Raw genomic sequence first — 56,858 nt, forward strand, 5'->3', positions numbered from 1 at the left:
CCGTCACGGTCCAGCGGCAGCAGCTGGGTACCGCCGGTGCCTTTGCCGCCGTCGAGCTTCTGGGAAAAGCTGCCGAGCACGTCGAGGCCGAAGCCGACCGTGCCCTGGGTGAAGCCGGATTTCGCGTCGAGGATGAAGTTCTGCGTCCATTCCTCGGCCTTGCCCTGGGGGTAAGCCGGGTTGGTGAAATTGCGATTGAAGTAGGCGTTGCGCAGGTTCAGGTTGGCGACGGCGTCATCGACGAAACCGTCGGCGGTGGCCAGGGAAGGTAGTGTGAGCGTGAGGCTTGCGGTGCCGAACAGCACCAGCGAACGAGAGGGACGATTCATCATGAACAGGCAGCTCCAGGGTTTTTATTGTTATTAGTGTTATACGTTGTCGTACAACATTGGCCGGATTATCGACAGCGAAAAAGCGCTTTGTCAACGCTCTGGCAGGCTGGGAACATGGCCGAGCCCGTTGGAAAATCGGCTTGTTCAATGAGATAGGGGCTTGAAGGCTCGTTCTAGAGCTTTCGGACGCTGGAGGAGAGAAAGGCGATTTTTTTCAAGGTTGTGTGATGACGCGAGGCAACCGTCAAACAGGGAGCCCGCCGGGCTCCCGTTTCTCGTCAGAAGTGGTATTTGACCAGCAGGCTCGCGGTGTCCTGGTTGGTCTTGAAGGCGCCGGAGTCTTCGATGCCGTACTTGTTCTTCCAGTAGTCGTACTCGATACCGACGTACAACTGCTTCTCGCTCCAGTGCAGGGCCTTGCCGAGGTCGTACTTGATCTGCGGGTTGAAGTGCAGGTTGGCGTGGTAGGTGCCGCGCGCGGTCTTGTCGTTGTCGACCACCCAGTCCATGAAGCCGTCGATCAGCACATTGGAGTCGCCCACGGGGATGGTGTAGGACCAGACCGGAGTGATCTGCCAGACGTTGTCGCCGGGACGGTTGCCTTCGGTCTGGCGCTGGTAGAAGTTCAACTGGAAGTAGTCGAAGCCGGGGATCGCCAGGTCGAAACCCGGACCCACCAGGTAGGACTCGTTGTCGCCTTCGCCGAACTCATAGGTCAGGGCCAGCAGGACGTCCTTGATCGGGCCGAACTCGAGCTTCTGGTCGAGGATCTTGCCGAACGACAGGCGCGGGCTGAACTCGCCGTAGTAGGTGTCCGGGCCGACGTTGCCGTCTTCCTTGCCGTTGTAGAAGATCCGGTCGACGAACAGGAAGTTGTCGCCGTATTTCCAGGCGTCGGCATGTTCGAAGGTCACGGTCTGCTGAATCTGCGGATTGACCGTGAAGTTCTTGCCCCACAGGTAAGTCAGGCTGTTGTTTTGCCATTGCAGCAGGTCACCGGCCATGGCCTGTCCCGCGCCCAGCAGTGTTCCCGCGAGCATCAGGCTCGTGCAAGTACGTTTCATCTGGTTGCTCCCAAAGTGAAATGATTCGACGGTGGTGTCGTTCGGCGCTCTGGTGTGGCGCCTTTGTTCATTGCGGTAAAACTATTCAATCGGTCAGCTTCCTTGCTGTTGGCAAGTGCTGCGCCAAGGCCGGAAAAACGCCAAAGCACACCCGTCCGACTGTTCGGGAACAATCGGCCTGATGGTGTTTCAGGGGGCCTCGAAGCTGCCAGTAACCGGGGTAGGTTGGTCAGGTGGTCAGCTTTTCAATCCGGTCTTTTTCAGACCGCAAGCGAGCGGGCGCGCAGGATACAGAGGCACGTCCACTGTCTCAAGTGCTCCGCGAGGGAGCCTGGCCGGCAGCGATGACGCCTGCTGCCGGAGCCTGTCAGTCAGTGCTGGTGCGCGTGCCCGCTGAGGGCGGCCCGTCCGGCGCCGCCGAGTACATTGAACAGCAGGTTCAGGGACACCGCGCTGAGGGTCGCCATGGCAATCCCGCTGTGGGTGATGGGCCCCATCCACAGCGGCAGGTGGGCGAAGAACTCCGGGCGGACCACGGGGATCAGGCCCATGCCGATGCTCACCGCCACCAGCAACTGGTTGCGGCGGTCGGAGATGTCGGCTTCCTGGAGGATCCTGATTCCGGTCGCGGCCACCATGCCGAACATCGCGATGGCCGCACCGCCGAGCACCGCCGGTGGGATCGAGGCAACCAGGAACGCCGCCTTGGGCAGCAGGCTGAGGATGATCAGGAAGCCGCCGGCGACCATGGTCACCGAACGGCAGCGCACGCCGGTCATCTGCACCAGGCCGATGTTCTGGGCGAACGAGGAGTGGGTGAAGGTGTTGAAGAAGCCGGCCAGGAACGAGGCGCCGGCATCGCACAGCAGACCGCGGCGCAGCATGCGCGGGGTGACTTCCTGGCCGGTGATCTTGCCCAGCGCGAGGAACATGCCGGTGGACTCGACAAAAATGATCACCACCACCAGGCACATGGAGAGGATCGGTGCGAGGTGGAATTGCGGCATGCCGAAATGCAGCGGCGTCACCACTTTCACCCAGGGGGCCTGGGCCAGGCCGGCGAGGTCGACCATGCCGATGGCGCCGGACAGCACATAGCCCAGCGCCATGCCGATCAGCACCGAGATATTGACCCAGAAACCGCGCATGAAGCGATTGATCAGCAGGATGGTCGCCAGCACCAGGGCGGCGACGCCGAGGTAGATCGGCGAGCCGAACTGCGCCGCGGCATTGCCGCCGCCGGCCCAGTTCACCGCGACCGGGAACAGCGAAAGGCCGATGGCGGTGATCACGGTACCGGTGACCAGGGGCGGGAAGAACCGCACCACCCTGGACATGAAGGGCGCGATGAGCATGCCGAAGAAACCGGCGGCGATGGTGGCGCCGAAGATCCCGGTCATGCCGATACCGGGCATACCGGCCATGGCCACCATGCTGCCGACGGCGGCGAAGCTGGCCCCCATCATCACCGGCATGCGGATGCCCAGGGGGCCGATGCCGAAGGATTGCACCACGGTGGCGATACCGGCCACCAGCAGGTCGGCGTTGATCAGAAAGGCGATTTCTTCACGACTCAGGCCTGCGGCCTGTCCGATGATCAGCGGCACCGCGACGGCTCCGCCATACATCAGCAGGACGTGTTGCAGACCCACGAGGATCAGTTGCAACAGGGGCAGACGTTGAATAGCGGGTGCGGCGGGGATGCGCGGTTCGGATGACTCGGACATGCAACACCTCGGATTTTTTTTGTTCTTGTGGTTTTAGCGCTGTGTGGTTGCGGACAGCGTTTTTGAATCGGTTACAGCCTTGTGGCGAACGGGCAAGCCCACTCGCCACAAGCAAGCTCGCCACATCGGCTTCAGTTGGTACGTGCCCCCTGGTTGATCCAGGCGCCAATCAGGTCACGTTCCTGCTGGGTCATCTGGGTGATATTGCCCAGGGGCATGATCTGGCTCGCGACGGCCTGGGTCTGGATCCGCGGGGCCAGTTGCTGGATCTGTTGCGGGGTGTCGAACATCACCCCGGCAGGGGCGGTGCTGAACAGCGGGCTGGTGGGCCTGGCCGAATGACACACCGCACAACGTTCCTGGATCACACTGTGGACCTTGTCGAAGGCGATATCGCCGGCCGCGCTGTTCGCCGCTTGTGCCGGTGCCGGCGCGGCAGGTGTCGACGGAGCGCCCGCTTCAGCCACCGGTGCCGGCTTGAGGCCTCCGCCGAGGGCGGTTTCCGGCAGCGGCTGGTACTCGATCTTCGCCGGTGCCTTGGCCACCTGCGGTGCGCCGGGGTTCGAGGCGGGCCCGGTGACATAGGCCAGGCAGATCATGCCCAGCGCCGCGACCGGCAAGGTCCAGGCGAACCTGTGGCTGTCGTGGCGGGTGTTGAAGTAGTGCCGTACCAGTACCGCCAGTACCGCGATCCCGGCCAGGATCAACCAGTTGTACTGGCTGCCGTAGGTGCTCGGGAAATGGTTGCTGATCATGATGAACAGCACCGGCAGGGTGAAGTAGTTGTTGTGCCGTGAGCGCAGCAGGCCCTTGGCCGGCAGCGCCGGGTCCGGTGTGCGGTTCTCGGCGATCGCCGCCACCAGGGCGCGCTGGGCCGGCATGATGATGCGGAAGACGTTGCCGACCATGATGGTGCCGATGATCGCGCCGACGTGCAGGTATGCCCCGCGTCCGCTGAACACCTTACTGAAACCGTAGGCCGCGGCGATCAGCAGGACGAACAGGATGAAGCCGAGCAGGGCCGGGCGCTTGCCCAGGGCCGAGTCGCAGAGGAAGTCGTAGACGAACCAGCCGGCGATCAACGCGCCGATGCCGATGGCGACGCCTTCGGGGCCGCTCAGGCCGCTGCCGGGGGCCACGAGGTAGAGCACGGGATTGGAGTAGAACACCACGCAGAGCAGGGCGATCCCCGACATCCAGGTGAAGTAGGCTTCCCATTTGAACCAGTGCAGGTTGTCCGGCATGGTCGGTGGGGCCAGCTTGTATTTTTCCAGGTGGTAGATGCCGCCGCCATGGATGGCCCAGAGGTCGCCGGCCAGGCCGTCCCTGGGGTTGGCCCGGTTGAGGTTGTTCTCCAGCCAGACGAAGTAGAACGACGCGCCGATCCAGGCGACGCCGGTGATCATGTGAACCCAGCGCACGCTCAGGTTCAGCCATTCCAACAGATGTGCTTCCACAGTCTTTACCTCTCGCCTGTCACTCTTTTTTCGGGAGTGATCAGACCTTCTCTTATTGGTGGGCGAGGATCAGGTACTCATCCTCTTTGAAGAAATGCTCATCGCAGTTATTGCCACTGCCACTGCGATCAACCACCAGGAAGTCATCCCGCTTTTCGATCGTCAGCACCGGGTGGTGCCAGACGCCGCGATGGTAATTGATGCCCTGCCTGCCATTGCTGACGAAGGCGCGGACCAGACCTGATACAGGTGCATCGCCAAGTGGCGCGACCACGATCAGAAAGGGGTTGCCGAGCAGCGGGATGAAAGCCTGGCTGCCCAGCGGATGGCGTTCGAGCATGCGGATGGTCAGCGGCATGTCCAGCGCGTCGGCGCGGAAAATGCTGATGATCGCCTTGTCGTCGGGCGTCGCGGTTTCTACCGTGGCCAGACGATGGAAGCGCTGGGTCGAACCGTTGTTGATCATGAAGTGATCGCTGCCGTCGGTTTCGATCACGTCACCGAAAGGGGCGAAGGCTTCTTTGCTCAGGGGTTCGATCATCAGTGTGCGCATGGCTGTCTTCTTATCCGAATTCTGTGTTGTTTGTTCTATCGTCATCGCGGGCAGGCCCGCTCCCACATTTGCAACGCGTTCTGCTGTGGGAGCCGGCTTGCCTGCGATCGGGGTCATCGCTTACCTGGCGACCTTGCCGAGGACTCGCAGACGGCTCACGCCACCATCGGGGAACACGTTCAGGCGGATATGGGTGATCGGTCCCAGGGCCTTGATCTGTTCGGCGAAGGTGTGTTCGGCGTGCATTTCCAGTTTCTGGCTCGGCAGCAGTTCGCGCCAGAACAGGCTCTGGGTCTCGATCTGGCTGTCGGTGCCGCCCTTGACGAAGGCTGCCTGGATCGAGCAGCTGTCGGGGTAGTTGCCCTTGAAGTGCAAGGTGTCGACGATGATCTTCTCGATCTCGCCCGGATGGCCCAGGGCAACGATCACCCAGTCATTGCCCGGGGTACGACGACGGGCGGTTTCCCAGCCGTCGCCCATGTTGATGCCACGGCCCGGGTTGAGGATGTTGCTCATGCGTCCGAAGTGCTCGTCGGAGCAGGCCAGGGCACGACCGCCGTTGAGGGCGGCGGCGAGGTCGATCTGTTCGTTGTCGCCCACGGCCGACCAGTCGCGGTAGGGGATGCCGTAGACCCGCAGGCGGGCCACGCCGCCGTCCGGGTAGATATTGAAACGCAGGTGGCTGAAGGCCTGGTCGTTGCCGATTTCATGGTAGTGGTGACTGTTGCCTTGCAGCTCGACGGCGGACAGCACTTCGACCCACTGGGTGTTGTCGTCCGGTTCGCCTTCGGCGAGGAAGCAGGCTTCCAGCGAGGCCGACGGCGGGTAGTTGCCGGTGAAGAATGAGGTGTCGATGTCCACGCCCTTGATCGAACCGGGCACGCCCAGGCGGATCACAGCGCTGTCGTAGCCTTCGAAGCGCTTGCGGCGCGATTCCCAGCCGTCCATCCACTTGCCGTTGTCATCGAACACGCCTTCCTTCCAGACAGCCGGGGTCGGCTGGAACAGGCGGTTGGCGTCGGCGAACCAGTCGTCGGTGACGGAAATGATCTTGGTACCCAGGCGTGCGTCGGCCAGGTTGACGAATTTCTCGAAAGGTACGGCGTAAGCTTTCATTCTTCTTGTCTGCCTTTGAATAAGTGGCTGGGGATGCTCGCAGGGCCCTGGGCACCTTCGGTGCTCGGGCCAAGGTCGCTATAGGGTCAGTAAACGGAACAGGGCGATCTTGTTGATCTCCGCCAGGGCGCACCTGAACTCGGTGTCCACCGGGTTGTAGATGCGTGTTTCGAACGCGGCGAGGATCTGATGCCGGTTGCTGCCTTTTACCGCCATGATGAAGGGAAACTTGAACCTGGCCTTGTAGGCCTCGTTCAGCTCGGTGAAGCGCTGGAACTCTTCGGCCGTGCATTGGTGAATACCGGCGCCAGCCTGTTCATGGGTGCTGGCTTCGGTAAGCTGGCCCTGGACGGCGGCTTTGCCTGCCAGGTCCGGGTGGGCGTTGATCAGTGCCAGCTGGCTGGCGTGATCGGCGCTCAACAGGATGTCGCTCATGCGCCGGTGCAGGGTTTCGATCTGGTCGATACCGCTGTCCTGGCCGAGGTCGAAGGCCTTTTCGGCGACCCATGGCGAATGTTCGTAGATATCGGCGAAGGCCTCGATAAAGGCCGCGCGGCTCAGGGTCGATGGCTTGAGGGTCTGGAAAGCACTCATTGCACCGGCTCCTGGTACGGATGGGTGGTGTGCCAGTGGCGGGCGATATCGACCCGGCGCGTGAACCAGACCTGGTCGAAGCCCTTCACGTATTCGATGAAGCGCCGCAGCGAGGCCAGGCGTGCCGGACGCCCGATCAATCGGCAGTGCAGGCCGATGGAAAGCATTTTCGGCGCCTCGGCGCCTTCGGCGTAGAGCACGTCGAAGGCGTCCTTGAGGTACTGGTAGAAATCGTCGCCCTGGTTGAAACCCTGGACCTGGGTGAAGCGCATGTCGTTGGTGTCGAGGGTGTACGGAATCACCAGGTGCGGCTTGCCGGTCGGGTTGTTCGGTTCCCAGTAGGGCAGGTCATCGTCGTAGGTGTCCGAGTCATAGAGGAAACCGCCTTCTTCCATCACCAGCCTGCGGGTGTTCGGCCCGGTACGGCCGGTGTACCAGCCCAGCGGCCGCTCGCCGCTGACTTCGGTGAGGATGCGGATGGCTTCGAGCATATGCTCGCGTTCCTGCGCCTCGTCCATGTACTGGTAGTCGATCCAGCGGTAGCCGTGGCTGCAGATCTCGTGGCCGGCCTCGACCATGGCGCGGATGACGTCCGGGTGACGCTGGGCGGCCATAGCCACGGCAAAGATCGTCAGCGGGATGTCGAAGGTCTTGAACAGCTTGAGGATCCGCCAGACGCCGGCACGGCTGCCATACTCGTAGAGCGACTCCATGCTCATGTTGCGTTCGCCCTGCAGCGGTTGCGCCGCGACCATCTCCGAGAGGAAGGATTCGGACTCCTTGTCGCCGTGCAGGATGTTGCGCTCGCCGCCTTCTTCGTAGTTGAGCACGAAGGACAAGGCGATACGGGCATTGCCCGGCCAATGGGGGTGAGGAGGGTTACTGCCGTAACCGATCAGGTCGCGTGGATAGTCAGCGCTCACTGCAGTCTTCCTTCTTGTTCGTGGTGACGATTGCGTGGCGTCCCGTCAGACCGGGTGGCGTCACAGCGATGGAACGATTGTATACAACTTTATATTCACTTTGTAAGCCCGTTTTTTTCCATTTCTGCCAGAAAAAGCCTGTTCGATTCGCTGCAAGAAATCTGCCTGATCGGTCAGCTAATGGATGAAAGGTCTTCTATCAATGGGCTTTCTGCCAAGATTAGCAGTGTTCGAAAAGGGCGCTGAAAAGTGCAAAATTTATTGTGTACAATTTTTATTAAAAATGTCTTAATCATTTTATCGCCACACGCCCGGGGCTTTCCCGCGCCGTGCGGCATCTCCTTTATCCACTGACTCCGGGAGGCGCGAGGCCCGGTCTGCCAGCAGGGCAGGCGGGCACGCAGAAGCAATGGGACGTTTGACTACGCATGTTTTGGATGCCGCACATGGCTGCCCCGGCAGTTCGATCAAGGTCGAGCTGTATCGGGTCGAGGGCGCACGGCTGGAACGGGTCGCCAGCACCCTGACCAACAGCGACGGACGCTGCGATGCACCGCTGCTGCAGGGGGACGATTACCGTTCCGGGGTCTATCAGTTGCAGTTTCATGCCGGTGACTACTATCGGGCCCGTGGCGTGACGCTGCCGGAGCCGGCCTTTCTCGACGTGGTGGTGCTGCGCTTCGGCATCAGCGCCGAGCAGGAGCACTATCACGTCCCCTTGTTGATATCGCCCTACAGTTATTCGACCTACCGAGGAAGTTAGATCCCCCAAGGCGCTGCACAACTTCTTTGGTCACCTTGCCCGCGCACACTGCGGGCTTTTTTATGTCTTGCCGAATGATCGTGTCCCTGCGCCGCGTGGCAACGACCGATCAATGTTCTCCGGGGGGGCTGTGTCGCCAGTCCCGGCCCTTTCGCGGGCAAGCCCGCTCCCACAAGTGTGGCGCCAGGCACCTGTTCTGTGTGCATCGCGAACCTGTGGGAGCGGGCTTGCCCGCGAAGAGGCCGGTATCGCCCGCATCCATCTAACGGCTCAACAACGACGCCGCTCCCGCCCCGCTGAACAACCCGGCACTGATGCGGTTGAACCAGCTCTGCCCCTTGCCGCTGCGCAGATAACGCGCCGCGCCATGGGCACCGAGGCCGTAGGTCAGCTTGCAGAGCAGGTCGAGCAGGGTCCAGGTGACGATCATCACCAGCAACTGGCCGAGAAAGGGGTCATCGGCCTTGAGAAACTGTGGCAGGAACGCGGCAAAGAACAGGATGTCCTTGGGATTGCTCGCGCCCAGTACAAAAGCGCGCCCGAACAGGGCACGAAAGCGTGGCGCCGGCGCGATTTCGGGCATATTCGCCGCCTGTGCGGGCTGGCGCGACTGCTGCCAGCTCTGCCAGGCGAGATAGAACAGGTACAGGGCCCCGACGATCTTCAGGGCGCTGAACAGCTGTTCCGAGGCCAGCAGCAACGCCCCGAGACCCAGGGCCGAGGCGCTCAGCAGGCAGATCGAGGCGCTGACACCACCGAGAAAGGCCGGGTATGAACGACGCAATCCATAGTTCAGGCTGTTGCTGATCATCAGCAGCGACAGCGGCCCGGGAATAAGAATCACCACCAGGGCGGCGGCGCTGAACAACAACCAGGTTTCCAGACTCATCGGGTTTCTCCCTCATGTACAAAAGCCCCGCCGAAGCGGGGCTGGCTACTACCGCCCGGGTCTTCCTAGAGGAAGATGAACTTGGCGATAAAAATGGCGCACAGCACCCACAGGCTGACGGAAATATCCTTGAACTTGCCGGTCCCGGCCTTCAGCGCCACGTAGGTGATAAATCCCAGGGCGATTCCGTCGGCGACCGAAAAAGTCAGCGGCATCATGATCGCGGTGACGATCGCCGGAATGCTGTCCGTCGCATCGTCCCACTCGATATGCGCCATGCCGCTCATCATCAGCATGGCCACGTAAATCAATGCACCCGCGGTCGCGTAGGCAGGGATCATGCCAGCCAGCGGGGCAAAGAACATGGCCGCCACAAACAGTATGCCTACAGTAACTGCGGTCAGACCAGTCCGACCACCAGCGGCAACGCCGGCAGCACTTTCCACATAGCTGGTGACGGGCGGAACACCGACTACCGCACCGAAGACGCTGGAGACGCTGTCGGCTTTCATCGCCCGCGACAGGTTCTCGATACGGCCGTCCGCATTGACTAGGCCGGCGCGCTGGGCGACCCCCATCAGGGTGCCGGCGGTGTCGAACATATGGACGAAGAGAAAGGCCAGTACCACGCTGATCATGCTGACGTTGAACACGCCGGCCAGGTCCATGGCCATCCACGTCGGGGCCAGGCTTGGCGGGGTGGAGAAGATGCCGTGGTATTCCACCAGGCCCAGGCCCCAGCCTGCGAGGGTGACGGTGATGATGCTGATCAGGATGGAGCCGAAGACCCGGTGGTAGCTGAGGATCGCGATCATCAGGAAGCAGATGGCGGCCAGCAGCGGGCCGGGCTCATGCAGGGCGCCGAGCCTGATCAGGGTGGCGGGGCTGGCGACGACGATCCCGGCGGTTTTCAGGCCGATGACGCCGAGGAACAGGCCGACGCCGGCGCCCATCGCATGGCGCAGGCTGACCGGAATGCTGTTGAGCAGCCATTCGCGGATGCGCGACAGGGTCAGGGCCATGAACAGCACGCCGGAGATAAAGACCGCGCCGAGGGCGGTTTCCCAGTGGTAACCCATGGTGCCGACCACGGTATAGGTGAAGAAGGCGTTCAGCCCCATGCCCGGGGCCAGGCCTACCGGCCAGTTGGCGTAGAGCCCCATCAACAGGCAGCCGAGGGCGGCGGCGATGCAGGTGGCGACAAAGGCCGCACCGTGGTCGATGCCGGCGTCGGCCATGATGTTGGGGTTGACGAAGATGATGTAGGCCATGGTGATGAAGGTGGTCACACCGGCAATCAGTTCGGTTTTCACCGTGGTGCCATGCAGCCTCAGTTTGAACAGACGTTCGAGCAGGCCAGTGCTCGACGGCGGCGAGAGATCCAGCGTGGGGGCTTCGGATTTGCGGCTTTCCACAGCGAGTACTCCTCAAGAGTTTTATTGTTATTTCCAGAGCCGGACACGTGATCGTGGGCAGCGGCTCTTTGAGGCAGTACGGGTTTTGTTGACCGATAGGTCAAGAACTCGCACGAAGCGAATTATGCTTTTGTATACAAATAAAGCAAATAATGTTTTTGTTTTTGTGTGCGATAGATTGCGCGGACGCGCTATATAGCCAGGCGTCGATCGTTCCCACGCTGCAGCGTGGGAGGCGATCAAACAAGGGGAGGGGATCAGGTCGGGCGGCTGTCGCCCAGGGCCCGGTTGACCGCCATCCAGCCATCCACGGCGGCTTCGCCGGCCTGGGCAAAGGCCTTCTGCAGCAACTTGACCTGCTCGCGGCGCAACGATTCTTCCAGGCTGATCCCATCGGCGGTCAGGCACAGCAGACGCTTGCGCTTGTCCGTGGGGGACGCAACGCTTTGCACCAGGTCCATTTCGGTCAACTGGCGCAGCGGCATGTTCAGCGCCTGTTTGCTCACACCCAGTTGGCCCAGCAGTTCCTTGACGCTGAGGTCCGGGTAGCGCGCGATGAAAAACACGATCCGTTGGTGTACCCGACTCAAGCCACGGCGTTCGAGCATTTCGTCGGCCTTGGCGGTGAATGCCTGGTAGCCGAAGAAGAACGCTTCCATGGCGTCTTGTTGGGTATTGGAATTTTTAAGGTCAAGCATATTGACGTATTGGCTCGCGGCGTCGTAATTTCGGTCAAGTAGTTTGACGTATTTGTCTCTCACTTTGCTACCGGTGACTCTTTATGGCCTTCTCCGAACGTGTTACGCGCCTCAAAAGCTCCCTGATCCGGGAAATCCTCGCCGCCGCCCAGCGTCCCGAAGTGATGTCGTTCGCCGGTGGGCTGCCGGCCGAGGCGATGCTGCCGAAGCTGGAATGGGATGGCATGCCGGTGACCATGGGACAGTACGGCATGAGTGAGGGCGAGCCGGCCTTGCGTGAGGCACTGGCGGCCGAGGCGCGGGCGCTGGGGATCAATTGCCAGGCCAGCCAGGTGCTGGTGGTCAGCGGTTCCCAGCAGACCCTCGACCTGGTGGCGAAGCTGCATATCGACAAGGGCACCGAGATCTTCATGGAAGCGCCGACCTATCTGGCGGCCTTGCAGATCTTCCAGTTGTTCGGTGCCGATTGCCTGGGCATTCCCCAGGAGCAGGACGGTCCGGACCTGCTGCAACTACGGGTCCGCCTGGAAAAGCATCGGCCGGCGTTTATCTACCTGATCCCGACGTTCCAGAATCCGTCCGCCGTCTGCTACAGCGAAGCCAAGCGTGCCGGTGTCGCGGCATTGCTGGACGAATTCGGCGTGACCCTGATCGAAGACGAGCCCTATCGCGAACTCAGCTACGATGGCGTCGACGCCGTGCCCATCGCCGGCCGCCTGCGGCGGGCGAGCTGGGTCTACACCGGCACCGTGTCCAAGACCCTGGCCCCGGGCCTGCGTGTCGGTTACCTGATCGCCAGCCCGGACCTGTTTGCGCACCTGCTCAAACTCAAGCAGTCGGCGGACTTGCACAGTAATCGCGTCGGGCAATGGCAGGCGCTGCAATGGATCGGCACGGAAAAGTATCGCCGGCACCTGCTGGAGTTGCGTGACTTCTATCGGGTCCGACGGGATGCCTTTGCCCTGGCCCTGGAAAAACACTTCGCCGACCTCGCCGACTGGCAGGTGCCCCAGGGCGGATTGTTCTTCTGGCTGACCCTCAGGCAGCCCCTGGACACCCGCACCTTGCTCGACGCCGCGCTGGCCCGGGATGTCGCCTTTATGCCCGGCGAACCTTTTTTTGCCGAACCGGAGCGTAATCCGGGTAATCTTCGTCTTAATTTCAGTCATATCGCGCCGGAGCGCCTGGACGAAGGTCTCAGGCGCCTGGCCGCTGTCGTACGTCATGCACAGGCCGCACAAGCGGCTTAAGGGGAGGGCCATGTACAAGGTTTATGGCGATTACCAGTCGGGCAATTGCTACAAGATCAAACTGATGCTGCACCTGCTGGGGCAGGAGTATCGCTGGCACCCGGTGGACATCCTCAAGGGTGACACCGAGACGCCGGAATTCCTGGCGATGAACCCCAACGGCAAGGTGCCGGTACTGGAGCTGGAAGACGGCACCTGCCTGTGGGAGTCCAATGCGATTCTCAACTTCCTCGCCGATGGCAGCGAGTTCCTGCCTACCGAGCCGCGCTTGCGCACCCAGGTGCTGCAGTGGCAGTTTTTCGAGCAGTACAGTCATGAGCCCTATATCGCGGTGGCACGCTTCATCGAGTTCTACCTGGGCTTGCCGGAGGAGCGTCGGGAGGAGTACCTCAAGTTGCAGAAGCGCGGGCACAAGGCATTGAAGGTGATGGAGAAGCAGCTTCAGCACACCCCGTACCTGGTGGGCGAGCATTATTCGATCGCCGACATCGCCTTGTACGCCTATACCCATGTCGCCCACCAGGGGGGCTTCGACCTGAGTCTCTATCCGGGTATCCAGGCCTGGTTGCAACGGGTGGCCAGTCATCCGAAGCATGTCGGGATGCTGGATTGACCGGCAAATCCGGAAACACTTAAACCGGCCCCAGGGCCGGTTTATTTTTGCCGGCGCAGGCACTTTTGTCGCTGCCGAGGTCCTATCGGAAACCTGATTGCCTATCCACTGAACGGGGTGTCGTCCATGAAGTATCCAGTCGTAGCGTTTTTGACTTTCGGTCTGTTGGGCCTGGCCGCCGGGGCACAGGCGGCCGACGATTGCGATGCCAACCAGGCGTCGATGAACGAGTGTGCGGGCAAGGCATTCAAGAAGGCCGACGACGACCTGAACAAGTACTACAAGATCCAGATGGACTACCTGAAGACCCCGGCGTCCAGGGATGCGCTCAAGGATGCCCAGCGCAAGTGGCTGGCCTTCCGTGATGCCGACTGCCTGTATCAGACCGGGAAGCCGGCGGATGGCGGTTCGATGTGGCCGATGGTCAACCTGCAGTGCAAGACCGCGTTGACCCAGCAGCGCGCGGCGCAGTTGAAGGCCTACGCCGAGTGTCGGAGCGAATACGATCAATGCCCGAACTGACGGGCACCGACCTCAGGCGGCGGAAAAGCGCTTGTCCAGGTAGTCGATGATCACCTTGGACTCGTACATCCAGGTGGTCTGGCCGTTTTCTTCGATACGCAGGCACGGCACCTTGATCTTGCCGCCCTGTTCGAGCAGGGTCTGGCGATCCTGTTCGTTGTTCTTCGCGTCCCGCAGTGCCACCGGCAGGTTCAGGCGACGGAGGGTGCGGCGGGTCTTCACGCAGAACGGGCAGGCGTGGAACTGATACAGGGTCAGGTTGCGGGCGGCGGCGTCGACCTTGGCCTGGTCCGCAGCGGGGCGCTGTTGCTTGCGTGGGCGGGTGAGGAAATCGATGAAGATGATCAGTTGGCCGAGGCCGACTCGAAGTGCTTTGACGAACACGGTATAGCCTCGCGGGCGGAGTAAAGAAGAGGGAAGCTTGTCTGAGAGGGCTTGTGGTCATGTGGGAGCGGGCTTGGTCTGGGCGGCACCCCGACGAACAGGGCCCTGGGGCCGCCAAAAGCTTAGCGGGCAAGCCCGCTCCCACACAAAGGCATCGATCTCGGACAATCCTTTACTTGATCAGCGCCAGGAACTCGCTGCGGGTCGCGGCGTTTTCACGGAACTCACCGAGCATCACCGAGGTGATCATCGACGAGTTCTGCTTTTCCACGCCGCGCATCATCATGCACATGTGCTTGGCTTCGATCACCACGGCCACGCCTAGGGCGCCGGTTACCTGCTGGACCGCATCGGCGATCTGGCGGCTCAGGTTTTCCTGGATCTGCAGGCGTCGAGCATACATGTCGACGATCCGCGCGACCTTCGACAGGCCCAGTACCTTGCCGCTCGGGATATAGGCGACATGAGCCTTGCCGATGAACGGCAGCAGGTGGTGTTCGCACAGCGAGTAGAGCTCGATGTCCTTGACCAGCACCATTTCGCTGTTGTCGGAACTGAACAAGGCACCGTTGGTGACTTCTTCCAGGGTCTGTTCGTAACCGCGGCAAAGGTACTGCATGGCTTTGGCGGCGCGCTTGGGCGTGTCCAGCAGGCCCTCGCGGGAGACGTCCTCGCCGAGTTGGCCGAGAATCGCCGTATAGTTTTGTTCCAGGGACATGAAGCTACCTGTGGGAGTCTGCGCAAAGGAGCAAGGATACGGCGGCTGGCAGCCGCCTGCAAATTCGATGACAGTCCGGTTACTCGTCGCGACCTTCCATCATGGTGCGCTTGAGCATCACATACACCGCGCCGGCGCCACCATGCTTCGGCTGGCAGGAGGTGAAACCGAGCACCTGGGCATGCTGGCGCAGCCAGGTGTTGACGTGGCTCTTGATCATCGGGCGCTTGCCGTCCAGGCGCACGGCCTTGCCATGGGTGACGCGCACGCAGCGGATTTCGAATTTCGTCGCTTCGGCCAGGAACGCCCAGAGGGTTTCCCGGGCCTTCTCCACGCTCATGCCGTGCAGGTCGAGGCTGCCTTCGAAAGGAATCTGTGCGGCCTTGAGCTTGCGCATCTGGCTTTCCTGCACGCCGTCACGGGACCAGTGCAGGTCGTCCTCGGGGCCGACATCGATGACGAACTGGTCGGACAGGCCGTCCACCGTGGTGGATTCGCTGCGCACTGTCGCCGCCTGGCGTAGCTTGGCCAGTTGCGCGCGGTCGGATTTGGGTTTGCCGGTATCGGCACGATCGTGCTTGATCGGCTTTACACCGCGGATTTCGCTTTTGAACAGGGAAAAATCGTCGTCTTGCATGTCAGTCTCCGCAGGAACCGCCAGTTTACCCAAGTCGCATGGCTCAAGTCACAGGCAGATTCCCCGGAAGGCAGGTGTCAGTCGTGCTTTTTCATCAGGTGCGGCGCCATGTTGAGCGCCTGGTTGCGGCGTGTCCGGCGACGGCTGCGCCGCCAGAGCCAGACACCGCAGTACAGCACCAGCAGGCCCACCACCAGGATGACCGCCGAACCGGTGGTGGTGGCGTTCAGATCGCCCATGGCCGGGGCGTGTCCCAACAGGCTGGCGGCACCGGCCATGGCCAGCAGCACCCCGAAGGTTGCCAACAGCGCCGCGAAACCGGCGCCCAAGCGCGAACGCCAGTTGCTCTGGCCCTTGGGGCGCAGTCGGCGAGCGTCAAAACCATCGGATATCTTCATTCCGATTTCCTCTATGAGTATCGGCCCTTCGACCGGGAGATGGTCGGCTTGTTCCTGACGCGGTTGGGAAATCGGCAAATGGCGGGTGGTTCGGCACCTGTAACGGATGGGCGGTCGCGAGGACGACCCATCCTCGGGCTCAGATCAGGTCTCGGGTCAAAGCCAGGGTGGCGAAGTTATCGGCCATGATCGCCATTTCAGTGCGCTGGACCTGCTCGGCACTGATGATCTCGCCCTTGTAGGGCAGGTCGCGGGTGGCACAGGCGTCTTCCACCAGGGTGCAGCGAAAGCCCAGGTTCTTGGCGGCGCGGACGGTGGTGCTGACGCTGGAGTGGCTCATGAAGCCGCAGACGATCAGGTCCAGCGAGCCGAGTTCCTGCAGGTGTTTCTCCAGGCCGGTGCCGTGGAAGGCGCTCGGCAGCAGCTTGCCGATCAGGGTTTCGTCACCCTGGGGCTCGAGGCCGGGAATGAATTCGCCGCGTTCGCCCTGCGGGTCGAACAACCCGCCGACGGTGCCCAGGTGACGGATATGCACGATCGGCCGGCCGGCCGCGCGGGCAGCAGCGACCAACTGCTTGATGTTGTCGACGGCAGCCTGCATGCCGGACAGCGCGAGCGGGCCGCTGAGGTATTCTTTCTGGGCATCGATGATCAACAGGCTGGCATGGTTCAGATTGGCTGCTGCATAACCACGGCCGCTGAGTTGAAACATCGTCTTTGGAACGGACATTCTGGGGCTCCTTTGAGTGGGGCTTTTGCCGCATTGTCCTCCGGCTGAGCGCGTATGTGAATCGCTACCCGCGCAGGCGGCGTGGTTACTGGCCTGTAGCCGTGTCAAGGGGTGTTTGCCGGAGGTCGAAAAGCCACGCCATGATGTCTTTTTGCCTTGTTTCCACCCGACGTCCGTTTGGCTGTTAGAATCGCCCGTCGTTTTTTCAGGAGTCTACCCGTGATCACTTCCCGCCTGCGCACCCTGCGCGACCACATCCGTTGGGCTGTCAGCCGTTTCCATGGCGCGGATCTGTTTTTCGGTCATGGCACCGACAACGCCTGGGACGAGGCACGCCAACTGGTGCTGGGCGCGTTGCACCTGCCCTGGGAAATCGCCGACAGCTATCTGGACTGCCGCCTGGAGGACGACGAGCTGACGCATCTGCAGCATCTGCTCAAGCGTCGTATCGAGGATCGGGTGCCGACCGCCTATCTGCTGGGCGAAGCCTGGTTCTGCGGGTTGTCGTTCATCGTCGACGAGCGCGTGCTGATCCCGCGTTCGCCGATCGGCGAGCTGATCGAAAGCCGCTTTGCTCCCTGGCTGGGCGCGGAGCCGGCGCGAATCCTCGACCTGTGCACGGGCTCGGGTTGCATCGGCATTGCCTGTGCCTACGAGTTCCAGCAGGCGGAAGTGGTGTTGGCCGACCTGTCTTTCGAAGCGCTGGAAGTGGCGAACCAGAATATCGAGCGCCACGGCGTCGATGAGCGGGTGTTCACGGTCCAGGGCGATGGCTTCGACGGCCTGCCGGGACAGCGCTTCGACCTGATCGTGTCCAACCCGCCCTATGTCGATGCCGAGGATTTCGCCGACATGCCGGACGAATACCAGCATGAGCCGGAGCTGGGCCTGGCCTGCGGTGAGGATGGTTTGAACCTGGTGCGGCGGATGCTCGCCGAAGCGGCGGATCACCTGACCGAGAAAGGTCTGCTGATCGTCGAGGTGGGCAACAGCCAGGTCCACGTCGAAGCCTTGTACCCGGAAGTGGATTTTGCCTGGCTGGACTTCGAACGCGGTGGGCACGGGGTGTTCATGCTGACGGCGCCACAGTGCCGCGAGCACCAGGCGTTGTTCGCCTCGCGGGTCTGATCGCCAGGCACTTTGTGCGGGCCGGCTTGCCGGCTCCCACAGGTTTGTCAGGAAAATCCGTCTAGCGGTGCGTGGCGATCCAGATCAACAGCCCGGCCTGGAACATCGCGAAGGCCACCAGGCAAGTGATGGTGAAACGCAGCCCGCTGTCCTCGCGCTTGAACTTGCTGACCCGCTCTTCCTGCTGGCGCAGCTTCACTTCCTGCTCCATCAGGTTCTGTTCGGCATTCTGCAGCATCTGCGCGGCTTCGAGGATTTCCACGAACTGCAGCTTCTCGGTGTTCCACTGGGCCAGCAGTTCGCCGACCTGCAGGTCCTTGTAGCTGCCCTTGAGGTGCTGGGGATCGGCGTAGACCACGTCGAAGCCCTGGACCCGCAGGAAGTGATCGCGGCGCAGGCGGGTGTCTTCGTTCAGGGCGTCCTTGTTCTGCAAGGCCGCGCCATCGACGCGGTAGTGCGACCATTTCTTCTGCGCCCAGATCGCGGCCTGGGCCACGAGGAAACGGCCGATACCGCGGTTCCACGGTTCCACCTGCAAGCCGCCTTCGGGCCCGAAATGCACGCGCTTGGTGGTGTGGTCGACCCACATGTCCAGATGATTCTGTTCCTTGCGTACCCGTTGCGCCGGCAACTGGATATTCATGCGCAGCAGGCTGCGTTCCTTGCTGTTGCGCTCGGCATAGCCGAACTGGACAAACCGCAGCGGCCGCCCACCGGTGGCCCGGTCGGTGGTCAACGGCGCCAGGCGCAACATCTTGAAGTGCTCGGGCTGCACATCCGCCCACGGCAGATCCACCGGCGCGGGTTCGGCGGCTGCGGCGTTGCTTTCGGGTGACGCTTGGGTATCAGTCATTCGGCGAGATCCTGTCCGTGTCCAGCTTGCCGGCAACAATATCGATACCGGCAATGGCCTTATCGGCCGTTTCTGTCAGGACTGGAGCGCAAAATCATCTCAATGGCGAGCAAGTCCGTCGATAAAGGCGGTAATCCGTCCTTCCAGTTCGGCGGCCAGGGGCTGTTGCGGGGCATTGTAGGAAGCCAGCTGGCGCTGGATGTCCCTGGGCACGATGCGCAGGACATGATTCATGCCGTCGACCAGGACAAGCTGGGCATCCGGCTTGGCCTTCTTCAGGTCCTGTGCGTCGGCGATGCTGACCTGGATATCATTGCGCCCCTGGATGATCAGGGCCGGCATTTTCAACTGGCCGAAGGCCGCCGCCGGATCCTGGCGGAACAGGCTGATCAGGTAGGGCTGCACACTGGGGCGGAAGATCGGCTCCAGCGGCGGTGGGATATCGTTGTCCGGACGCCCGGCCTTGAGGCTGTCGAGCAGTTCGTTGCTGCGCAACATCAGCGCCGGCGGCAAGCGGTTGGCCAGTTGCTGGCGGATCACCTGGTCCACCGGGCGGCCGCTGCCGGACAGGGAAATGACCCCGGCGGCCTCCAGCTTCGGCGCGGCGAGGGTGGCGATCAGCGCGCCTTCGCTGTGGCCGAGCAGGACCAGCGGCCCCAGGCGCGGGTCGGCCTTGAGCTTCTCGCCCCAGGCCACCGCATCGGCGACGTAGCTTTCGACGCTCAGGTTGCGTTCATCGGGGGCGGCGGCCAGGCTCGCGGCCACGCCGCGCTTGTCGTAGCGCACGCTGGCGATATTGTGCTTGGCCAGCAGCCAGGCCAGGCGCTTGAGGCTGTCGTTGCGCCCGCCGTCCGGATTGTTGCCATCGCGGTCGGTAGGGCCGGAGCCGGCCACGATCAGCACGACCGGCACTGGCGTGGCGGACTGCGGCAGCAGCAGCGAGCCGTACAGTTCGCCGCTGCCGGTGTCGAGGTTGATCGGTCGTTGCAGGACCACGCCGGCCTGGGTGAAACCGCTGAACAGGGTCAAGGTAAGGAGCAAAACACGTAGCATCATCACGCCATTATGGACAAGGTGTCGGTTGGACTCGCAACCGCCGATAAGGTTCGAGGATGAACTACTTGGACAGCCTGCGTATACTGGGCCGCTCGGTTATCTAGATCTGATTCGCGGAGCACCCTGCATGTCCGGCAATACCTACGGCAAGCTGTTCACTGTCACCACCGCTGGCGAAAGCCATGGCCCGGCGTTGGTCGCCATTGTCGACGGCTGCCCGCCGGGCCTGGAGCTGTCCCTGGAAGACCTGCAGCGTGATCTCGACCGCCGCAAGCCCGGCACCAGCCGGCACACCACCCAGCGCCAGGAAGCCGACGAAGTGGAGATCCTCTCGGGGGTCTTCGAAGGGCGCACCACCGGCTGCGCCATCGGCCTGCTGATCCGCAATACCGACCAGAAGTCCAAGGACTACTCGGCGATCAAGGACCTGTTCCGCCCGGCCCATGCCGACTACACCTACCATCACAAGTACGGTGAGCGCGACTACCGTGGTGGTGGGCGCAGTTCGGCCCGGGAAACCGCGATGCGCGTGGCGGCCGGTGCCATCGCGAAGAAATTCCTGGCGAGCCAGGGCATTGTCGTTCGTGGCTACATGAGCCAGCTGGGGCCGATCGAAATCCCGTTCAAGACCTGGGAGTCGGTGGAGCAGAACGCCTTTTTCAGCCCCGACCCGGACAAGGTGCCCGAGCTGGAAGCCTACATGGACCAGTTGCGTCGCGACCAGGATTCGGTCGGCGCGAAGATCACCGTGGTCGCCGAAGGGGTGATGCCCGGCCTGGGCGAGCCGATCTTCGACCGTCTCGACGCCGAGCTGGCGCATGCGCTGATGAGCATCAACGCGGTCAAGGGCGTGGAAATCGGCGCCGGTTTCGCCTGCGTGGCCCAGCGCGGTACCGAGCATCGCGACGAACTGACGCCGCAAGGTTTCCTCAGCAACAACGCGGGCGGCATTCTCGGCGGGATTTCCTCCGGACAGCCGATTGTCGCGCACCTGGCGCTCAAGCCGACCTCGAGTATCACCACGCCGGGGCGCTCCATCGATATCCATGGCAATCCGGTGGATGTGATCACCAAGGGTCGCCACGATCCGTGCGTCGGCATCCGTGCCACGCCGATCGCCGAAGCGATGATGGCGATTGTGCTGATGGATCACCTGCTGCGTCACCGCGGGCAGAATGCGGATGTGCGCGTGAGCACCCCGGTACTGGGCCAGCTGTAATGTCGGGAGCGCCGCTCCCTTACTGGCGGCTGTCCGGTTTCTACCTGTTCTACTTTGCCCTGCTGGGGGCGACGGCGCCGTTCCTGGCGCTGTACTTCCACCACCTGGGCTTTGCCCCGGCGCGGATTGGCGAACTGGTGGCAATCCCCATGCTGATGCGCTGCGTGGCGCCGAACATCTGGGGCTGGCTGGGTGACTACACCGGTCGGCGCCTGGTGATCGTGCGCTTCGGCGCGGTCTGCACCCTGCTGGCGTTCTCACTGATCTTCTTCGACAAAAGCTACGCTTGGCTGGCGCTGGTGATGGCCCTGCACGCGTTCTTCTGGCATGCGGTACTGCCGCAGTTCGAAGTCATCACCCTGGCGCACCTGCAAGGCCAGGCCGCGCGCTACAGTCAGATCCGCCTGTGGGGCTCGATCGGTTTCATTCTTGCCGTGGTGGCGCTCGGGCGGCTGTTCGAATGGTTGAGCCTGGATATCTATCCGGTGGCCATTGTGGTGATCATGAGCGGTATCGTCCTGAGCAGCGCCTGGGTGCCCAATGCCCAGCCGGTGAGCCAGGCCAACCGGCCGGCGGGCGAAGGCTTTCTCAGGCAGTTGCGCAGTCCGGGGGTACTGGCCTTCTATGGCTGTGTCGCGCTGATGCAGATGAGCCACGGCCCTTATTACACCTTCCTGACCCTGCACCTCGACAATCTCGGCTACAGCCGTGGCCTGATCGGCCTGCTCTGGGCCCTGGGCGTGGTGGCGGAGGTCCTGATGTTCCTGGCCATGAGCCGGATTCTCACGCGTTTCTCCGTGCGCCGGGTGCTGCTGGCCAGTTTTCTCCTGGCCGCCTTGCGCTGGCTGCTGCTGGGGTCGTTCGCCGAGCACCTGTGGGTATTGTTGTTCGCCCAGCTGTTGCACGCCGCGACCTTCGGCAGCTTTCACGCCTCGGCCATCCATTTCGTGCAACGCAGCTTCGGTGCGCGCCAGCAAGGGCAGGGCCAGGCGCTGTACGCCGCCCTGTCCGGCACCGGTGGAGCCCTGGGTGCCTTGTACGCCGGCTACAGCTGGAATGCCCTGGGACCGACCCTGACGTTCAGTATCGCCAGCCTGGCGGCCCTGGCCGCCGCGATTATCATTGCCACACGCATGCAAGAGGATCGGCCCTGAGCCCGAACCGAGGAAAGAGAGCCCCATGAGCAGCCTGTCCGTTTACCCCGTTGCCACTCCGGATCTTCCCAACAAGGTCCTGACCCATGTCGACGACATTGCCTCGACCCTGGCGGAACACGGTGTCCGTTTCGAGCGCCTGCCAGCCACGACGCCCGTTCGCGCGGGTGCCGGTCACGAGGAGGTGCTGGCCGCCTACCGCGGGCAGATCGACCAGTTGATGAGCGAGCGCGGTAGCGTGAGCGTCGAGGTCATCAGCCTCGACGGCGACCACCCGCAGTCTGCCGAGCTGTGCGCGGCAGGCTTCGCTGAACAGCAGCACGCGGCCAGCGAAGTGCGCTTCTTCGTCGCCGGCCGTGGTTTGCTCAGCCTGCATATCGGCGACTATGTCTATGCCGTGTTGTGTGAGAGGAACGATCTGGTTTCGCTGCCGGCCGGTACACGTCACTGGTTCGACATGGGGGATAACCCGCGTTGCGTGGTTATTCGCCTGTTCGACAAGTCTGAAGGACGAGTGGTCAGTTTTACCGGTGAAGATATCGCCAGTCACTTCCCGCGTCTTGACGACTGAATCTACAGGGAACCGACATTAAACAAGTGATGGCCGGCAGGAACGATTAAAGCTTGAGTCAGAGTTGCATGTTTCAAGTTGTAGGACGTTACCTATTGAAATGTCGGCCATCCCTGTTTGTGTTTGTAGTTGGTTGTTAAATCCCGCTTCTGTGTAACTCTCTGTTTTTTGATGGTTGTTCATTTGTTGCCGGAGAGACCTGGCGGCAGCCGCGCGACTTATTGAAATTCACAGGGAGAAACAGACATGAGCATTCCCAAGATGCTGAGTGCCGGGGGCGGCCCCGCGCCCAGGCACCGGTCGGTCGACATTGTGGATTTGGGGGAGCCGCTTAAACAGGATGTTGTCCAGGTGGTACTCCTGCCGGGTTTGAGCAAGCCCAGGAGAAACCGTCTCTCCAAGGCCAAGAACCTCAGCGAGAAGGAACTGGAAGTGCTCAGGTGGGCGAGGGCGGGCAAGACGGTCTGGGAAATCAGCGTGATCCGCAATGTGTCGGAAGCCACCGTGAAGTTTCACTTGCGCAACATCTATCACAAGCTGGGGGTGAGCAATCGCGCGCACGCGGTTGGCGAGGCGGTTAATCGTGGCCTGGTTTAGGGGGAGTGTGCGGGGGGATAAGGGAGTGAGCCACGGGCGGCAAGTCGGAGCGGTGGGTTCCGTCCCTGTTCGCGACCCGCGGCTGGATGTCTGTCGTGGTTTCAGTGATAGGTTGGCAGGGCAAAGCGATTCTGGCTCTGCAGCAGGGAAATCGACGGCAGTTCGCTGGCCTCGCCGGCAAGATCGCGACGAATCGCGCTGATCACCCAGGTCAGTTGTTCCGCGGTATGCAACTGGGCGTAGGAAATCGAGCGTTTGACCTGCTTGCCATCGCTGCCACGCAGCGTCAGCAACACACCACCATCAGGACGCGGTTGGGTGGTTACTTCGTAGTTGGAGAACACAGAAGAGAATTTTTCCTGGATCAGGTTCATGTCGATCAGCTCCGTCAGCTCATGAATGGCTAGGCATGGAGTGATAGGTGCAGCGATTGTGCCAGCATTGGCGTTTTAAAAAATCGATATAAATCAACTAGTTAAGTTTTATTGAACTTCGAGGGGTCGTGCAAATTGCAAGAATAGCCATCGTGCATCCTGCATTTTGCCCATTGGTCGCCGAGGCGTGCGGCAGTCGCGATCGAGGATACAAAACTTTTCAAAACCTTCGTGTACAGCCTCGCGCGGGGTGACGTATTTTTCGCGGTGAGGCGGGCCTCAAGGAACTGCCGAAGCCCTGCGGCTGTGACAAGGAATGTTGGCGAGGTTGTCCTCCCAGGCGACGTTCGCTCGATAATAATAAAGACAGGATGCGACCCATGAACGTTCGAACAGACGACGTGATTACCTGGGGCATGATGCTCCGCAAGCTGCCCACCGTTGCCAAAGCCCTGCCGCGGGTCATCCGCGGGCTCAAGCTGTCCAATGTGAAGAAATCCGACCAGCCTTGCGGGCTCGGCTGGAGTTTCGAGCAGGCCGTTGCGCGCAACCCGTCGGGGCCGGCACTGCTGTACGGCAACCGTAGCCTCAGTTATCAACAGGCCAATCAATGGGCCAACCGTATCGCCCACTACCTGATCGCACAGGGCATCGGCAAGGGCGATGTGCTGGGGATCCTCATCGAGAACCGTATCGAACTGCTGGTGACGGTGCTGGCGGTGGCCAAGGTCGGTGGCGTCTGCGCGATGCTCAATACCTCGCAGACGCAGAGCGCCCTGGTCCACAGCATTACCCTGGTCTCGCCAGTGGCGATGGTGGTCGGTTCGGAATTGCTGGAGGCTTATTCGGCGGTGCGCGAGCAGGTGGCGATCGACCCGGCGCGGCATTACTTCGTGGCAGACCAGGACACCGCCGTCGACCCCGGCGAGGCACCCGCGGGCTGGAACAACCTGATGGCCGCGAGCGTCGGCGCGTCCGATGCCAATCCGGCCAGCAGCCAGCAGATCTTCAGCAATGACCCGTGTTTCTACATCTACACCTCCGGCACCACCGGCCTGCCCAAGGCGGGGATTTTCCGCCACGGTCGCTGGATGAAGACCTATGCCAGTTTTGGCCTGATCGCCCTCGACATGGGGCCGCAGGACGTCATCTATTGCACGCTGCCGCTGTACCACGCCACGGGCCTGTGCGTGTGCTGGGGCTCGGCGATTGCCGGGGCGTCGGGGTTCGCCTTCCGGCGCAAGTTCAGCGCCAGCCAGTTCTGGGACGAGGCCCGGCGCTTCAATGCCACGACCCTGGGTTATGTCGGCGAGTTGTGCCGCTACCTGCTCGACCAGCCGCCCAGCGCTGGCGATGCGCACAACAAGGTCAGCAAGATGATCGGCAACGGCTTGCGACCCGGCGTCTGGCGCGAGTTCAAGCAGCGCTTCGGCATCGATCACATCAGTGAGTTCTATGCCGCCAGCGATGGCAATATCGGTTTTACCAACGCGCTCAATTTCAACAACACCATCGGTTTTTCCCTGATGTCCTGGGCTCTGGTGGAATACGCTCCGGATTGCGGCACGCCGTTGCGCGATGCCGATGGTTTCATGCGCAAGGTGCCCAAGGGCGGCCAGGGCCTGCTGCTGGCCAGGATCGATGACAAGGCACCTCTGGACGGCTACACCGAGTCGGCCAAGACCCAGAAGGTCGTGCTGTGCGATGTGTTCGAAAAAGGCGACCGCTATTTCAATACCGGCGACCTGTTGCGCGATATCGGCTTCGGTCACGCCCAGTTCGTCGATCGCCTGGGGGATTCCTATCGCTGGAAGGGCGAAAACGTCTCCACCACCGAAGTGGAAAACATCCTGCTGCAACATCCGCATATCGCCGAAGTGGTGGCCTACGGGGTGGAAATCAGCAATACCAACGGGCGTGCCGGCATGGCCGCGATCACCCCCGCCGAGTCACTGGCGACCCTGGATTTCACCGAGCTGCTGAATTTTGCCCGGGAGCAGATGCCACCCTACGCGGTGCCGTTGTTCCTGCGGGTGAAGCTGAAGATGGAAACCACCGGTACCTTCAAGTACCAGAAGGGCCGGCTCAGGGACGAGGCGTTCGACCCCGGGAAAGTCGGCGAGGATCCGATCTATGCCTGGTTGCCCGGCTCGGAAACCTACGTGCAGGTGACGGGACAGGTCCATGAGGATATTCATGCCGGCAAGTTCCGTTATTGATTCTGTCTATGGAAATGCTTGAAAAATAAGGCATGACAAGGAAACTCAGGCTCGGGAAACTGACTCCATCAGTTATCCAGTTTCTCGTGCAGCCACAGGGAGTCCACCATGTCCGATCAAGCCCGACAAATGACCGAAGAAGAAGCCGCCGAGTTTGCCGAACAGGTATTCGACGTGGCGCGCAAAGGCGATGCGGCCATGCTGGCGGCCCTGTTGAACAAGGGCCTGCCGGCGAACCTGCGCAATCACAAGGGCGATACCCTGTTGATGCTTGCCAGTTACCACGGGCACGTCGATGCCGTACGGGTACTGCTCGAGCACAAGGCCGATCCGGAAATCCGCAACGACAATGGCCAGAGCCCGATTGCCGGGGCCGCCTTCAAGGGGGACCTGCCGATGGTCAAGCTGCTGATCGAAGGCGGTGCCCAGGTCGAGGGCGCGTCGGCGGACGGTCGTACGGCCTTGATGATGGCCGCGATGTTCAACCGCACCAGCATCGTCGAGTACCTGCTCGGCCAGGGTGCCGATCCCCAGGCCAGGGACGCCAATGGCGTCACCGCGCTGGCGGCGGCCCAGACCATGGGGGCGACCGACACGGTGGCCCAGTTGCAACGACTCACCGCCTGAGATTTGTGCCGCGGCGCAGGCTTTGCTCCTGCGCCGTGCCGGCATTTGCGCTATCCTTCGCGACCCCGAACAGCCCCAGGTCGCAGGATCCCGTCATGAAAACCGCCCTTATCGAACTCATCAGTAAAATCAGCTCCGGCTGCATGGGCGAGGCCGAGATCCAGCAGATCGCCGACGAGGCGGCCCAGGCCTATGCCGACGCGGCGGGGTTCCTGGCGGCCAATCCGGATATCAACTATGACGACAGCTTCCCGATTCCCCTGGGCGAATGGGTGGTGGTCGGCAGCCTGCCGGAAACCGTGCTGTTCCAGGCGGATACCTATATGGATCTGTTCGCGCAGATCGTCGACTCCTTCGGCAAGGACGTCCCGTTCAACATCAAACCCAAGCAACTGGCCAAGGTCGAGGCGCTCACGGCACTGAACCGCATCCAGATCCAGCTCGGCAGCATGAATCCGGAAATGGGCGGCTACGTCCTGATGGACTTCAGCCAGCCGCTGGATGACGAATTGCAGGCGGTCCTGGTCTATGGCAACGACCTGCCACGAGTACTGGAACTGTGCGAGCAGGTCGGCATCACCGCCGCACCGTCCCTGGAAGCCCTGCGGATCGCGTTGCACGTCTGAGCGACGGGATCATCCTGGCCGCAGAATAAACGGAACCCTGTCTCGCGCGGGCTATCCTAAGGAAGGCACGTCCTCATTAGGGAGCAACACCATGGGTTCAACCTTCAACGGCCTCGTCGGCCTGATCATTCTGGCCCTGGATATCTGGGCCATCCTCAATGTGCTGAAAAGCGGCGCTGAAACCGGGATGAAAGTCCTCTGGATCCTGTTGATCATCCTGTTGCCGGTGCTGGGCCTGATTATCTGGGCGATTGCCGGACCCAGGGGCAACGTGCGGTTCTAGAGGGTCCCTCGTCCACGACAGGTGACGACCTCTCGCCGGAGCAGTGACTGCTGCTTCGGCGGCTTCCGGTTTTTTATGTGTCAAAACATGCGCCAGACGAAATTTTCACATTCTGTCGCAGACAATTCCTGCGCCCGATTGACCTCCCGCTCCTTGCAATCCGCTGTTCCAGAACGGTTTTCGGCCTGGGCGAGGAAAGATTTCAACAGCGACCGGCACGCACGGGTGGTAAACCATCGATGATCGTGCAACATTTGCCGGCTTCGCGCCCCTCTTGTGGTCCATCGAGGGCTGGGCGCCGCTGAACCCGACTTTTCAACTTGAATCCAACGAGTCCCAAACCGACATGGCAAACCCGGACGCCCTGAGCAAGCAGCGCCCCTCAACGCGCCTGCTGCAACCGACAGTTAAGTCTCATCTGGCCTACACGCTGTTGTGTGCATTGATCATGATGGTGATGTTCACCCTGCTGCGGGTTGCATTGCTGGTCTACAACCGCGAGATGATTCTCGACACCCCGGCTTCGACCTTCATCGAGGCGTTCGGCAACGGCCTGCGCTTCGATATCCGTATCGTGGTCTACCTCTGCATTCCATTGACCCTGGCCTTCCTCAGCGCCCGGGCGATGGCCGCTCGCGGTCTGTTCCGCCTCTGGCTGACCGCGGCGTCGAGCCTGGCGCTGTTCTGCGGGCTGATGGAGATGGACTTCTATCGCGAGTTCCACCAGCGCCTCAACGGCCTGGTGTTCCAGTATGTGAAGGAAGACCCCAAAACCGTCATGAGCATGCTCTGGTACGGTTTCCCGGTGGTCCGCTACCTGCTGGCGTGGGCCGTGGGCACCGTGGTGTTGAGCCTGCTGTTCAAGGGCGCCGACCGCATCACCCGGCCCCGTGCCACCTTCAATGCCAGTGTCGGCACCCGTACGGTTGCGCCCTGGTATGCCCGGGCGGTGGTGTTCGTGGTGCTGTTGCTGATCTGCGTGGTCGCCGCCCGCGGCACCCTGCGCCAGGGCCCGCCGCTGCGTTGGGGCGATGCCTATACCACCAACTCGAACTTCGCCAACCAGCTGGGCCTCAACGGCTCGTTGACGCTGATCTCGGCGGCCCAGAGTCGCTTGTCCGATGATCGCGACAATATCTGGAAGGCCACCCTGCAGCAGCCATTGGCCCAGCAGACCGTGCGCGACATGCTGCTGACCGGCGACGACAAGCTGGTCGAAAGCGATATCGCCGCGATCCGCCGCGACACCACGCCGCCGGCGCAGAACACCCTGCCGATCAAGAACGTGGTGGTGATCCTGATGGAAAGCTTCGCCGGTCACTCGGTGGGCGCCCTGGGTCGTCCGGGCAACATTACCCCGTACTTCGACAAGCTGTCGAAGGAAGGCCTGTTGTTCGATCGCTTCTTCTCCAACGGTACCCATACCCACCAGGGCATGTTCGCGACCATGGCCTGTTTCCCCAACCTGCCGGGCTTCGAGTACCTGATGCAGACGCCGGAGGGCAGCCACAAGCTGTCGGGCCTGCCGCAACTGCTCAGCGCCCGCAAGTATGACGACGTGTATGTCTACAACGGCGACTTCGCCTGGGACAACCAGTCGGGCTTCTTCGGCAGCCAGGGCATGACCACCTTTATCGGCCGTAACGACTTCGTCAATCCGGTGTTCTCCGATCCGACCTGGGGCGTCTCCGACCAGGACATGTTCGATCGCAGCCTGGAAGAGCTCAAGACCCGTGGTGAAGCCGGCAAGCCGTTCTACGCGTTGCTGCAGACCCTGTCCAACCACACGCCGTATGCGCTGCCGACGCCGTTGCCGGTCGAGCGGGTGACCGACCGTGGCTCCCTCAACGAGCACCTGACGGCCATGCGTTATGCCGACTGGGCCCTGGGCCAGTTCTTCGAGAAGGCCCGCAAGGAGCCTTACTTCAAGGAAACCCTGTTCGTGGTGGTCGGTGACCATGGTTTTGGCAACGACGAGCAGATCACCGAAATGGACCTGGGCCGCTTCAACGTACCGTTGTTGCTGATCGGTCCGGGCATCCAGGAGAAGTTCGGCGCGCGCCGCGACACCGTGGGCACCCAGATCGATATCGTGCCGACCATCATGGGCCGCCTGGGCGGCGAGTTCCGCCAGCAGTGCTGGGGACGTGACCTGCTCAACCTGCCGGAAGGCGACAAGGGCATCGGCATGATCAAGCCGTCGGGTAACGAACCGACCGTGGCGATCATCAGCGGCGATCACGTCCTGGTCCAGCCCAAGGATGTACCGGCCAAGGTCTGGCGCTACCAGTTGGGCGCCAATCCTGGTGGCGAAGTGATTCCGAACTCGCCGGACGAGGCCGAGCTGAAGCAGAAGCTGGGTTCTTTCATCCAGACCGCGACCAAGAGCCTGCTGGATAACACCGCGGGTGTCGCACCGACCAAGTAACGTCTTGCGCGGATTATCCGTCGAATAAAAAACGCCCCGACTTGTCGGGGCGTTTTTCATTGCCTGGGATCAAGAATGACCCGTGGGCAATGCCGTCATATCTTGCCGAGCAACAACAGAATCAAGAGTACGACCAGCACCGTACCGATAATGCCCGATGGGCCGTAACCCCAACTTCTGGAGTGTGGAAAGACCGGCAGGCCGCCAATCAGCAGCAGGATCAGGATGACGATCAGAATAGTACCCATGGCTTTTTCCTTATCGGTTGTTCTGCCATTGCAGACTTTCATTCAGTGTTTGATTCAGTCGTTAAATAACCAACGGCTTAACATCTCCGACTGGAGCCGGGCTTGGAAAATTCAGTTTTTTATCAAGGTATTTTGATCCGTCTTTTATTTCTTTTGATTATTGCCGTTTATTCACTTCGCAGGTTTTCATCGTTGAACTTGCAAGCGCGCCGACAGTCGTCCTCGGGTGCGACTTTGCCTGGGGCATTCAGCAATCTGATGGTGCATCGGCGGCTGATATTCCTTCGCTACACTGCGGCTCATCTTCCTCCGAACGCACAAGGCATCTCCTATGCAAAATCGCATCATGATCACGGGCGCCGGCTCCGGCCTTGGCCGCGAAATCGCATTGCGCTGGGCTCGCGAAGGCTGGCGGCTGGCCTTGTCCGACGTCAGTGAGGCAGGCTTGCAGGAAACCCTGAGGCAGGTGCGCGAGGCGGGCGGTGACGGCTTCACCCAGCGTTGCGACGTGCGTGACTACAGCCAGCTGACGGCATTCGCCCAGGCCTGTGAGGTCAAGTTCGGCGGTATCGATGTGATCGTCAACAATGCCGGTGTGGCCTCCGGCGGCTTCTTCAGCGAGCTGTCCCTGGAAGACTGGGAATGGCAGATCGCGATCAATCTGATGGGCGTGGTCAAGGGCTGCAAGGCCTTCCTGCCGCTGCTGGAGCAGAGCAAGGGCAAGATCATCAATATCGCATCCATGGCGGCGCTGATGCAGGGCCCGGCCATGAGCAACTACAACGTCGCCAAGGCGGGTGTGGTGGCGTTGTCGGAAAGCCTGCTGGTCGAACTGGCGCAGCAGGAAATCGGCGTGCACGTGGTCTGCCCGTCGTTTTTCCAGACCAACCTGCTGGATTCGTTCCGCGGCCCGACCCCGGCCATGAAGGCCCAGGTCGGCAAGTTGCTGGAAAGCTCGCCGATTACCGCCAGCGATATCGCCGACTACATCTACCAGCATGTCGCGCAGGGCGAGTTCATGATCCTGCCTCATGAACAGGGGCGCATGGCCTGGGCCCTGAAGCAGAAGAACCCGCAACTGCTCTATGACGAAATGACCGTGATGGCCGACAAGATGCGAGCCAAGGCCAGGCAATAGGCTGTCCCGGGGAAGCTTCGCTCAGGTCGGCGCGCAGCGAAATTTCTGATGGGCTGAAGTATGAAATCTGATTCTGTAGGGCGAATCGGCCGTGTCGGTAAGGGCGGGCTGATTTGCCGCCGCTGCATTGAAGGCCGTGGTCGGGCCGGGCAGTCTTGGCCGCTCATAAACCCTTGAGGATGAGTGCCATGCTTGTATTGAGCCGCGTCGTGGGCGAGATGATTTCCATCGGCGATAACATCACCGTGCGAATTCTCGCCGTCAACGGCAACCATGTGCGTTTTGGTGTGGAAGCACCGAAACACGTCAATGTGCATCGTGCCGAGATCTACCGCCGGATCCTGACGAAGGTGGAGCCGGGTGTCCCCCTTCGCGAGATCCGCGATCCGGTGGCCTGAGGTCAGTCGAAGAATTCCTTGGGCACCGCGTGCCTGGGCAGCAACTGGCACTGCTGGCTTTCCAGATCGAAGAAAATCACCGCCTGGCCTTTGCCCAGTGCCTGGCGCACCCGCAGTACACGGGTTTCCTGGGGGGTGTCATCGCCGTTGTCGGTGCCGTCGCGGCTGACGAAATCCTCGATCAGCCGGGTCAGGGTGTCGGGTTCGAGTTGGTCGTAGGGAATCAGCATGGAAAGTTCTCTTCAGGAATCTGCGGCATGCTACTGCCACCAGCCGGGTCCGGCTACCGGCAATACAGCGGGTGACCGGGGCGGCGGGCAGCGAGCCCCGGCCTGGATACCTTCAGTCGAGCGGATTGCGCTGGCCGATCAGGCTGTCCACTGAGGGCACCCGGGTATCGCTTTCCATCTGGGTCTCGTGTTCCAGTTGATGGCTGAAACGGTCGAGGGAGCCGGTGGCCGGCTGGGCATCGCTGGCGAAGACCGGCGGGCTGAGCATATAGGCGCCGAGCAGGCGACTCAACGCCGCCAGGCTGTCTATATGGGTGCGCTCGTAGCCATGGGTGGCATCGCAGCCGAATGCCAGCAGTGCCATGCGGCTGTCGTGCCCGGCGGTGGCAGCCGAGTGGGCATCGCTGAAGTAGTAGCGAAACAGGTCGCGGCGCACCGGCAACTCGTTATCGGCCGCCAGGCTCAGCAGGTGGCGCGACAGGTGATAGTCATAGGGACCGCCGGAGTCCTGCATCGCCACGCTCACCGCGTGTTCGTTCGAATGCTGGCCCGGCGCGACCGGGGCGATATCGATGCCGACGAACTCACTGACGTCCCAGGGCAGGGCCGCCGCCGCGCCGCTGCCGGTTTCCTCGGTAATGGTGAACAGCGGATGGCAGTCGATCGGCGGTTGCGCGCCACTTTCGACAATCGCCTTGAGTGCCGCCAGCAGTGCGGCCACGCCGGCCTTGTCGTCGAGGTGGCGGGCGCTGATATGACCGCTGTCGGTGAACTCCGGCAACGGGTCGAAGGCGACGAAATCGCCGATGCTGATGCCCAGCGAGTCGCAGTCGGCGCGGGTGGTGCAGTAGGCGTCCAGGCGCAGTTCGACGTGATCCCAACTGACCGGCAGTTCATCCACCGCGGTGTTGAAGGCGTGTCCGGAAGCCAGCAGCGGCAATACGCTGCCACGGATCACCCCGGTGTCGGTGAACAGGCTGACCCGGCTGCCTTCGGCAAAGCGACTCGACCAGCAACCGACAGGCGCCAGGGTCAGGCGCCCGTTGTCCTTGATCGCCCGGACGGCGGCGCCGATGGTGTCGAGGTGGGCCGATACGGCGCGGTCGGGACTGTTCTGGCGCCCCTTGAGGGTGGCGCGGATGGTGCCGCGCCGGGTCAGTTCGAAGGGAATGCCCAGTTCTTCCAGACGCTCGGCGACATAACGCACGATGGTATCGGTGAACCCCGTCGGGCTGGGAATGGCGAGCATTTCCAGGAGAACCCGTTGCAGGTAGTCGAGGTCGGGTTGGGGGATGGCAGTGTTCATGGCTGCTCCTTCTTGCAGGAGAATGCTTCCAGCGCAATGCCTGCTGGAGAACTCCCGCGGGTAAAAGGGAACGATCCGCGCTGCTTCATCACGCCGGCAGGCTGTGGGGAAACAGCAGGTCGATAAAGCGCTCGGCCGTGGGCTGTGGCTCATGGTTGGCCAGCCCGCAACGTTCATTGGCTTCGATGAAGACGTACTCCGGCTGGTCTGCCGCGGGGACCATCAGGTCGAGCCCGACCACCGGGATATCCAGGGCCCGTGCCGCCCGTACGGCGGCCTCGGCCAGGGTCGGATGGAGGATCGCCGTCACGTCCTCCAGGCACCCGCCGGTGTGCAGGTTGGCGGTGCGCCGCACCGCCAGTTGTTCACCCCGGGCCAGTACCGTGTTGTAGTCATGACCGGCCGCATGCAGGGTGCGCTGGGTTTCCGCGTCGAGGGGAATCCGGCTCTCGCCGCCGGTAGCGGCCTGGCGGCGCCGGCTCTGCGCTTCGATCAGCGCGCCGATGCTGTGGTGGCCGTCGCCGACCACCTGTGCCGGATGGCGAATGGCGGCCGCCACCACCTCGAAACCGATCACCACGATGCGCAGGTCCAGCCCTTCGTGAAAGCTTTCCAGCAGGACCCGGCTGTCGAAGGCGCGGGCGGCCTCGATGGCTTTTTCCACTTCGTCGGCGTTGCGCAGGTCCACGGCCACGCCCTGGCCCTGTTCGCCGTCGAGAGGTTTGACGACGATGCGTCCATGGGCTTGGAGAAAGACCAGATTGTCCTCGGCAGTGCCGGCGCGTTGCTGGCTGGGTACGTTCAGGCCGGCTTCGAGCAGCACCCGATGGGTCAGGCTCTTGTCCTGGCACAGGCTCATGCTGATGGCGCTGGTCAAGTCGGTCAGCGATTCCCGGCAGCGCACGCGGCGGCCGCCATGGCTGAGGGTGAACATGCCGGCCGCGGCGTCGTCGACCTGCACGTCGATGCCGCGTCGATGGGCCTCCTCCACCAGGATCCGCGCGTAGGGGTTGAACCCGGCCTGGGGCCCCGGGCCGAGAAACAGCGGCTGGTTGATGCCGTTCTTGCGCTTGATGGCAAAGGTGCTCAGGGTGCGGAAGCCGAGCTTGGCGTAGAGGCTCTTGGCCTGGCGATTATCGTGCAGTACCGACAGGTCCAGGTGGTTCAGGCCGCGACTCATGAAGTGCTCGATCAGATGGCGCACCAGCACCTCGCCGACCCCCGGCCGGCTGCACTGTGGGTCGACCGCCAGGCACCAGAGGCTGCAACCGTGCTCCGGATCGTGGAAGGCCTTGTGGTGGTTGAGGCCCATGACGCTGCCGATCAGGGCGCCGCTGTCCTCGTCTTCCGCCAGCCAGTAGACCGGACCGCCCTGGTGGCGTGGGGTGAGCAGTTGCGGGTCGATGGGCAGCATGCCGCGGGCGATGTACAACTGGTTGATCGCCAGCCAGTCCTCGGCACTCTGCGCCCGGCGAATGCGGAAGCCGCGAAAGACCCGGGTGGCCGGGCGATAGTCGCTGAACCACAGGCGCAGGGTATCCGACGGGTCGAGAAACAACTGTTGCGGGGCCTGGGCGAGCACCTGTTGGGGCGCGGCGACATACAGGGCGATATCGCGTTCGCCGGACTGTTCGTTCAACAGCTCTTCGGCCAGCCCGGCGGGATCGGCGAAGGTGTGCCCGATCAGCAGCCGGCCCCAGCCGCAATGCAGGACCACCGGGCGGGTGGCCGGTTCGTTGCCGTCTTCGGCCAGGCGTGCCTGCAGGCGTTCGTAGGACGGCGGCTGGCCGCGCAGCAGGCGTTGGCTGTAAGCCGTGGCATGAGCTTTCATCGGGTCAGATTCCTTGTTCGCTGAGCCACAGGTTCAGGGCCGCCAGTTGCCACAGCTTCGAACCGCGCAGCGGGGTCAGTTGACCGTGGGGGTCGGTCAGCAGGCGATCGAGGGTCGCCGGGTTGAACAGGCCACGGTCCTGGCTCGGGTCGAGCAGCAGCTCGCGCACCCAGTTCAGGGTGTCGCCCTGCAGGTGCTTGAGGCCGGGAACCGGGAAATAGCCTTTCTTGCGGTCGATGACTTCGCTGGGAATGACCAGCCGCGCCGCTTCCTTGAGGACCTGCTTGCCGCCGTCCGGCAGCTTGAATTTCGCCGGCACACGGGCTGAGAGTTCCACCAGCCGGTAGTCGAGAAACGGCGTGCGGGCTTCCAGGCCCCAGGCCATGGTCATGTTGTCGACGCGCTTGACCGGGTCGTCCACCAGCATCACCGTGCTGTCCAGGCGCAAGGCCTTGTCCACCGCGGCACTGGCGCCGGGTTGGGCGAAGTGCTCGCGGACGAAATCACCGGCGGCATCCTGCTCGACGCGCCACTGCGGCTGCACGGTATCGGCATAGTCGGCGTAGCTGCGGTCGAAGAAGGCCTCGCGGTAGGCGGCATGGGGATCGGCGGCACCGTCCACCTGCGGGTACCAGTGGTAGCCGGCGAAGAGTTCGTCGGCGCCCTGGCCGCTTTGCACCACTTTGCAGTGCTTGGCCACCTCACGGGACAGCAGGTAGAACGCGATGCAGTCATGGCTGACCATCGGCTCGCTCATGGCGCGGAAGGCCGCCGGCAACTGCTCGATGATTTCCCGTTCGTCGATGCGCAGCTGATGGTGCCGCGTTCCGTAATGGCGGGCGATCAGGTCCGAATACTGAAATTCGTCGCCGCGCTCGCCGCCGGCATCCTGGAAGCCGATGGAGAAGGTCGACAACTGCTCGACCCCGACTTCGCGCAGCAGGCCGACCAGCAGGCTGGAATCGACGCCGCCGGACAGCAGCACACCGACATCGACCGCCGCCCGCTGGCGGATCGCCACGGCTTCACGGGTGCTGTCGAGCACGCGGTCGCGCCAGTCTTCCAGGCTCAGGTTGGCCTCGTCGGCATGCGGACCATAGGGCAGGGTCCACCAGGTTTTCTGTTCGCCGCGGCCATCGGCGTCGATACGCATCCAGGTGGCCGGCGGCAGTTTCTCGATCCCGGCCAGCAAGGTGCGCGGGGCGGGGACCACGGCGTGGAAGTTCAGGTAGTGGTTGAGCGCGACCGGGTCCAGCAGCGGGTTGATATCACCGCCTTTGAGCAGTGCCGGCAGGCTGGAAGCAAAGCGCAGGCGCTGGCCGGTACGCGATAGGTACAGCGGCTTGACCCCGAGGCGGTCGCGGGCGATGAACAGCCGCTGGGCATCGCGCTCCCAGATGGCGAACGCGAACATGCCATTGAGCTTGGGCAGCAGCGCTTCGCCCCAGGCGTGGTAGCCCTTGAGCAGGACTTCGGTATCGCCGCCGGAATGGAAGGCGTAGCCCAGTTGTTCCAGTTCGCGGCGCAGTTCGGGGAAGTTGTAGATCGCGCCATTGAAGGCCAGGGACAGGCCCAGGTCCGGGTCGATCATCGGCTGCGCCGAGGCGTCCGACAGGTCCATGATTTTCAGTCGACGATGACCGAGGGCTATCGGCCCCTGGCTATGGAAACCCCAGGCATCGGGGCCGCGCGGGGCCATATGGTGGGTGATCCGCTCAAGCGCGGCGAGGTCCGCGGGGCGTCGATCGAAACGTAGTTCTCCAGCTAATCCGCACATAAATTCCTTACCGGTTATCCGTTGGGGAGGGTGGGTGACTCTGAAACTGACCCGTGACGAAACCGGGAGTTTTATATCGATCCGTTATAAGCGATGGGGTGAGGCCAAAGCGGAGTCGGCCCGCGGCGCTGCGCGGCCGTGCCGGGAACGGTGCTACCGGGGTATCGGAAAGGTTTGAATGATTGATTTAACTGACTGATAAATAATGAGTTTTTTGCGGCTTTCAGCATGAGGCGGACTGTTAATCTCGGCCGACATGGACGATAAGGACACTTCCACATGTTGAAATGGTTGGGGGCCGGAGAACAGCATCTGCTGCCGGACGAACAGCGCAGTTTTCGCAGCTACAACGTTTTTGCCCAGAATGCCCCGCGTTACCTGAGGCGTCGGTCCGGCGGGTGTGATCTGTGGGCCGCCCTGGGCGAAAGCATGAGGCTGAGCGAGTACTACCGCGCTGAAATAGAGGCGAGCCTGGGAGCCTGCACGGCCCCCGCAGCCTTTGCCGAACGGCTGGCGAGGCCCGACGCGCGGTTATCGTTCCTGCTGGAACGCCAGCGCCAGGCGAGCCTGTTGCTCGATGCCCATGTCGCCTGCCTGAACGATGATATCGCCCGGCCCGCCTACGACATGCTCTGCCGGGTACTGAACCACCAGCCGGCGGGGCAGTGGGCCGGGCAGGCGGTCCGGGTCAGCCATCTGTCGATGCTCGGTCATGCGCTGGAAGGGGCGCTGCTCCTTGCCGCCGAAGACGCCTTGAGCGAAGAGACGCGCGCCTGCGTGGTGTACCTGCCGAATGAGCCCGACTGTCCTTTCCGGGAACATGCGTCGATGGCGGCGCTTTCCCTCTGGCTGGCGCAGAAGATCGATGGCGACACCGACTATCGACATGTGATCGCCCGCCGGGTGGACTACCGCCGGGTGCCTGAATTCATCCCGGCGCTGCTGGAGCAGGCGCGGGAACATTCCCGCGGTGGCGCGCACTGGGCGTTCACCACGCGGCCCGCAGGCCGGGAGCTGTTCAGCGAACTGGTCCGCCTGCAGATCGACAAGCTCCTCGCGGAAGTGGGCAGCCAGGTCGTGCCGACCGATTCCGGGGAGCGGACGACAGGCAGCGCACCGCGACAAGGCTGGGAGGGGGTGGGCCTGTCCACCGGACAACGGGCGCTCTATGACCCGCCGGGACCGGGGTGGCTGGCCCAGGCAGCGCGCGCCCAGGGCCTGTTGGATCTTTTCTACGAGGGCTGGCGGGACTGGCAACCCAGGAATCGACATGAAATGGTCGGTTCAATGATGGCGCAGGTCATCGAGCTGCTGGAGCTGGAACCGGGCCAACGCGAGCAGGTTTTCCGCGAGCGGGGTGAACCGCGGGTATCGGCTTTCAGTGACGGCCTGATCGTGATCATGGACAGGCAGCGCGTCCTGCGCCTGTGGAATCCTGATCCACGGGTCTATGAGCAACGGCGGGAACCGCCGGAGTTGGACGAGCCGGATGCCCAGGGGGTATTCCATGACGGGGACGCGTGTTATGTCCGTATCGATGCCCGGCTCTATCGGTTGGATCCCCAGGCATTCGATGGCCGCAGGCGCCTGTTGCACCCGACCTGTCCGGATGCCTACGGCCCTTTGCTGCTGCACAACGGTGAGGGCGCCTGGCGGTTTGCCTTCGAGCAGCCGGGGAAATGGAGCGACGAACTGTATCTGTTCCGGCGCCTGGGGCCGATTGCCGAGGGGCTCTGCGATAGCAGCATCAGGCAATTGCTCAAGGTGACGAACACCCATGCCGCGTTGTTGCGGCGGCTGCACATTGAACTGCTGCCGGTGCCCGGGGTGCTCCGGGAGAGTATCCAGCGCTGGCGACGGCATAAGATGCTGCTGGACGTCGAAGCGGTGACCGTTGCCGCGGTCACGCAGGCACCCCGACGGTTTTTCCCCGAGCTGCCGCTACCGGTGGAACAGGAACTGATGGCCGATGCCTGCGACAGGCAGCGGCGCCGGCTGGTGACCGACGAACACATTCCCCTGAGCCTGTCCGAGGCCGCCCGAGGGTGCCAGTTGGAGTTGGCGGTCAATCGCGTCATCGGCGACCTTTTTCTCAATGCCCCGGCGACATTCGAAACCGACCGCCTGGCCTTCCACCTGCTGGAGCATTTGCCGGGCTGGCCGGACAGCCTGCGCGTGGAATTGCGCTATGAACGCAAGGACGGCGGGCAGCCCCAGACCTTCGTCCTGGGGCCGGAATCGGCGGCGCTGGCCTGGCGTTTGTCGGCCAGCGAGCAGCGTCGCGACGAGTACCGTGTACTGAATGCGCTCGACAAGCCGACGGCCTCGGCCGGCAGCCTGATGCAGGCGGTACTGCTGGCGCTGTTGCCCGAACAGCGCAGCGCCCTGGGATTCGACTCGAGCCAGCCGGGGGCACTGCGCGAGGCGCTGGCCGAACTGGCGGCCAAGCAGCGCCGGCTGGTGGCGCGATTGCAGGCTTCAGGACCATTGGCGTTGCCGGAACCTCCCCAGGGTTACCCGCTGTGGGAGCTGGCCGGGGAGGATCGGCAATGGCAGTGCCTGAGCAACCGCGTGAGCCGGCTCTACCCATTGCTGTCGGCGACGCAGATCAGCGTCTATCTGCAATCGGCGGGCACCCTCGAGCAGGCCGACCGCCAGCTTGCCACACGCGAGCGTGAGTGCGAGCAGCTCAGGAGCCAGTTGCTTTTCTGGGCCGAGTCGGCCGACGACTCGTCGGACCGCGCGGCGAGCCGCAGGCAGCTGGCGTATTCGATCAAGCGGGCCTGGGAGCAGGGGGGTTGGCAACACGCAGGGGAAACACGACGGGTGACACTCGATATGCAGGGCATGCACGTTGGGCGTTTGCCCGAACTGCATTGGCAGATCGATTTCAGCCACGTCAGCGAACTGATCGGCCGGGACATGGCGTTGACTGACGCCGACCAGGCGTTTTTCACGGGCTTCACCGGCCTGCGCCGGCTGGACCTGAGCGACAACCGCCTGACGGCCTTGCCGGACGCCCTGTCCGAGATGCCGCATCTGACTCGACTATGCCTGCAAGGCAACCGGATTGGCCTGGATGCTCCCGGTGTCGCGCTGCTGGCGCAAATGAGTGCGCTTGAATGCCTCAACCTCAACGATAACCCCCTCGGCCAAGTGCCTGACCTGAGTGGTTTGCCGGCCTTGCGGCAACTGATGTTGCGGGCCACCGGGATCGACCGCTGGCCCGTGGGCCTATTCCCTCGTTCGTCCCTGGAGGCACTGGATCTGCGGGATAACCGCCTCACGCAGTTGCCCACCGGCTTGTTCGACGTGCCGGCTGTCCTTACGCGCCATATCGGCCTGCAGAACAATCCCTGGTCCGCCGAAAGTCTTGGCCAACTGGCGGGGCTCAGGCAGAACCCCGGTGTCAGCCTGGGCGTCCTGCCGTTTCCACCCCGTGGCGGCGAGCAGGCGCAAGAAGATGCCTGGATCGAGCCCTACGCCCCGGCAGCCCTGACGACCCCGGGCTCTCAGGCGCCGCTGTCGGCGCCACGGACGAACTGGCGACGCCTGCGCGCCGAACCCATGGCCGACGGCTTTTTCATGTTGCTCTGGCGTCTGCACCTGTGGGCGCAGGAGCTCGACGTGGCAACGCAGGAGGACACTGCCCGCCGGGTCGCTGCGCTGGTCGAGGCCTGCGTGAACCAAGGCACCTTGCGCGAGGCGGTGTTTCTCTACGCCGATGGCCCGCGCGGGTGCACCGAGACGCTGGAAACCCAGCTCGTCGACCTGGAACAGCTGGTCGCGACGACGAGCTTTTGAAATAAGGATGTTTGAAATGTCAGCGATTGTCAGTCTTGCACCGTCCGACCTGGACGAGCACAGCGATAACGAAGAGGTGATCAGGGCCAACGCACCCCCTTGGCTGTTGGCGGCCCGCGCCGAGGATATCGCGCAATTGCGCGAGTACATGCGCAGGAGCCAGTTCTTCAAGGAAGAGATTTCTACCTGGCTCAAGGACCTGAAATCCGTCCGGGATTTTTCCGAACCCTTGCTGGAGGCGGCCCTGCGCGAGCGCTTCGGGCCGGGCCTGGATCTTCACCAGGATCAACTGGCCATCGCCGATCGCTGGCCGCCGCTGCCGCCGCCGATCGGTCCGGGCTACAGCCTGCCGATGACCTATTCCAGCAGTAGCCTGCTGGAGGCCGCGCTGCAGAATTTCGGGCCGGATGAGGAGCTGCCGCCGCAATCGCATATCCAGCTCGGCCCCGGGGCGAATCCGCGGCCGAAGATCGCCGTCCCTTCATTTATCGATCTGGTCCGCCGCCTGGATCTGGGCAAGTTGTACCAGCAGCATCTGTGCGAGGTCTTTCATCTGCCGAAGAACGCGGGGCAGCAACCCGATAACGATGAGTTCCGGATCGAGTTCGCCATCGGCCAACAGAAAAAGGCCGATATGCTGGTCGATGCCTGTATCGCCTACCTGAAGAAAGACATCGACGCTCTGGCTCACCAGCAGGTCTGCCGGTTGATCGAGTTGAATGTTGCCGTGGCCGCGGATGGCTCCAGGATGATCGCCAATGAGTTGAGGTTGCTGGGCGTCACCTTGTCCGGCATCTGCCTGTTCACCCGGGTGGATATGCCTCGGATCGAGCCCGGCGGCATGGAGAAGCGGGTCCTGGTGCATATTCCCAATGACCCGCTCAGCCCCTTCAAGCTCTATGCCTCGCTTGAGGACTTCGAGGCGGAACTGCGCCGTCGTCTCTGGCAACCCGCCTATGAACGGTTTTTCTGCGGCTTTGTCAGCCAGCGCGAGCTGCCGGCCTTTCTCTCGACATTGCGCAGGCGCCTGACCATCGGGAGCGGGCGTGCCATCGACCAGGGCACGACTTCCCTGAATACCCGGGCCGACCTGCAGTTGAAAGCGCAACCCTTGGGTCGCGAGCTGTTTTTCTCCCTCTACCAGCAACAGATCCTGCGCCTGCAGGCGGATGCGCGGACCGTGGCGGTGCCGACCGAGGATGTCGATCAGGATGCCCGTACCGCCAGAAACCAGTCCCTGCTGGGACTGGGGATGACGCTGCTGAACCTGGCCGCGTTCGCCAATCCCTGGCTGGGCTTGCTGATGATGGGGGTGGCGGTCGGGCAACTGCTGGCCGAAACCTATGAAGGGTATGAGGACTGGCGGCGCGGTGAGCGTGACGAGGCCATTTCGCACATGATGTCGGTGGCCGAGGACATTGCCACCATGGTTGCCCTGGGCACCGCCGTGCACTGGGGCGGCAAGGCGGTCAAGGGCCTGCTGCGGCGCTACTCGGATTTCTTCGACGACCTGATACCCGTCAAGTCGGGCGACGGGCGTTATCGCCTGTGGCAGCCCGACCTGCGTGCCTACCGTCATGAGGCACCCTGGCTGGCGACACGGGTGCCGGATGAGCAGGGTTTCCATGGCGACAGGGGCGAAGCCGGTGAAGGCCATCGTTACCTGGAAATCGCCGGCGAGCCTTACCGCGCCTATCACGATGAGGACGCCGGAGCCTGGCGCCTGCGTCATCCCGCTCGTGAATCGGCCTATTCGCCGTTGCTGGAGCACAACGGCGGCGGCGCCTGGCGCCTGGCCCACGAGTGGCCCTGGCGCTGGCATGACCCGGTCTATCTGTTTCGTCGCCTTGGCCCGGCGCTGCGTTGGCTGAGCGATGAAGATATCGAGCAGATCCTGGCGATTCACCAGTTGGACGAATCACAGTTGCGTCGGCTCCATATGAACCTCTCGGCAATCCCGGCATCCTTGCTCGATTCGATCCAGCGCTTCAGGCTGGACCACGAATTGAGTTGGCTGATCACCCCCGCCGAGGCTCCGGCATCGGCCGCCGCGCGCCTGCTCGAACTGCAGTTGCAGGTGCTGCCCAGCCTCAAGGGCTGGCCTGAGAACCACACCCTCATGTTGCTGGATGGATTGCGTCGACCGCTGCGCGAGTATGGCGCGGACCTGACGGCCAAGCCGACAACGATGGTGTTATCGGCCAGGGAAATCGAGGCCGAGGGGCTGACGGTGGTCCTGCGCAACCTGGCTCAGGAGCAACGGCGTGCATTGCTCGGGCCTGGCGTGCCGCCCGGTGACGAGGCCAGCCTGCTGGCCCCGATCCTGGGCGCGCATGTGCGTGATCATCGGGCGGCGGTGTTCCGGCGCCTCTACAAGCTCCATTACCTCAATGGCAAGGATTTGCCCTTGCGCCTGAAGCAACGTTTTCCCGACCTGCCGGACGGTGTCCTGCGGGAAATCCTCGCGCAGACCGACGATGTCGCGAGGGAGCACCTGGCCAGCGGCCAGAGTCCGCAGCTACGACTGATCGAGGCGGCGAGCGACAGCCTGCGCGAGGTACGTCTCAACCAGGCGCTGGACGCCGGCTTCCTGCAAGGGACGAGCAATCTGGACACGGCGCGACTGCAGGTGCCGATGATCGGCATGTTGGAGGGCTGGCCGGGGGATCTGCGACTGGAAGTTCGCCAGGGCAGGTCCGACGGCCCCTTGCTGATCGAAATGGGCAAGGTCGACCTGCCCAGGCGCCGGGTCCTGGTCAGGAGCCTCGACGGGTATCGGGCATTCGATGGCGAAGGCCTGACCCTGGGGCCGCAGACCAGGGGGCCACATGCCCTGAGCGGGGCGTTGTTGAGCGCCCTGACCTTGAGCGAGCGGGGAGCCATGGGTCTCAAGCTGGACGAGGCGGGCACATTGCACAAACTGCTGATGTCCAAGGTCCTGGAGCGTCCGCGACCGGTGCTGGAAGAAACGCTCGGCTTTGCCCCGCGAAGACCGGACCAGCGCTTGCCGGCATGGCGCGAGGGCGAGGGCAGGGGTTGCCTGCGCGTCAGGCGCGGCGGCGTGCAGGGCTCGCAGCGCGTGTTGCGGCGAGTGACCCGTTTGTACCCCGATCTGTGCGAACCGGAAGCGCGCAATTTCCTGTTGTCCCTGGGCGAGGACCCGATCGACGCCCGGCGCAGGTTGCGGGCATTGGAGGAAGAATCCGCCCTGCTGCGTTCGACGCTGCGCACCTGGCGTGGAGCATCGCCCTGGATGTACGGGCAGCACCTCTGGCTGGGCGGACTGGCCGAAAGCCGCCAGCAGGCCGCGCAAATCATCAAGCGCTGCTGGCGTCGGCAAACCCCGCGGACCTATGACGAGAATGGCGTGGCCATCGGTCATAGCCTGAGCCTGGCGGGCCTGCGCGTCGCCACCTTGCCGGCTCTGCCCAGAGGCGTCAGCTTCGAGCACGTCACCGAACTGTCCTTGCAGAACATGCGACTGAAGAGCATTCCCCCAGGCTTTCTCGAGCGGTTTACCAAGCTGCGCAAACTGGAGCTGAACAACAATCAGCTGGAGTTCCTGCCGAGCGCGATTGCCGACATGACCGAGCTGCGGGTGCTGAACCTGCAGGACAACCGGATCGCGCTGACCCGCCACTCGGTCCGCGTGCTGTCGCACCTGCGGCATCTCGAGGTGCTGAACATGAACGGCAACTTCGACATCGGCCTGCTGGACGTCAGCCAGATGCCGCACCTGCGCCGCCTGTTCGTGCGTGGAACGGGTATCGACCACCTGCCGTCGGGGCTGCTGACGCGCACGTCGCTCTCCGAGGCGGATCTGCGCGGCAACCAGATCCAGGCCTTGCCCAGCGAACTCTACCTGGCGCCTTCACCGATCACCCGGCGCATCATCCTGCGCAACAACCCCCTGGAGTCTGCCGCCCAGAGCACTTTGGCCGATTACCGGTTGCGTACCGGCGTCACCTTTGGCATCCCGGAGACAGAACTGCCACTGGACGAATACGCCGCGCGCCAGCGCTGGCTGTCCGGCATCGAGGGTGAACGACGGACTGCCTTGCAGGAGTTGTGGCAAGAGCTACGACTGGAAGAGGGGGCCGAAGAGTTTTTCGTATTGTTGGGCCGACTGGGAGGGAGCGCGGAATACATGAAGACCCGCACGGACCTGACACGACGGGTCTGGAAGGTGCTCGAGGCCGCGGCCCGGGACAGCCAGTTGCGCAGCGAACTGTTCGACCTCGCGGCCAACCCCATGACCTGCGTTGACAGCGCGGCGAAGAATTTCAGCGACCTGGAAGTTCGGGTGCTGTTGAACCGGGCGCGGAGCCTGGCGAGTGGCAGCGATGATCCGACCGAGTTGCTCAGGCTGGCGCGTGGCCTGTTTCGCCTGGAGCAGATCGATGCCATTGCCCGCGAGCATGTGCGCGACCTGGTCGATCGTCCCGAAGTGCCATCGTCCGAGTCGGTCGACGAGATCGAGGTGAACCTGGCGTACCGGGTCGGGCTGGGACGTTCGCTGTATTTGCCCGGACAGCCACGGGAAATACTCTTCAGGAAGATTGCCAATGTCACCGAAGAACAGATCCTTGCAGCGCGCAATCGGATCCGACAGGCCGAGATAAAACCGGAGATGAAAACCTTTATCGCTTCGCGCGACTTCTGGATCGACTTCCTGAGGAAGAAATACCCGCGTGATTTCTCACGGTTCAACAGGCCGTTTCATGAACAGGAGGAACTGCTGTTGCAGCATTCGCCGGAGATGCTCAGTGACAGTTACTCCCGGCGCCTGTCGGCGTTGATGGAAACCCGCATGGCCGAGGAACGGGTGTTTCTCGAGGGGCTGACCCAGCACGAGCTGAACCAGCAGCCCGCGCCGTTGCCGGGTGACTGATTCAGGCGTCGGCCTTGCGCGGGGGCTGGCCGCGGACCAGCGCCCGCCAGGCGAAGCGGTTCGGATGGCAGGCCTCGGCGACGCTGCGGGGCAGTGGCAGCGGTTCGTTCTCCAGCCAGGCGGCCAGCAACTCGCCCGACAGCGGTGCGGTGATCAGGCCACGGGAACCATGGCCGCTGTTGATGTACAGCCCTTCGAGCCAGGGGCAGGGCACTTGTGGTATCTGCCGCGCATCCTTGGCCAGGATGCCGTAGGCCTCGGCGAACGCTGCCGGGTCGGCCAGCGGACCGACGATGGGCAGATAGTCGGCGCTGGTGCAGCGAAAGGCGGCACGCCCTTGCAACTGCTCCGGGTCCTGTCCGACGGCGTTCAGGCGTGTCGCCAGATCGGCGGAGATGTCCTGCAACAGCGCCAGGTTGCCGATGTGCTCCGCCGTGGTCGGGGCCAGGTCCGCGTTCTTGAAATCGAAGCTGGCACCGAGGGTGTGTTCGCCGAGGCGTGCCGGCGCGACATAGCCTTCGGCGCAGACCACCGTGCTCAGGGCGGCACTGTCGGCGGTCTGGGCCAGGCGGGTGATCTGTCCGCGAATGCGCTTGAGCGGCAAGGCCGCGGCGGCGGCGAAACGCTTCACTTCGGCGGCCCCGGCGAGGACCAGCACCGGGGCGCTGGCCAGCAGGGTATCGGCGTCCCAGGCCTGCCACTGGCCGTCGACCTTGCGCAGTTCGACGGCATTGCTGTGGGGACAGACCTCGATGTTCGGCTGTGCGGCCTGCCAATCACACAGGGCCGGCGGGTGGACCCAGCCGCCCTCGGGGAAGAACAGCCCGCCGTGTTCAAGCGTCACGCCGGCCCGGGCTTCGGCCTGCTCGCGATCCAGCACCTGCAGCAACTCGGTGCTGAAGGCGGCGGCCAATTGCGCCTGGCGCTCGGCTTCCTTCTCGTCGAAGGCCAGTTGCAGCACGCCGCAGCCGTCCCAGTCGACGCCTCTGTGCAACTGTTCAAGCAGGCGCCGGGTGTGCCCGAAGCCACTGAGAATAAGCTGCGACAGCGCGGTGCCATGGGCCGACAGCTTGAGGTACAGCACACCCTGGGGGTTGCCCGAGGCTTCCCGGGCCAGGGCCTCGTGGCGTTCCAGCAGGCAGACCTGCCAGCCACGGGCAGCCAGGCTCGCGGCGCTGGCACAACCGGCCAGGCCGCCGCCGATCACCAGGGCCCGGCGTTCGCCGATCCGGGGGGCGGGGCGGGCAAACCAGGGTTTGGCCGGCAGCGGCGCCGGCACCTCCGGCGGCCAGCCGACGAACTCGCCCCGCAGGATTTCCCATTTGTGGCCGATGCCCGGCGTGCGCTTCATCTTGAAACCGGCCGCGTTCAGCGAGCGGCGGACCCAGCCGGTGCTGGTAAAGGTGCTGATGGTCGAGCCGGGGGCTGCCAGGCGCGCCAGTTCGGCGAACAGCCCGGGGGTCCACATCTCGGGGTTTTTCGCCGGGGCGAAACCGTCGAGGAACCAGGCATCGACCTGGGCATCCAGTTGCGGCAGTTGCTCCAGCACATCGCCGATCAGCAGGGTCAGGGTGACCCGTCCGTTATCCAGCAGCAGGCGCTGGAAGCCCGGGTGGATCGCCACGTATTGCTTGAGCAGCGGGGTGGCAAACGCCGCCAGTTCGGGCCAGAGGGCCAGGGCCCGTTGCAGGTCGGCATGGCTCAGCGGGTACTTCTCGACGCTGACGAAATGCAGGCGCGCACCGGGCACCGCGCATTGTTCGAAGAGTTGCCAGGCGCAGAGAAAATTCAGTCCGGTACCGAACCCCGTCTCGCCGATCACCAGCCGCCCGTTCGGCTCCAGGGCTTCGAAGCGTTCCTTCAGGCGATTCTGTTCGATAAAGACATAGCGGGTTTCTTCCAGGCCCGAGGCATCGGAAAAATACACATCGTCGAACACCCGGGAGTGGGGCAATCCCTGGTCGTCCCAGTCGATCTGGGCGTGGGGCGGTACGCGGCTCATGGTGGAACTCGTGAACAAACAGTCGGCCATTCTAGCCGATTGGCCGGCACCGGATTGATCCAGGGCAAATGCCAGGGACTTAGCGGCCCACGGTGCGGTCTGATCCGCTAATCTTGCTCAATTCTGGAAGGAGCCCTCCATGTTCGAATCCGCTGAAATCGGTCACGCCATCGACAAAGACACCTTCGACGCCGAGGTGCCCGCCCTGCGCGAGGCCCTGCTCGAAGTGCAGTTCGAATTGCAACAGCAGAAGCGTTTCCCGGTGATCGTCCTGATCAACGGCATCGAAGGGGCCGGCAAGGGCGAAACCGTCAAGTTGCTCAATGAATGGATGGACCCGCGGCTGATCGAGGTCCGCACCTTCGACCAGCAGACCGATGAAGAACTGGCCCACCCGCCGGCCTGGCGCTACTGGCGGATGTTGCCGGCCAAGGGGCGGATGGGGGTGTTTTTCGGCAACTGGTACAGCCAGATGCTGCAGGGACGGGTACACGGCCTGTTCAAGGATGCGGTACTCGACCAGGCGATTGCCGGGGCCGAGCGCCTGGAGAAGATGCTCTGCGACGAAGGCGCGCTGATCTTCAAGTTCTGGTTCCATCTGTCCAAGAAGCAGATGAAGGCCCGGCTCAAGGCCTTGCAGGATGACCCGCTGCACAGCTGGCGCATCAGCCCGCTGGACTGGCAGCAGTCGGAAACCTACGACACCTTCGTGCATTTCGGCGAGCGGGTGCTGCGCCGGACCAGCCGCGATTATGCCCCGTGGCATGTGATCGAAGGCGTCGACCCGCACTACCGCAGCCTGACGGTGGGGAAAATCCTCCTCGAGGGCCTGCAGGCGGCGTTGAAGGCTTCCCAGGTCGAGTCGCGGCCGACCAATAGCGCGCCGCTGCCGGCGGGCGTCGACCAGATGAGCCTGCTCGACAGCCTGGACATGACCCTGAGCCTGGAGAAGGCCGACTACGAGGAACAACTGATCACCGAGCAGGCGCGACTGTCGGGCCTGATGCGTGACAAGCGCATGCGCAAGCACGCACTGGTCGCGGTGTTCGAAGGCAATGACGCGGCGGGCAAGGGTGGGGCGATCCGCCGCCTGGCCGCGGCCCTCGATCCGCGCCAGTACAGCATCGTGCCGATTGCCGCGCCCAGTGAAGACGAGCGGGCCCAGCCTTATCTGTGGCGCTTCTGGCGGCAGATCCCGGCGCGGGGCAAGTTCACCGTGTTCGACCGATCCTGGTACGGCCGGGTGCTGGTGGAGCGGGTGGAGGGCTTCTGTAGCGTCAGCGACTGGTTGCGTGCCTACGGCGAGATCAACGATTTCGAGGAACAGTTGAGCGACGCCGGGGTGATCGTAGTGAAGTTCTGGCTGGCCATCGACAAGCAGACCCAGCTGGAACGTTTCCAGCAGCGTGAAGAGATTCCGTTCAAGCGCTTCAAGATCACCGAGGACGACTGGCGCAACCGCGAGAAATGGGACCTCTACCGCGCGGCGGTGGGCGACATGGTCGACCGCACCAGCACCGAGATCTCGCCCTGGACCCTGGTGGAGGCCAACGACAAGCGCTGGGCCCGGGTCAAGGTCCTGCGCACGGTCAACCAGGCGATCGAAGAGGCCTTCGCCAAGTCCGACAAACACGACAAGAAGGGCAAGAAGTCGAAATAAGACGATGATGACGCATACGCCCAGTGAATGATTGTCGCAGTCCCGGATTGGGCGAGCTTATGCTCGTGCTCTCCTGGACCGACAATGACAATGAGGTGTTCCCATGCGTGAAGTGGTGATCGTCGATAGCGTGCGTACTGGCCTGGCCAAGTCGTTCCGCGGCAAGTTCAACCAGACCCGGCCCGACGACATGGCCGCCCATTGTGTCAACGCCCTGCTGGTGCGCAACGGCATCGATCCGGCCAGCGTCGAGGATTGCATTGTCGGTGCCGGCTCCAACGAAGGCGCCCAGGGCTACAACATCGGGCGCAACGTCGCGGTGCTGTCGCAACTGGGCACCGGCACGGCGGGCATGACCCTCAACCGCTTCTGTTCCTCGGGCCTGCAGGCGATTGCCATTGCCGCCAACCAGATCGCCTCCGGGTGCAGCGATATCATCGTCGCCGGTGGTGTCGAGTCCATCAGCCTGACGATGAAAAGCGTCAATACCGAGAACCTGATCAACCCGCTGCTCAAGGAGCAGGTTCCGGGTATCTACTTCCCCATGGGGCAGACGGCGGAGGTGGTCGCCCGGCGTTATGACGTCAGTCGCGAGCAGCAGGACCTGTATGCCCTGCAAAGCCAGCAGCGCACCGCCGCCGCCCAGGCCGCGGGCCTGTTCGACGATGAAATCGTGCCGATGACGGTAACCTACGCGGTCGAGGACAAGGCCAGCGGGCAGATCCAGCGCCTGCAAGGCGTGGTCGACCGGGATGATTGCAATCGCCCGGACACCACCCTGGACAGCCTGGCCGGACTCAAGCCGGTATTTGCCGAAGATGGTTCGGTGACGGCGGGGAACTCGTCGCAGTTGTCCGATGGCGCGTCGATGACCCTGGTCATGAGCCTGGAGAGGGCGCTGCAACTGGGGCTGAAACCCAAGGCGTTTTTCCGTGGTTTCACCGTGGCCGGCTGCGAGCCGGACGAGATGGGCATCGGTCCGGTGTTCTCGGTGCCGAAGCTGCTCAAGGCCAAGGGCTTGACGGTGGCGGACATCGATCTGTGGGAACTCAATGAAGCCTTTGCCTCGCAATGCCTGTACAGCCGCGACCGGCTGGAGATCGACAATGCCAGGTACAACGTCAACGGCGGTTCGATTTCCATCGGCCATCCGTTCGGCATGACCGGTTCACGCCAGGTCGGGCATCTGGTGCGCGAGCTGCAACGGCGCAACCTGCGCTACGGCATCGTGACCATGTGCGTGGGTGGCGGGATGGGCGCGACGGGGTTGTTTGAAGCGGTGCGCTGATAACAAGGTGGAGGCTGTCTGGGGGCAGTGCTGTCTTTAGGGAAGTGCTGCCTGGAGGGGAATGCTGTCTGTAGGGGGGCTCTGTCTGGGGGGGAGTACTGTCTGTAGGGGAGCTCTGTTCATGTGGGAGCGGGCTTGCCCGCGAAGCTTTTGGGGCTCCTGAAGACGCCTTCGCGGGCAAGCCCGCTCCCACACAAGCCCGCCCCTATATAGCCTTCTGCCACAAGGCGGCTGTACTTTTGTCAGAGACCGGCCTGGATATCCTTTGCCAGTTGCATCCGCTGTATATAGAGCCGGGTTCCCCGCTGGGCATCGTCGCGGGTGAAAAACGGTCCTTCCAGGGTGTTCTCCCGGGTGCTGAAAAAATACAGGCCATTGATTGCAGTGACACGGTCGCTACGAAAGCGCGTGGCCTCGGTGCTGTCCTGGGCGCGTTTGCCGAACATGGAGAAAATTCCGTGGATAGAAGGTGGCTGTCAGAAAACCAGCATAAAACTTATAGAGATACGTCGCCTGATCGTCCGATCAACGGTTGAAGCCAATTTACTGGCGGCGCTCAGGCGTCGATCAATGTCGCTTTTGTCTGCCCTGGCGGCTGTGGAGCGGATCGTGAGCCGCTTAGAATGGCGGCTTGAATCCCTCGGCCCACAGGACTGTCCATGCATATTTCATCCGGCCGCTGGGGCTATGGGATGTTCCTCGCCCTGTTGACCGCCGTGCTCTGGGGCATCCTGCCCATCAAGCTCAAGCAGGTCCTGCTGGTGATGGACCCGGTGAGCGTGACCTGGTGCCGGCTGGTCGTCTCCGGCGGTTTCCTGTTCTTCTACCTGGCGGCCACGCGCCGCCTGCCGAGCTGGCGCGCGCTGGGCCCGCGGGGTGGCTGGCTGGTGCTGCTGGCGGTGTTCGGCCTCACCGGCAACTATGTGCTGTACCTGATGGGCCTGAGCCTGCTGAGTCCGGGCACCGCGCAACTGGTGGTGCAGATGGGGCCGATCTTCCTGCTGATCGCCAGTCTGTTCGTGTTCAAGGAACGCTTCAGCCTGGGCCAGGGCATCGGGCTGCTGGTGCTGCTGGTCGGCTTCGGGTTGTTCTTCAACCAGCGCTTGAGCGAGTTGCTGACCTCCCTCGGAAACTATACCGCCGGTGTGTTGCTGGTGTTGCTGGCCTCGACGGTCTGGACCTTTTACGCCCTGAGCCAGAAGCAGTTGCTGACGGTCTGGAATTCGTTGCAGGTGATGATGGTGATCTACCTGTTCTGTGCCTTGCTGCTGACCCCCTGGGCGCATCCCGCCGAGGTCTTGCAGTTGAGCCCCTTGCAGGGCTGGCTGCTGCTGGGTTGCTGCCTGAATACGCTGGTGGCCTATGGCGCGTTTGCCGAGGCGCTGGCGCATTGGGAGGCATCGCGGGTCAGTGCGACCCTGGCGATCACGCCGCTGGTGACCTTCGGTTCGGTGGCGCTGGCGGCGTGGATCTGGCCGGAATATGTGCATGCCGAAGAGATCAACGGCCTGGGGTATGGCGGGGCGGTACTGGTGGTGGTCGGTTCCGCGCTGGTGGCGCTCGGCCCTTCGCTGATTGCCGGGCTCAAGGCCCGGCGAGCGCGGTTGGCGGGGCAGCCCACCTTGTAGCTGGTGATGCGGCCTGTGGGAGCCGACTTGCTGGCGACAACGAGCCGACATCTTTATCGACTGCCCCGGCGCCATCGCCAGCAAGCCGGCTCCTGCAACGGCAAGCGGACGGGTATCAGCCGTTCTTGCCCGATTCCAGCATGTTTTCCGGACGTACCCAGGCGTCGAACTCTTCGTCGGTGAGATAGCCCAGCTCCAGCGCCGCTTCGCGCAGGGTAAGGTTCTCGCCGTAGGCCTTCTTGGCGATTTCCGCCGCCTTGTCGTAGCCGATATGCGGGTTCAGCGCGGTGACCAGCATCAGTCCGCGTTCCAGGTGCGCGGCCATCTGCACCGGGTCCGGTTCCAGGCCGGCGATGCAATGGGCCTGGAAGTTGCTGCAGCCATCTGCCAGCAGGCGGATCGATTGCAGCAGGTTGTGGATGATCACCGGCTTGTACACGTTCAATTGCAGGTGGCCCTGGCTGGCGGCAAACCCGATGGTCACATCGTTGCCCATGACCTGGCAGGCCAGCATCGACAGGGCTTCGCACTGGGTCGGGTTGACCTTGCCGGGCATGATCGAGCTGCCCGGCTCATTGGCCGGCAACCTGACCTCGGCGAACCCTGCACGGGGGCCGGAGCCCAGCAGACGCAGGTCGTTGGCGATCTTCATCAGGGCCACGGCCAGGGTCTTCAGGGCGCCGGACAGGCTGGTGAGGGGTTCATGGCCGGCCAGGGCGGCGAATTTGTTCGGTGCGCTGACGAACGGCAGGCCGGCCAGGGCCGCCAGTTCGGCGGCGATCGCTTCGGAAAAACCGTGGGGCGCGTTGAGCCCGGTGCCGACCGCCGTCCCGCCCTGGGCCAGTTCGCATACCGCCGGCAATGTCGCGCGGATGGCCCGCTCGGCATAGTCGAGTTGCGCGATGTAGGCGGAGACTTCCTGGCCGAAAGTGATCGGCGTGGCATCCATCATGTGGGTGCGTCCGGTCTTGACCAGCTTCATATGGCGCGCGGCCAGTTCCGCCAGGCCACCGGACAGCTCGGCAATCGCTGGCAGCAGTTGCCGGTGCACCGCCTGGACCGCGGCGATATGCATGGCGGTGGGGAAACAGTCGTTGGAGCTTTGCGAGCGGTTGACGTGATCGTTCGGGTGTACTGGCGACTTGCCGCCACGGCCCTTGCCGGCCAGTTCGTTGGCGCGTCCGGCGATGACCTCGTTGGCGTTCATGTTGCTCTGGGTGCCACTGCCGGTCTGCCAGACCGCCAGGGGGAACTGGCTGTCATGTTCGCCGGCCAGCACTTCGTCGGCGGCCTGTTCGATCAGCCGGGCGACATCGGCGGGCAGGTCGCCATTGCGGTCGTTGACCCGGGCCGCGGCCTTCTTGATCAGGGCCAGGGCATGCATCACCGCCAGCGGCATCTTTTCGTCGCCGATGGCGAAATTGATCAGTGAACGCTGGGTCTGGGCGCCCCAGTAGGCGTCTTCCGGGACATTCACCTGGCCAAGGCTGTCGGTTTCGATACGGCTCATGGGGCACACTCCTCAAGGTCTGATAGCGCAGTTTAGGCCCTGATCGGCCTGGTAGGTTCCTTGCGTCGGTTTTTACCACCTGCGGCCCGCCTCGAGAGTGTCACAAACGGTGCCGGGGTTGAGTGACACACTTTGTTAGGCGCAGAATGGTCGCCCTTGGGGTTTTACCTCGCCTGTTAGTTAAAGGAAACTCGATGACCCGTCTTCGTGCCATCTGTACCGCGGTTGCTCTGGTATGCGCCAGCGGCCAGGTTTTCGCCGATACCGCCAGCCACAACGCCAGTGCCGAAGCTTTCCTGACGCTGGCCCATGCCGACAAGCTCGGAACCCCGGTCTACTCGCAAGTGCAGCAGATGTTCGCCCAGCGCTTCGCCCAGACCCAGGCACCGGACTCGAAAAAGCCGCTGCTCGATACCTACCAGGCCAAGGCCAATGCCGCCCTGGACCAGGCCATCGGCTGGAACAAGCTCAAGCCTGACATGGTCAAGCTCTACACCGACAATTTCAGCGAATCCGAACTCAAGGACCTGGTCGCGTTCTACCAGTCGCCACTGGGCAAGAAAGTCCTGGAAAAAATGCCGCAGCTGACCCAGCAATCGGCCCAGATGACCCAGGCCAAGCTGGAAAGCGCGGTGCCCGTGGTCAACAAGCTGCTGGAAGACATGACCAACGAACTGGCGCCGGCCAAGGCTGCACCGGCGAAGAAGAAGTAAGCGGAGCCCGCGATGACCATGCAACAACGTATCGAAACCGCCTTGGGCGCCTTGCACCCCGAGCATCTGCAAGTGCTGGATGAAAGCCACATGCACAGCCGCGGGTTGCAGACCCACTTCAAGGCGGTGCTGGTCAGCGAGCAGTTTGCCGGGTTGAACAGCGTCAAGCGCCACCAGAAGGTCTACGCCACCCTGGGTGACCTGATGGGGCAGTTCCATGCGTTGGCCTTGCATACCTACACCCCTGAAGAGTGGGTGAAAATCGGTTCGGCACCGGCTTCGCCGACCTGCGCCGGCGGTGGGCACTAAGTTCGCTTTTTGCTAGAATCCGCAACGCGCCGCTCAGTCGGCGCGTTTTTTTTTGCGTCCGGTTCGCCCTTTGCGAGGGCAGCCACCTGGAGAGAAATACCCATGACCCAACCTATCGTCGTGGCGGCACTGTACAAGTTCGTCACCCTCGAAGATTACGTCGCCCTGCGCGAGCCACTGTTGCAGGCGATGGTCGACAACGGCATCAAGGGCACGCTGCTGATCGCCGAGGAAGGCATCAACGGCACCGTGTCCGGTAGCCGCGAAGGCATCGACGGGCTGATGGCCTGGCTGAAGAAAGATCCGCGCATGGTGGATATCGACCACAAGGAATCCTACTGCGACGACCAGCCGTTCTATCGGACCAAGGTCAAGCTGAAGAAGGAAATCGTAACCTTGGGCGTCGAAGGCGTGGACCCGAACAAGCAGGTCGGTACCTATGTCGATCCGCAGGACTGGAACGCCCTGATTGCCGATCCGGAAGTGCTGCTGATCGATACCCGCAACGACTACGAGGTCTCGATCGGTACCTTCGAAGGCGCCATCGATCCGAAAACCACCAGCTTTCGCGAGTTTCCCGACTACATCAAGGCCAACTTCGACCCGGCCCGGCACAAGAAGGTCGCCATGTTCTGCACCGGCGGCATTCGTTGCGAGAAGGCCTCGAGCTATATGCTCGGCCAGGGTTTCGACGAGGTCTATCACCTCAAGGGCGGGATCCTCAAGTACCTCGAGGAAGTGCCCCAGGAACAGAGCCAATGGCGTGGCGACTGCTTCGTGTTCGATAACCGCGTGACCGTTCGCCATGACCTGAGCGAAGGCGACTACGATCAGTGCCACGCCTGCCGTACGCCTGTCAGCGTCGAAGACCGTGCGTCGGAACACTATGTGGCCGGCATCAGTTGTCCGCATTGCTGGAACACACTGAGCGAGAAGACCCGCCGCAGTGCCATCGACCGGCAGAAGCAGATCGAGTTGGCCAAGGCGCGCAATCAACCCCATCCGATCGGCTACAACTATCGCCAACCTTCCGAGGCCTGAACCATGTCCGCGCGCCTGCTCTATGTGATGGATCCGATGTGCTCCTGGTGCTGGGGCTTTGCCCCGGTGGCCGAGGCCCTGGTCAAGCAGGCGCAGGCCGCGGGCGTCGAGTTGCACCTGGTGATGGGTGGCTTGCGCACCGGCAGCGGCACGGCCCTGGAACCGACCACCCGGCGTTACATCCTCGAGCACTGGCAGGCGGTCACCGAGGCCACCGGCCAGCCCTTCACCTTCGAAGGCGCCTTGCCCGAGGGTTTTGTCTACGACACCGAGCCGGCGTGCCGGGCGGTGATCACCGCACGAAGCCTGGCGGCGGACTGCGCCTGGCGGCTGGTGGGGCTGATCCAGCGGGCTTTCTACGTTGAAGGACGGGATGTCACCCAGGCCAGTGTGCTGGTGGAGTTGGCCGAGGCGGCCGGCGTGCCGCGCATCGAGTTTGCCGAGGCCTACGACAAGGCCGAGCAGCATGCGGCCACGGCGGCGGACTTTACCTGGGTCCAGGACCTGGGCATCGCCGGTTTCCCGACCCTGCTGGCCGAGCGCAATGGCCAGCTGGCGCTGTTGACCAATGGCTACCAGCCCCTTTCCGAGTTGTCACCGCTGCTCGGCCGCTGGCTGGAGCGTGCGGCCTGTGCCTGATCCCGACGCTTCGCGACAACCCGCCGACCGCCTGAGCTGGGCGGAAATCCGGCGCCTGGCACTGCAGCACAGAAAAGCCTTGTGGATTGCCAACGGTGTCGCGGTCATGGCGACCCTGTGCAGCGTGCCGATCCCGCTGTTGCTGCCATTGCTGGTGGACGAGGTGCTGCTCAAGCACGGCGACGCGGCGTTGCAGGTGATGAACCATCTGCTGCCCGGCGGTTGGCAGAGCGCGGTCGGTTATATCGGCCTGATGCTGCTGATCACCTTGTGCCTGCGTTGTGGCGCGCTGTTGTTCAACGTCCTCCAGGCCCGGCTGTTTGCCGGGCTGGCGAAGGATATCGTCTATCGCATCCGCACCCGCCTGATCGAGCGCCTGAAGCGGATTTCCCTGGGTGAGTACGAAAGCCTTGGCAGTGGCACGGTGACCACGCACCTGGTCACCGACCTGGATACCCTCGACAAATTTGTCGGGGAAACCCTGAGCCGTTTCCTGGTGGCGATGCTGACGCTGGTCGGCACCTCCG

Annotated in this window: 52 protein-coding genes and 1 pseudogene (1 of these 53 running past the window's edge); 26 read left to right on the forward strand and 27 right to left on the reverse strand. The window is 63.0% G+C overall.

The window, feature by feature from the left end; all coding sequences use genetic code 11:
• The 8 genes from HX881_RS21140 to puuE form a co-directional block, all read right to left on the reverse strand.
• A partial coding sequence (locus tag HX881_RS21140) for an OprD family outer membrane porin (protein WP_177086469.1) occupies nt 1–332 on the reverse strand: 332 nt, incomplete at its 3' end.
• 278 nt (nt 333–610) lie between these two features.
• Nucleotides 611–1,396 (reverse strand): outer membrane protein OmpK, encoded by a 786-nt coding sequence (locus tag HX881_RS21145; RefSeq protein WP_177086471.1) that lies wholly within the window; start codon nt 1,394–1,396, stop codon nt 611–613.
• 371 nt (nt 1,397–1,767) lie between these two features.
• The gene (locus HX881_RS21150; RefSeq protein ID WP_017127697.1) at nt 1,768–3,123 is read right to left on the reverse strand and encodes a nucleobase:cation symporter-2 family protein; all 1,356 of its coding nucleotides are present in this window, start codon (nt 3,121–3,123) and stop codon (nt 1,768–1,770) included.
• Nucleotides 3,124–3,254: 131 nt separating this feature from the next.
• On the reverse strand, nt 3,255–4,580 hold the full coding sequence (locus tag HX881_RS21155; protein WP_177086473.1) for a urate hydroxylase PuuD: 1,326 nt from the start codon (nt 4,578–4,580) through the stop codon (nt 3,255–3,257).
• 52 nt (nt 4,581–4,632) lie between these two features.
• Entirely contained in the window at nt 4,633–5,133 is a 501-nt protein-coding gene (locus HX881_RS21160) for an ureidoglycolate lyase (RefSeq protein WP_177086868.1), read from the reverse strand.
• 120 nt (nt 5,134–5,253) lie between these two features.
• A complete protein-coding gene (alc, locus tag HX881_RS21165) occupies nt 5,254–6,249 on the reverse strand; it encodes an allantoicase (protein ID WP_017129720.1) in 996 nt (331 codons plus the stop codon).
• Between the two features lie 78 nt (nt 6,250–6,327).
• Entirely contained in the window at nt 6,328–6,843 is a 516-nt protein-coding gene (uraD, locus tag HX881_RS21170) for a 2-oxo-4-hydroxy-4-carboxy-5-ureidoimidazoline decarboxylase (protein WP_177086475.1), read from the reverse strand.
• Nucleotides 6,840–7,766, reverse strand: coding sequence for an allantoinase PuuE (puuE, locus tag HX881_RS21175; protein ID WP_017129718.1), 927 nt, complete (start codon nt 7,764–7,766; stop codon nt 6,840–6,842). The genes uraD and puuE overlap by 4 nt, the downstream gene beginning before the upstream one ends.
• A 409-nt stretch (nt 7,767–8,175) precedes the next feature.
• On the opposite strand from puuE, the gene uraH reads away from it, so the two are divergent.
• A complete protein-coding gene (gene uraH / locus HX881_RS21180; RefSeq protein ID WP_042937186.1) occupies nt 8,176–8,529 on the forward strand; it encodes a hydroxyisourate hydrolase in 354 nt (117 codons plus the stop codon).
• Between the two features lie 262 nt (nt 8,530–8,791).
• Here uraH and HX881_RS21185 read toward each other — a convergent pair whose 3' ends face one another.
• The 3 genes from HX881_RS21185 to HX881_RS21195 form a co-directional block, all read right to left on the reverse strand.
• A complete protein-coding gene (locus HX881_RS21185) occupies nt 8,792–9,418 on the reverse strand; it encodes a LysE family translocator (RefSeq protein WP_177086477.1) in 627 nt (208 codons plus the stop codon).
• 65 nt (nt 9,419–9,483) lie between these two features.
• Nucleotides 9,484–10,833: a solute carrier family 23 protein gene (locus HX881_RS21190; RefSeq protein ID WP_177086479.1), complete on the reverse strand. Its 1,350-nt coding sequence runs from the start codon at nt 10,831–10,833 to the stop codon at nt 9,484–9,486.
• A 257-nt stretch (nt 10,834–11,090) separates the two neighbouring features.
• Nucleotides 11,091–11,531: a MarR family winged helix-turn-helix transcriptional regulator gene (locus HX881_RS21195; protein ID WP_042937185.1), complete on the reverse strand. Its 441-nt coding sequence runs from the start codon at nt 11,529–11,531 to the stop codon at nt 11,091–11,093.
• A gap of 83 nt (nt 11,532–11,614) precedes the next feature.
• On the opposite strand from HX881_RS21195, the gene HX881_RS21200 reads away from it, so the two are divergent.
• The 3 genes from HX881_RS21200 to HX881_RS21210 all read left to right on the forward strand — a co-directional run bounded on the left by HX881_RS21200 (nt 11,615) and on the right by HX881_RS21210 (nt 13,916).
• Nucleotides 11,615–12,781 (forward strand): aminotransferase-like domain-containing protein, encoded by a 1,167-nt coding sequence (locus HX881_RS21200; RefSeq protein WP_177086481.1) that lies wholly within the window; start codon nt 11,615–11,617, stop codon nt 12,779–12,781.
• Between the two features lie 10 nt (nt 12,782–12,791).
• Complete coding sequence (locus tag HX881_RS21205; protein WP_017129712.1) at nt 12,792–13,394, forward strand: glutathione S-transferase family protein; 603 nt, start codon at nt 12,792–12,794, stop codon at nt 13,392–13,394.
• Between the two features lie 126 nt (nt 13,395–13,520).
• Nucleotides 13,521–13,916, forward strand: a complete 396-nt coding sequence (locus tag HX881_RS21210; RefSeq protein WP_177086483.1) for a lysozyme inhibitor LprI family protein — start codon at nt 13,521–13,523, stop codon at nt 13,914–13,916.
• Nucleotides 13,917–13,928: 12 nt separating this feature from the next.
• Here the strand turns inward: HX881_RS21210 and HX881_RS21215 are convergent, their stop codons facing one another.
• The 5 genes from HX881_RS21215 to HX881_RS21235 form a co-directional block, all read right to left on the reverse strand.
• Entirely contained in the window at nt 13,929–14,300 is a 372-nt protein-coding gene (locus HX881_RS21215; RefSeq protein ID WP_017129710.1) for a glutathione S-transferase N-terminal domain-containing protein, read from the reverse strand.
• A gap of 172 nt (nt 14,301–14,472) precedes the next feature.
• Entirely contained in the window at nt 14,473–15,018 is a 546-nt protein-coding gene (gene folE / locus HX881_RS21220) for a GTP cyclohydrolase I FolE (protein WP_017129709.1), read from the reverse strand.
• Between the two features lie 79 nt (nt 15,019–15,097).
• Nucleotides 15,098–15,655, reverse strand: coding sequence for a Smr/MutS family protein (locus tag HX881_RS21225; protein WP_017129708.1), 558 nt, complete (start codon nt 15,653–15,655; stop codon nt 15,098–15,100).
• Between the two features lie 77 nt (nt 15,656–15,732).
• Nucleotides 15,733–16,053: a hypothetical protein gene (locus HX881_RS21230; protein ID WP_017129707.1), complete on the reverse strand. Its 321-nt coding sequence runs from the start codon at nt 16,051–16,053 to the stop codon at nt 15,733–15,735.
• Nucleotides 16,054–16,192: 139 nt separating this feature from the next.
• Nucleotides 16,193–16,783, reverse strand: coding sequence for a cysteine hydrolase family protein (locus HX881_RS21235; RefSeq protein WP_177086485.1), 591 nt, complete (start codon nt 16,781–16,783; stop codon nt 16,193–16,195).
• 219 nt (nt 16,784–17,002) lie between these two features.
• Between HX881_RS21235 and prmB the strand changes: the two genes are divergently transcribed.
• The gene (prmB, locus tag HX881_RS21240; RefSeq protein ID WP_017129705.1) at nt 17,003–17,911 is read left to right on the forward strand and encodes a 50S ribosomal protein L3 N(5)-glutamine methyltransferase; all 909 of its coding nucleotides are present in this window, start codon (nt 17,003–17,005) and stop codon (nt 17,909–17,911) included.
• A 61-nt stretch (nt 17,912–17,972) separates the two neighbouring features.
• Here the strand turns inward: prmB and HX881_RS21245 are convergent, their stop codons facing one another.
• Nucleotides 17,973–18,764, reverse strand: a complete 792-nt coding sequence (locus HX881_RS21245; protein ID WP_177086487.1) for a hypothetical protein — start codon at nt 18,762–18,764, stop codon at nt 17,973–17,975.
• 99 nt (nt 18,765–18,863) lie between these two features.
• Nucleotides 18,864–19,865, reverse strand: coding sequence for an alpha/beta fold hydrolase (locus tag HX881_RS21250; RefSeq protein ID WP_177086870.1), 1,002 nt, complete (start codon nt 19,863–19,865; stop codon nt 18,864–18,866).
• A gap of 82 nt (nt 19,866–19,947) precedes the next feature.
• Here HX881_RS21250 and aroC point away from each other — a divergent pair, with 82 nt between their 5' ends.
• The 4 genes and pseudogenes from aroC to HX881_RS33065 all read left to right on the forward strand — a co-directional run.
• The gene (gene aroC, locus HX881_RS21255; RefSeq protein WP_017129702.1) at nt 19,948–21,039 is read left to right on the forward strand and encodes a chorismate synthase; all 1,092 of its coding nucleotides are present in this window, start codon (nt 19,948–19,950) and stop codon (nt 21,037–21,039) included.
• A complete protein-coding gene (locus tag HX881_RS21260) occupies nt 21,039–22,193 on the forward strand; it encodes an MFS transporter (protein WP_177086489.1) in 1,155 nt (384 codons plus the stop codon). The genes aroC and HX881_RS21260 overlap by 1 nt, the downstream gene beginning before the upstream one ends.
• A gap of 25 nt (nt 22,194–22,218) precedes the next feature.
• Nucleotides 22,219–22,764: a 1,2-dihydroxy-3-keto-5-methylthiopentene dioxygenase gene (locus HX881_RS21265; RefSeq protein ID WP_177086491.1), complete on the forward strand. Its 546-nt coding sequence runs from the start codon at nt 22,219–22,221 to the stop codon at nt 22,762–22,764.
• Between the two features lie 417 nt (nt 22,765–23,181).
• Nucleotides 23,182–23,361 (forward strand): annotated as a pseudogene (locus HX881_RS33065) (response regulator transcription factor); the annotation flags it as partial.
• 101 nt (nt 23,362–23,462) lie between these two features.
• On the opposite strand, the gene HX881_RS21275 reads toward HX881_RS33065, so the two are convergent.
• Nucleotides 23,463–23,735 carry a DUF3509 domain-containing protein gene (locus tag HX881_RS21275; RefSeq protein ID WP_017129698.1) on the reverse strand — a complete coding sequence of 91 codons (273 nt, stop codon included), beginning with the start codon at nt 23,733–23,735 and terminating at the stop codon, nt 23,463–23,465.
• Between the two features lie 380 nt (nt 23,736–24,115).
• On the opposite strand from HX881_RS21275, the gene HX881_RS21280 reads away from it, so the two are divergent.
• The 5 genes from HX881_RS21280 (at nt 24,116) to HX881_RS21300 (ending at nt 29,918) form a co-directional block, all read left to right on the forward strand.
• Nucleotides 24,116–25,954, forward strand: a complete 1,839-nt coding sequence (locus HX881_RS21280; protein ID WP_177086493.1) for a long-chain-acyl-CoA synthetase — start codon at nt 24,116–24,118, stop codon at nt 25,952–25,954.
• A gap of 108 nt (nt 25,955–26,062) precedes the next feature.
• A complete protein-coding gene (locus HX881_RS21285) occupies nt 26,063–26,581 on the forward strand; it encodes an ankyrin repeat domain-containing protein (RefSeq protein ID WP_177086495.1) in 519 nt (172 codons plus the stop codon).
• 95 nt (nt 26,582–26,676) lie between these two features.
• Nucleotides 26,677–27,207 (forward strand): hypothetical protein, encoded by a 531-nt coding sequence (locus tag HX881_RS21290; protein WP_017129695.1) that lies wholly within the window; start codon nt 26,677–26,679, stop codon nt 27,205–27,207.
• 91 nt (nt 27,208–27,298) lie between these two features.
• Nucleotides 27,299–27,490: a PLDc N-terminal domain-containing protein gene (locus HX881_RS21295; protein WP_017129694.1), complete on the forward strand. Its 192-nt coding sequence runs from the start codon at nt 27,299–27,301 to the stop codon at nt 27,488–27,490.
• 346 nt (nt 27,491–27,836) lie between these two features.
• Nucleotides 27,837–29,918, forward strand: a complete 2,082-nt coding sequence (locus tag HX881_RS21300; RefSeq protein ID WP_042937235.1) for an LTA synthase family protein — start codon at nt 27,837–27,839, stop codon at nt 29,916–29,918.
• A gap of 95 nt (nt 29,919–30,013) precedes the next feature.
• Here HX881_RS21300 and HX881_RS21305 read toward each other — a convergent pair whose 3' ends face one another.
• Nucleotides 30,014–30,166, reverse strand: coding sequence for a DUF3309 family protein (locus HX881_RS21305; RefSeq protein ID WP_017129692.1), 153 nt, complete (start codon nt 30,164–30,166; stop codon nt 30,014–30,016).
• Between the two features lie 331 nt (nt 30,167–30,497).
• Between HX881_RS21305 and HX881_RS21310 the strand changes: the two genes are divergently transcribed.
• Together HX881_RS21310 and csrA are read left to right on the forward strand one after the other, a co-directional pair.
• A complete protein-coding gene (locus HX881_RS21310) occupies nt 30,498–31,304 on the forward strand; it encodes an SDR family oxidoreductase (RefSeq protein WP_177086497.1) in 807 nt (268 codons plus the stop codon).
• Nucleotides 31,305–31,492: 188 nt separating this feature from the next.
• Complete coding sequence (gene csrA / locus HX881_RS21315; protein ID WP_017129690.1) at nt 31,493–31,702, forward strand: carbon storage regulator CsrA; 210 nt, start codon at nt 31,493–31,495, stop codon at nt 31,700–31,702.
• 2 nt (nt 31,703–31,704) lie between these two features.
• Here csrA and HX881_RS21320 read toward each other — a convergent pair whose 3' ends face one another.
• From HX881_RS21320 to HX881_RS21335, 4 genes are all read right to left on the reverse strand, one after another.
• A complete protein-coding gene (locus HX881_RS21320; protein WP_017129689.1) occupies nt 31,705–31,932 on the reverse strand; it encodes a YheU family protein in 228 nt (75 codons plus the stop codon).
• A 112-nt stretch (nt 31,933–32,044) separates the two neighbouring features.
• Nucleotides 32,045–33,238: an osmoprotectant NAGGN system M42 family peptidase gene (locus tag HX881_RS21325; RefSeq protein WP_017129688.1), complete on the reverse strand. Its 1,194-nt coding sequence runs from the start codon at nt 33,236–33,238 to the stop codon at nt 32,045–32,047.
• An 88-nt stretch (nt 33,239–33,326) separates the two neighbouring features.
• Nucleotides 33,327–35,069 (reverse strand): N-acetylglutaminylglutamine synthetase, encoded by a 1,743-nt coding sequence (gene ngg, locus HX881_RS21330; RefSeq protein ID WP_177086499.1) that lies wholly within the window; start codon nt 35,067–35,069, stop codon nt 33,327–33,329.
• 4 nt (nt 35,070–35,073) lie between these two features.
• Nucleotides 35,074–36,846: an N-acetylglutaminylglutamine amidotransferase gene (locus HX881_RS21335; RefSeq protein WP_177086501.1), complete on the reverse strand. Its 1,773-nt coding sequence runs from the start codon at nt 36,844–36,846 to the stop codon at nt 35,074–35,076.
• Between the two features lie 279 nt (nt 36,847–37,125).
• Here HX881_RS21335 and HX881_RS21340 point away from each other — a divergent pair, with 279 nt between their 5' ends.
• Complete coding sequence (locus tag HX881_RS21340; RefSeq protein WP_177086502.1) at nt 37,126–40,650, forward strand: leucine-rich repeat domain-containing protein; 3,525 nt, start codon at nt 37,126–37,128, stop codon at nt 40,648–40,650.
• A gap of 16 nt (nt 40,651–40,666) precedes the next feature.
• Complete coding sequence (locus tag HX881_RS21345; RefSeq protein WP_177086504.1) at nt 40,667–45,541, forward strand: NEL-type E3 ubiquitin ligase domain-containing protein; 4,875 nt, start codon at nt 40,667–40,669, stop codon at nt 45,539–45,541.
• 1 nt (nt 45,542) lies between these two features.
• Here HX881_RS21345 and mnmC read toward each other — a convergent pair whose 3' ends face one another.
• A complete protein-coding gene (mnmC, locus tag HX881_RS21350) occupies nt 45,543–47,543 on the reverse strand; it encodes a bifunctional tRNA (5-methylaminomethyl-2-thiouridine)(34)-methyltransferase MnmC2/FAD-dependent 5-carboxymethylaminomethyl-2-thiouridine(34) oxidoreductase MnmC1 (RefSeq protein ID WP_177086506.1) in 2,001 nt (666 codons plus the stop codon).
• A gap of 139 nt (nt 47,544–47,682) precedes the next feature.
• On the opposite strand from mnmC, the gene pap reads away from it, so the two are divergent.
• Complete coding sequence (gene pap, locus HX881_RS21355) at nt 47,683–49,203, forward strand: polyphosphate:AMP phosphotransferase (RefSeq protein ID WP_017129681.1); 1,521 nt, start codon at nt 47,683–47,685, stop codon at nt 49,201–49,203.
• A 103-nt stretch (nt 49,204–49,306) separates the two neighbouring features.
• Nucleotides 49,307–50,491 (forward strand): thiolase family protein, encoded by a 1,185-nt coding sequence (locus tag HX881_RS21360; protein ID WP_017129680.1) that lies wholly within the window; start codon nt 49,307–49,309, stop codon nt 50,489–50,491.
• Between the two features lie 242 nt (nt 50,492–50,733).
• On the opposite strand, the gene HX881_RS21365 is transcribed toward HX881_RS21360, so the two are convergent.
• Nucleotides 50,734–50,937, reverse strand: coding sequence for a DUF6316 family protein (locus tag HX881_RS21365; RefSeq protein ID WP_017129679.1), 204 nt, complete (start codon nt 50,935–50,937; stop codon nt 50,734–50,736).
• A 213-nt stretch (nt 50,938–51,150) separates the two neighbouring features.
• On the opposite strand from HX881_RS21365, the gene HX881_RS21370 reads away from it, so the two are divergent.
• Nucleotides 51,151–52,119 (forward strand): DMT family transporter, encoded by a 969-nt coding sequence (locus HX881_RS21370; protein WP_177086508.1) that lies wholly within the window; start codon nt 51,151–51,153, stop codon nt 52,117–52,119.
• 115 nt (nt 52,120–52,234) lie between these two features.
• On the opposite strand, the gene HX881_RS21375 is transcribed toward HX881_RS21370, so the two are convergent.
• The gene (locus HX881_RS21375) at nt 52,235–53,629 is read right to left on the reverse strand and encodes a class II fumarate hydratase (RefSeq protein ID WP_103032679.1); all 1,395 of its coding nucleotides are present in this window, start codon (nt 53,627–53,629) and stop codon (nt 52,235–52,237) included.
• Between the two features lie 194 nt (nt 53,630–53,823).
• Between HX881_RS21375 and HX881_RS21380 the strand changes: the two genes are divergently transcribed.
• From HX881_RS21380 to HX881_RS21400, 5 genes are all read left to right on the forward strand, one after another.
• Complete coding sequence (locus HX881_RS21380) at nt 53,824–54,342, forward strand: DUF2059 domain-containing protein (RefSeq protein ID WP_017129677.1); 519 nt, start codon at nt 53,824–53,826, stop codon at nt 54,340–54,342.
• A 12-nt stretch (nt 54,343–54,354) separates the two neighbouring features.
• On the forward strand, nt 54,355–54,651 hold the full coding sequence (locus HX881_RS21385) for a BolA family protein (RefSeq protein WP_017129676.1): 297 nt from the start codon (nt 54,355–54,357) through the stop codon (nt 54,649–54,651).
• A gap of 102 nt (nt 54,652–54,753) precedes the next feature.
• Nucleotides 54,754–55,692: an oxygen-dependent tRNA uridine(34) hydroxylase TrhO gene (gene trhO, locus HX881_RS21390; protein ID WP_017129675.1), complete on the forward strand. Its 939-nt coding sequence runs from the start codon at nt 54,754–54,756 to the stop codon at nt 55,690–55,692.
• Between the two features lie 36 nt (nt 55,693–55,728).
• Nucleotides 55,729–56,331, forward strand: coding sequence for a DsbA family protein (locus HX881_RS21395; RefSeq protein ID WP_177086872.1), 603 nt, complete (start codon nt 55,729–55,731; stop codon nt 56,329–56,331).
• Nucleotides 56,315–56,858 carry the start of an ABC transporter ATP-binding protein gene (locus tag HX881_RS21400; RefSeq protein ID WP_370591027.1) on the forward strand. The gene runs 1,274 nt beyond the window's last position, so the window shows 544 of its 1,818 coding nt (coding positions 1–544); its start codon is at nt 56,315–56,317; its stop codon lies beyond the right edge, outside the window. Before HX881_RS21395 ends, HX881_RS21400 begins: the two co-directional genes overlap by 17 nt.

Source organism: Pseudomonas gingeri, assembly GCF_013386115.1.
Classification (GTDB): domain Bacteria; phylum Pseudomonadota; class Gammaproteobacteria; order Pseudomonadales; family Pseudomonadaceae; genus Aquipseudomonas; species Aquipseudomonas gingeri.

Coding starts and splice junctions, on each gene's coding strand:
- HX881_RS21145 (WP_177086471.1), bottom strand. CDS start 1,396: ATGAAACGTACTTGCACGAGCCTGATGCTCGCGGGAACACTGCTGGGC.
- HX881_RS21150 (WP_017127697.1), bottom strand. CDS start 3,123: ATGTCCGAGTCATCCGAACCGCGCATCCCCGCCGCACCCGCTATTCAA.
- HX881_RS21160 (WP_177086868.1), bottom strand. CDS start 5,133: ATGCGCACACTGATGATCGAACCCCTGAGCAAAGAAGCCTTCGCCCCT.
- alc (WP_017129720.1), bottom strand. CDS start 6,249: ATGAAAGCTTACGCCGTACCTTTCGAGAAATTCGTCAACCTGGCCGAC.
- uraD (WP_177086475.1), bottom strand. CDS start 6,843: ATGAGTGCTTTCCAGACCCTCAAGCCATCGACCCTGAGCCGCGCGGCC.
- uraH (WP_042937186.1), top strand. CDS start 8,176: ATGGGACGTTTGACTACGCATGTTTTGGATGCCGCACATGGCTGCCCC.
- HX881_RS21185 (WP_177086477.1), bottom strand. CDS start 9,418: ATGAGTCTGGAAACCTGGTTGTTGTTCAGCGCCGCCGCCCTGGTGGTG.
- HX881_RS21195 (WP_042937185.1), bottom strand. CDS start 11,531: ATGCTTGACCTTAAAAATTCCAATACCCAACAAGACGCCATGGAAGCG.
- HX881_RS21200 (WP_177086481.1), top strand. CDS start 11,615: ATGGCCTTCTCCGAACGTGTTACGCGCCTCAAAAGCTCCCTGATCCGG.
- HX881_RS21205 (WP_017129712.1), top strand. CDS start 12,792: ATGTACAAGGTTTATGGCGATTACCAGTCGGGCAATTGCTACAAGATC.
- HX881_RS21210 (WP_177086483.1), top strand. CDS start 13,521: ATGAAGTATCCAGTCGTAGCGTTTTTGACTTTCGGTCTGTTGGGCCTG.
- folE (WP_017129709.1), bottom strand. CDS start 15,018: ATGTCCCTGGAACAAAACTATACGGCGATTCTCGGCCAACTCGGCGAG.
- HX881_RS21225 (WP_017129708.1), bottom strand. CDS start 15,655: ATGCAAGACGACGATTTTTCCCTGTTCAAAAGCGAAATCCGCGGTGTA.
- HX881_RS21230 (WP_017129707.1), bottom strand. CDS start 16,053: ATGAAGATATCCGATGGTTTTGACGCTCGCCGACTGCGCCCCAAGGGC.
- HX881_RS21235 (WP_177086485.1), bottom strand. CDS start 16,783: ATGTCCGTTCCAAAGACGATGTTTCAACTCAGCGGCCGTGGTTATGCA.
- HX881_RS21245 (WP_177086487.1), bottom strand. CDS start 18,764: ATGACTGATACCCAAGCGTCACCCGAAAGCAACGCCGCAGCCGCCGAA.
- aroC (WP_017129702.1), top strand. CDS start 19,948: ATGTCCGGCAATACCTACGGCAAGCTGTTCACTGTCACCACCGCTGGC.
- HX881_RS21260 (WP_177086489.1), top strand. CDS start 21,039: ATGTCGGGAGCGCCGCTCCCTTACTGGCGGCTGTCCGGTTTCTACCTG.
- HX881_RS21265 (WP_177086491.1), top strand. CDS start 22,219: ATGAGCAGCCTGTCCGTTTACCCCGTTGCCACTCCGGATCTTCCCAAC.
- HX881_RS21275 (WP_017129698.1), bottom strand. CDS start 23,735: ATGAACCTGATCCAGGAAAAATTCTCTTCTGTGTTCTCCAACTACGAA.
- HX881_RS21280 (WP_177086493.1), top strand. CDS start 24,116: ATGAACGTTCGAACAGACGACGTGATTACCTGGGGCATGATGCTCCGC.
- HX881_RS21285 (WP_177086495.1), top strand. CDS start 26,063: ATGTCCGATCAAGCCCGACAAATGACCGAAGAAGAAGCCGCCGAGTTT.
- HX881_RS21290 (WP_017129695.1), top strand. CDS start 26,677: ATGAAAACCGCCCTTATCGAACTCATCAGTAAAATCAGCTCCGGCTGC.
- HX881_RS21295 (WP_017129694.1), top strand. CDS start 27,299: ATGGGTTCAACCTTCAACGGCCTCGTCGGCCTGATCATTCTGGCCCTG.
- HX881_RS21300 (WP_042937235.1), top strand. CDS start 27,837: ATGGCAAACCCGGACGCCCTGAGCAAGCAGCGCCCCTCAACGCGCCTG.
- HX881_RS21305 (WP_017129692.1), bottom strand. CDS start 30,166: ATGGGTACTATTCTGATCGTCATCCTGATCCTGCTGCTGATTGGCGGC.
- HX881_RS21310 (WP_177086497.1), top strand. CDS start 30,498: ATGCAAAATCGCATCATGATCACGGGCGCCGGCTCCGGCCTTGGCCGC.
- csrA (WP_017129690.1), top strand. CDS start 31,493: ATGCTTGTATTGAGCCGCGTCGTGGGCGAGATGATTTCCATCGGCGAT.
- HX881_RS21320 (WP_017129689.1), bottom strand. CDS start 31,932: ATGCTGATTCCCTACGACCAACTCGAACCCGACACCCTGACCCGGCTG.
- HX881_RS21325 (WP_017129688.1), bottom strand. CDS start 33,238: ATGAACACTGCCATCCCCCAACCCGACCTCGACTACCTGCAACGGGTT.
- ngg (WP_177086499.1), bottom strand. CDS start 35,069: ATGAAAGCTCATGCCACGGCTTACAGCCAACGCCTGCTGCGCGGCCAG.
- HX881_RS21335 (WP_177086501.1), bottom strand. CDS start 36,846: ATGTGCGGATTAGCTGGAGAACTACGTTTCGATCGACGCCCCGCGGAC.
- HX881_RS21340 (WP_177086502.1), top strand. CDS start 37,126: ATGTTGAAATGGTTGGGGGCCGGAGAACAGCATCTGCTGCCGGACGAA.
- HX881_RS21345 (WP_177086504.1), top strand. CDS start 40,667: ATGTCAGCGATTGTCAGTCTTGCACCGTCCGACCTGGACGAGCACAGC.
- mnmC (WP_177086506.1), bottom strand. CDS start 47,543: ATGAGCCGCGTACCGCCCCACGCCCAGATCGACTGGGACGACCAGGGA.
- pap (WP_017129681.1), top strand. CDS start 47,683: ATGTTCGAATCCGCTGAAATCGGTCACGCCATCGACAAAGACACCTTC.
- HX881_RS21360 (WP_017129680.1), top strand. CDS start 49,307: ATGCGTGAAGTGGTGATCGTCGATAGCGTGCGTACTGGCCTGGCCAAG.
- HX881_RS21365 (WP_017129679.1), bottom strand. CDS start 50,937: ATGTTCGGCAAACGCGCCCAGGACAGCACCGAGGCCACGCGCTTTCGT.
- HX881_RS21370 (WP_177086508.1), top strand. CDS start 51,151: ATGCATATTTCATCCGGCCGCTGGGGCTATGGGATGTTCCTCGCCCTG.
- HX881_RS21375 (WP_103032679.1), bottom strand. CDS start 53,629: ATGAGCCGTATCGAAACCGACAGCCTTGGCCAGGTGAATGTCCCGGAA.
- HX881_RS21380 (WP_017129677.1), top strand. CDS start 53,824: ATGACCCGTCTTCGTGCCATCTGTACCGCGGTTGCTCTGGTATGCGCC.
- HX881_RS21385 (WP_017129676.1), top strand. CDS start 54,355: ATGACCATGCAACAACGTATCGAAACCGCCTTGGGCGCCTTGCACCCC.
- trhO (WP_017129675.1), top strand. CDS start 54,754: ATGACCCAACCTATCGTCGTGGCGGCACTGTACAAGTTCGTCACCCTC.
- HX881_RS21395 (WP_177086872.1), top strand. CDS start 55,729: ATGTGCTCCTGGTGCTGGGGCTTTGCCCCGGTGGCCGAGGCCCTGGTC.